This window comes from Acinetobacter terrae (assembly GCF_002135195.1).
Classification (GTDB): Bacteria; Pseudomonadota; Gammaproteobacteria; order Pseudomonadales; family Moraxellaceae; genus Acinetobacter; species Acinetobacter terrae.
Genome location: NZ_NEGF01000002.1, coordinates 288,358 through 346,028, shown reverse-complemented (window position 1 = coordinate 346,028; position 57,671 = coordinate 288,358). Strand labels below are relative to the sequence as shown.

53 protein-coding genes, 4 tRNA genes and 1 riboswitch (2 of these 58 only partly in view) are annotated in these 57,671 nt (G+C 42.3%); of the genes, 25 read left to right on the top strand and 32 right to left on the bottom strand.

The annotated features are described in order from the left end of the window. A protein-coding gene (gacA, locus tag B9T23_RS03995) for a response regulator transcription factor GacA (RefSeq protein WP_067722434.1) crosses the window boundary here: on the bottom strand, positions 1 to 27 show its 5' portion. It extends 609 nt beyond the left edge of the window; 27 of the gene's 636 nt are visible here — the first part of the coding sequence; its start codon is at positions 25 to 27; its stop codon lies off the left edge, out of view. A 220-nt stretch (positions 28 to 247) separates the two neighbouring features. On the opposite strand from gacA, the gene B9T23_RS03990 reads away from it, so the two are divergent. After that, positions 248 to 1,300 (top strand): serine hydrolase, encoded by a 1,053-nt coding sequence (locus B9T23_RS03990; protein WP_143222497.1) that lies wholly within the window; start codon positions 248 to 250, stop codon positions 1,298 to 1,300. Positions 1,301 to 1,386: 86 nt separating this feature from the next. On the opposite strand, the gene thrC is transcribed toward B9T23_RS03990, so the two are convergent. From thrC to xerD, 4 genes are all read right to left on the bottom strand, one after another. Next, positions 1,387 to 2,526, bottom strand: a complete 1,140-nt coding sequence (gene thrC, locus B9T23_RS03985; protein WP_086193083.1) for a threonine synthase — start codon at positions 2,524 to 2,526, stop codon at positions 1,387 to 1,389. Between the two features lie 57 nt (positions 2,527 to 2,583). Next, complete coding sequence (locus tag B9T23_RS03980; protein WP_086193082.1) at positions 2,584 to 3,888, bottom strand: homoserine dehydrogenase; 1,305 nt, start codon at positions 3,886 to 3,888, stop codon at positions 2,584 to 2,586. Between the two features lie 123 nt (positions 3,889 to 4,011). After that, a complete protein-coding gene (locus tag B9T23_RS03975; protein WP_086193081.1) occupies positions 4,012 to 4,827 on the bottom strand; it encodes a DsbC family protein in 816 nt (271 codons plus the stop codon). Between the two features lie 108 nt (positions 4,828 to 4,935). Next, on the bottom strand, positions 4,936 to 5,853 hold the full coding sequence (gene xerD, locus B9T23_RS03970; protein WP_086193080.1) for a site-specific tyrosine recombinase XerD: 918 nt from the start codon (positions 5,851 to 5,853) through the stop codon (positions 4,936 to 4,938). A gap of 169 nt (positions 5,854 to 6,022) precedes the next feature. On the opposite strand from xerD, the gene B9T23_RS03965 reads away from it, so the two are divergent. The 5 genes from B9T23_RS03965 (at position 6,023) to ftsW (ending at position 11,166) form a co-directional block, all read left to right on the top strand. Next, positions 6,023 to 6,286, top strand: a complete 264-nt coding sequence (locus B9T23_RS03965) for a FeoA family protein (RefSeq protein ID WP_131270598.1) — start codon at positions 6,023 to 6,025, stop codon at positions 6,284 to 6,286. Further along, positions 6,283 to 8,139, top strand: coding sequence for a ferrous iron transporter B (gene feoB, locus B9T23_RS03960; RefSeq protein ID WP_086193078.1), 1,857 nt, complete (start codon positions 6,283 to 6,285; stop codon positions 8,137 to 8,139). The genes B9T23_RS03965 and feoB overlap by 4 nt, the downstream gene beginning before the upstream one ends. Positions 8,140 to 8,186: 47 nt before the next feature. Next, on the top strand, positions 8,187 to 8,438 hold the full coding sequence (locus B9T23_RS03955; RefSeq protein ID WP_086193077.1) for a DUF6587 family protein: 252 nt from the start codon (positions 8,187 to 8,189) through the stop codon (positions 8,436 to 8,438). A gap of 163 nt (positions 8,439 to 8,601) precedes the next feature. Further along, on the top strand, positions 8,602 to 9,948 hold the full coding sequence (gene murD / locus B9T23_RS03950; protein ID WP_086193076.1) for a UDP-N-acetylmuramoyl-L-alanine--D-glutamate ligase: 1,347 nt from the start codon (positions 8,602 to 8,604) through the stop codon (positions 9,946 to 9,948). A gap of 21 nt (positions 9,949 to 9,969) precedes the next feature. Further along, a complete protein-coding gene (gene ftsW, locus B9T23_RS03945; protein ID WP_067722422.1) occupies positions 9,970 to 11,166 on the top strand; it encodes a putative lipid II flippase FtsW in 1,197 nt (398 codons plus the stop codon). Between the two features lie 15 nt (positions 11,167 to 11,181). On the opposite strand, the gene B9T23_RS03940 is transcribed toward ftsW, so the two are convergent. The 7 genes from B9T23_RS03940 to B9T23_RS03910 all read right to left on the bottom strand — a co-directional run bounded on the left by B9T23_RS03940 (position 11,182) and on the right by B9T23_RS03910 (position 17,935). Next, a complete protein-coding gene (locus B9T23_RS03940) occupies positions 11,182 to 11,415 on the bottom strand; it encodes a zinc ribbon domain-containing protein (RefSeq protein ID WP_086193075.1) in 234 nt (77 codons plus the stop codon). A 51-nt stretch (positions 11,416 to 11,466) separates the two neighbouring features. Beyond that, positions 11,467 to 12,381 carry a tRNA glutamyl-Q(34) synthetase GluQRS gene (gene gluQRS, locus B9T23_RS03935; RefSeq protein WP_171263045.1) on the bottom strand — a complete coding sequence of 305 codons (915 nt, stop codon included), beginning with the start codon at positions 12,379 to 12,381 and terminating at the stop codon, positions 11,467 to 11,469. Positions 12,382 to 12,390: 9 nt separating this feature from the next. Then, a complete protein-coding gene (gene dksA / locus B9T23_RS03930) occupies positions 12,391 to 12,918 on the bottom strand; it encodes an RNA polymerase-binding protein DksA (RefSeq protein WP_067722416.1) in 528 nt (175 codons plus the stop codon). Positions 12,919 to 13,127: 209 nt separating this feature from the next. Next, a complete protein-coding gene (gene cpdA, locus B9T23_RS03925) occupies positions 13,128 to 13,937 on the bottom strand; it encodes a 3',5'-cyclic-AMP phosphodiesterase (RefSeq protein ID WP_086193073.1) in 810 nt (269 codons plus the stop codon). Positions 13,938 to 13,947: 10 nt separating this feature from the next. Further along, positions 13,948 to 14,568: an NUDIX domain-containing protein gene (locus tag B9T23_RS03920; protein WP_086193072.1), complete on the bottom strand. Its 621-nt coding sequence runs from the start codon at positions 14,566 to 14,568 to the stop codon at positions 13,948 to 13,950. Between the two features lie 76 nt (positions 14,569 to 14,644). Further along, the gene (gene thiC / locus B9T23_RS03915; protein ID WP_086193071.1) at positions 14,645 to 16,540 is read right to left on the bottom strand and encodes a phosphomethylpyrimidine synthase ThiC; all 1,896 of its coding nucleotides are present in this window, start codon (positions 16,538 to 16,540) and stop codon (positions 14,645 to 14,647) included. A gap of 111 nt (positions 16,541 to 16,651) precedes the next feature. Beyond that, positions 16,652 to 16,780, bottom strand: a riboswitch (TPP riboswitch). A 90-nt stretch (positions 16,781 to 16,870) separates the two neighbouring features. Next, positions 16,871 to 17,935, bottom strand: coding sequence for a hypothetical protein (locus tag B9T23_RS03910; RefSeq protein ID WP_171263044.1), 1,065 nt, complete (start codon positions 17,933 to 17,935; stop codon positions 16,871 to 16,873). A gap of 275 nt (positions 17,936 to 18,210) precedes the next feature. On the opposite strand from B9T23_RS03910, the gene abuO reads away from it, so the two are divergent. Beyond that, positions 18,211 to 19,563, top strand: a complete 1,353-nt coding sequence (gene abuO / locus B9T23_RS03905; protein ID WP_086193070.1) for a multidrug efflux outer membrane protein AbuO — start codon at positions 18,211 to 18,213, stop codon at positions 19,561 to 19,563. A 95-nt stretch (positions 19,564 to 19,658) separates the two neighbouring features. Beyond that, positions 19,659 to 20,378, top strand: coding sequence for a phosphate signaling complex protein PhoU (phoU, locus tag B9T23_RS03900; protein ID WP_067722404.1), 720 nt, complete (start codon positions 19,659 to 19,661; stop codon positions 20,376 to 20,378). 107 nt (positions 20,379 to 20,485) lie between these two features. Here phoU and B9T23_RS03895 read toward each other — a convergent pair whose 3' ends face one another. Continuing rightward, positions 20,486 to 22,288, bottom strand: a complete 1,803-nt coding sequence (locus B9T23_RS03895) for an ABC transporter ATP-binding protein (RefSeq protein WP_086193069.1) — start codon at positions 22,286 to 22,288, stop codon at positions 20,486 to 20,488. A gap of 135 nt (positions 22,289 to 22,423) precedes the next feature. On the opposite strand from B9T23_RS03895, the gene B9T23_RS03890 reads away from it, so the two are divergent. After that, positions 22,424 to 23,038: an alpha-ketoglutarate-dependent dioxygenase AlkB family protein gene (locus B9T23_RS03890; protein ID WP_086193068.1), complete on the top strand. Its 615-nt coding sequence runs from the start codon at positions 22,424 to 22,426 to the stop codon at positions 23,036 to 23,038. Between the two features lie 212 nt (positions 23,039 to 23,250). Here B9T23_RS03890 and B9T23_RS03885 read toward each other — a convergent pair whose 3' ends face one another. Next, positions 23,251 to 24,024, bottom strand: coding sequence for an IclR family transcriptional regulator (locus B9T23_RS03885; RefSeq protein ID WP_086193067.1), 774 nt, complete (start codon positions 24,022 to 24,024; stop codon positions 23,251 to 23,253). Between the two features lie 479 nt (positions 24,025 to 24,503). Between B9T23_RS03885 and B9T23_RS03880 the strand changes: the two genes are divergently transcribed. From B9T23_RS03880 to B9T23_RS03870, 3 genes are read left to right on the top strand one after another with little or no spacing between them, the layout of a single operon-like run. After that, positions 24,504 to 26,591: an FUSC family protein gene (locus B9T23_RS03880; protein ID WP_086193066.1), complete on the top strand. Its 2,088-nt coding sequence runs from the start codon at positions 24,504 to 24,506 to the stop codon at positions 26,589 to 26,591. A 2-nt stretch (positions 26,592 to 26,593) separates the two neighbouring features. Then, positions 26,594 to 26,800 carry a DUF1656 domain-containing protein gene (locus B9T23_RS03875; protein ID WP_067722394.1) on the top strand — a complete coding sequence of 69 codons (207 nt, stop codon included), beginning with the start codon at positions 26,594 to 26,596 and terminating at the stop codon, positions 26,798 to 26,800. 48 nt (positions 26,801 to 26,848) lie between these two features. Further along, the gene (locus B9T23_RS03870) at positions 26,849 to 27,856 is read left to right on the top strand and encodes an HlyD family secretion protein (RefSeq protein WP_067722392.1); all 1,008 of its coding nucleotides are present in this window, start codon (positions 26,849 to 26,851) and stop codon (positions 27,854 to 27,856) included. Between the two features lie 98 nt (positions 27,857 to 27,954). On the opposite strand, the gene ruvX is transcribed toward B9T23_RS03870, so the two are convergent. The 3 genes from ruvX to recN all read right to left on the bottom strand — a co-directional run bounded on the left by ruvX (position 27,955) and on the right by recN (position 30,726). Then, the gene (gene ruvX / locus B9T23_RS03865) at positions 27,955 to 28,398 is read right to left on the bottom strand and encodes a Holliday junction resolvase RuvX (protein ID WP_086193065.1); all 444 of its coding nucleotides are present in this window, start codon (positions 28,396 to 28,398) and stop codon (positions 27,955 to 27,957) included. Next, on the bottom strand, positions 28,391 to 28,945 hold the full coding sequence (locus tag B9T23_RS03860; RefSeq protein ID WP_067722388.1) for a YqgE/AlgH family protein: 555 nt from the start codon (positions 28,943 to 28,945) through the stop codon (positions 28,391 to 28,393). Before B9T23_RS03860 ends, ruvX begins: the two co-directional genes overlap by 8 nt. A 119-nt stretch (positions 28,946 to 29,064) precedes the next feature. Then, positions 29,065 to 30,726, bottom strand: a complete 1,662-nt coding sequence (gene recN / locus B9T23_RS03855; RefSeq protein WP_086193064.1) for a DNA repair protein RecN — start codon at positions 30,724 to 30,726, stop codon at positions 29,065 to 29,067. Between the two features lie 666 nt (positions 30,727 to 31,392). Here recN and ppnP point away from each other — a divergent pair. The 3 genes from ppnP to B9T23_RS03840 all read left to right on the top strand — a co-directional run bounded on the left by ppnP (position 31,393) and on the right by B9T23_RS03840 (position 33,545). Next, positions 31,393 to 31,716, top strand: coding sequence for a pyrimidine/purine nucleoside phosphorylase (gene ppnP / locus B9T23_RS03850; protein ID WP_067722386.1), 324 nt, complete (start codon positions 31,393 to 31,395; stop codon positions 31,714 to 31,716). 130 nt (positions 31,717 to 31,846) lie between these two features. After that, positions 31,847 to 32,596 carry a 23S rRNA (guanosine(2251)-2'-O)-methyltransferase RlmB gene (gene rlmB / locus B9T23_RS03845; RefSeq protein WP_067722384.1) on the top strand — a complete coding sequence of 250 codons (750 nt, stop codon included), beginning with the start codon at positions 31,847 to 31,849 and terminating at the stop codon, positions 32,594 to 32,596. Between the two features lie 31 nt (positions 32,597 to 32,627). Next, positions 32,628 to 33,545, top strand: a complete 918-nt coding sequence (locus tag B9T23_RS03840) for a DMT family transporter (protein ID WP_086193063.1) — start codon at positions 32,628 to 32,630, stop codon at positions 33,543 to 33,545. On the opposite strand, the gene coaE is transcribed toward B9T23_RS03840, so the two are convergent. Genes coaE through pilB form a run of 4 tightly spaced genes read right to left on the bottom strand, consistent with a single transcriptional unit; the run spans position 33,542 to position 37,999 of the window. Next, positions 33,542 to 34,156 carry a dephospho-CoA kinase gene (gene coaE, locus B9T23_RS03835; protein WP_086193062.1) on the bottom strand — a complete coding sequence of 205 codons (615 nt, stop codon included), beginning with the start codon at positions 34,154 to 34,156 and terminating at the stop codon, positions 33,542 to 33,544. The genes B9T23_RS03840 and coaE overlap by 4 nt on opposite strands. A 14-nt stretch (positions 34,157 to 34,170) precedes the next feature. Further along, positions 34,171 to 35,031, bottom strand: a complete 861-nt coding sequence (locus tag B9T23_RS17135) for a prepilin peptidase (protein WP_086193061.1) — start codon at positions 35,029 to 35,031, stop codon at positions 34,171 to 34,173. Continuing rightward, positions 35,031 to 36,257: a type II secretion system F family protein gene (locus tag B9T23_RS03825; RefSeq protein WP_086193060.1), complete on the bottom strand. Its 1,227-nt coding sequence runs from the start codon at positions 36,255 to 36,257 to the stop codon at positions 35,031 to 35,033. Before B9T23_RS03825 ends, B9T23_RS17135 begins: the two co-directional genes overlap by 1 nt. Before the next feature lie 29 nt (positions 36,258 to 36,286). After that, positions 36,287 to 37,999, bottom strand: a complete 1,713-nt coding sequence (pilB, locus tag B9T23_RS03820) for a type IV-A pilus assembly ATPase PilB (RefSeq protein ID WP_086193059.1) — start codon at positions 37,997 to 37,999, stop codon at positions 36,287 to 36,289. A 280-nt stretch (positions 38,000 to 38,279) separates the two neighbouring features. On the opposite strand from pilB, the gene tpiA reads away from it, so the two are divergent. The 10 genes from tpiA (at position 38,280) to B9T23_RS03770 (ending at position 45,373) form a co-directional block, all read left to right on the top strand. Next, positions 38,280 to 39,071, top strand: a complete 792-nt coding sequence (tpiA, locus tag B9T23_RS03815) for a triose-phosphate isomerase (RefSeq protein WP_086193058.1) — start codon at positions 38,280 to 38,282, stop codon at positions 39,069 to 39,071. 13 nt (positions 39,072 to 39,084) lie between these two features. Continuing rightward, entirely contained in the window at positions 39,085 to 39,414 is a 330-nt protein-coding gene (secG, locus tag B9T23_RS03810; protein WP_086193057.1) for a preprotein translocase subunit SecG, read from the top strand. Positions 39,415 to 39,467: 53 nt separating this feature from the next. Further along, positions 39,468 to 39,552: transfer RNA gene (locus tag B9T23_RS03805), tRNA-Leu, on the top strand. Positions 39,553 to 39,599: 47 nt separating this feature from the next. Beyond that, positions 39,600 to 39,676 (top strand) — tRNA-Met (locus B9T23_RS03800). A 71-nt stretch (positions 39,677 to 39,747) separates the two neighbouring features. Beyond that, positions 39,748 to 39,824, top strand: a tRNA-Met gene (locus B9T23_RS03795). Positions 39,825 to 39,916: 92 nt separating this feature from the next. Then, positions 39,917 to 39,993, top strand: a tRNA-Met gene (locus B9T23_RS03790). 211 nt (positions 39,994 to 40,204) lie between these two features. Then, positions 40,205 to 40,729 (top strand): ribosome maturation factor RimP, encoded by a 525-nt coding sequence (rimP, locus tag B9T23_RS03785; RefSeq protein ID WP_067722368.1) that lies wholly within the window; start codon positions 40,205 to 40,207, stop codon positions 40,727 to 40,729. A 39-nt stretch (positions 40,730 to 40,768) separates the two neighbouring features. Continuing rightward, positions 40,769 to 42,253, top strand: coding sequence for a transcription termination factor NusA (nusA, locus tag B9T23_RS03780; protein ID WP_086193056.1), 1,485 nt, complete (start codon positions 40,769 to 40,771; stop codon positions 42,251 to 42,253). A 10-nt stretch (positions 42,254 to 42,263) separates the two neighbouring features. After that, positions 42,264 to 44,969: a translation initiation factor IF-2 gene (gene infB, locus B9T23_RS03775; protein WP_067722364.1), complete on the top strand. Its 2,706-nt coding sequence runs from the start codon at positions 42,264 to 42,266 to the stop codon at positions 44,967 to 44,969. Then, complete coding sequence (locus tag B9T23_RS03770) at positions 44,969 to 45,373, top strand: ribosome-binding factor A (RefSeq protein WP_067722362.1); 405 nt, start codon at positions 44,969 to 44,971, stop codon at positions 45,371 to 45,373. Before infB ends, B9T23_RS03770 begins: the two co-directional genes overlap by 1 nt. Before the next feature lie 153 nt (positions 45,374 to 45,526). On the opposite strand, the gene B9T23_RS03765 is transcribed toward B9T23_RS03770, so the two are convergent. The 11 genes from B9T23_RS03765 to B9T23_RS03715 form a co-directional block, all read right to left on the bottom strand. Further along, on the bottom strand, positions 45,527 to 45,928 hold the full coding sequence (locus tag B9T23_RS03765) for a Na+/H+ antiporter subunit G (RefSeq protein WP_067722358.1): 402 nt from the start codon (positions 45,926 to 45,928) through the stop codon (positions 45,527 to 45,529). A gap of 11 nt (positions 45,929 to 45,939) precedes the next feature. Beyond that, positions 45,940 to 46,215 (bottom strand): monovalent cation/H+ antiporter subunit F, encoded by a 276-nt coding sequence (locus B9T23_RS03760; RefSeq protein WP_067722356.1) that lies wholly within the window; start codon positions 46,213 to 46,215, stop codon positions 45,940 to 45,942. Then, positions 46,212 to 46,733, bottom strand: coding sequence for a Na+/H+ antiporter subunit E (locus tag B9T23_RS03755; RefSeq protein WP_086193055.1), 522 nt, complete (start codon positions 46,731 to 46,733; stop codon positions 46,212 to 46,214). Before B9T23_RS03755 ends, B9T23_RS03760 begins: the two co-directional genes overlap by 4 nt. 2 nt (positions 46,734 to 46,735) lie before the next feature. Continuing rightward, entirely contained in the window at positions 46,736 to 48,544 is a 1,809-nt protein-coding gene (locus B9T23_RS03750) for a monovalent cation/H+ antiporter subunit D (protein WP_086193054.1), read from the bottom strand. After that, positions 48,544 to 48,909, bottom strand: a complete 366-nt coding sequence (locus tag B9T23_RS03745) for a Na+/H+ antiporter subunit C (protein WP_086193053.1) — start codon at positions 48,907 to 48,909, stop codon at positions 48,544 to 48,546. The genes B9T23_RS03750 and B9T23_RS03745 overlap by 1 nt, the downstream gene beginning before the upstream one ends. Position 48,910: 1 nt before the next feature. Beyond that, positions 48,911 to 51,751, bottom strand: a complete 2,841-nt coding sequence (locus B9T23_RS03740) for a monovalent cation/H+ antiporter subunit A (protein WP_086193052.1) — start codon at positions 51,749 to 51,751, stop codon at positions 48,911 to 48,913. Positions 51,752 to 52,122: 371 nt separating this feature from the next. After that, positions 52,123 to 53,490, bottom strand: a complete 1,368-nt coding sequence (locus B9T23_RS03735) for an ATP-binding protein (RefSeq protein WP_086193051.1) — start codon at positions 53,488 to 53,490, stop codon at positions 52,123 to 52,125. A gap of 29 nt (positions 53,491 to 53,519) precedes the next feature. Next, a complete protein-coding gene (locus B9T23_RS03730; RefSeq protein ID WP_067722522.1) occupies positions 53,520 to 55,025 on the bottom strand; it encodes a UvrD-helicase domain-containing protein in 1,506 nt (501 codons plus the stop codon). A gap of 10 nt (positions 55,026 to 55,035) precedes the next feature. Next, a complete protein-coding gene (gene hisIE, locus B9T23_RS03725) occupies positions 55,036 to 55,827 on the bottom strand; it encodes a bifunctional phosphoribosyl-AMP cyclohydrolase/phosphoribosyl-ATP diphosphatase HisIE (protein ID WP_086193050.1) in 792 nt (263 codons plus the stop codon). Between the two features lie 245 nt (positions 55,828 to 56,072). Beyond that, on the bottom strand, positions 56,073 to 57,152 hold the full coding sequence (locus tag B9T23_RS03720; RefSeq protein ID WP_086193049.1) for a patatin-like phospholipase domain-containing protein: 1,080 nt from the start codon (positions 57,150 to 57,152) through the stop codon (positions 56,073 to 56,075). 134 nt (positions 57,153 to 57,286) lie between these two features. Beyond that, positions 57,287 to 57,671, bottom strand: partial view of a hypothetical protein gene (locus B9T23_RS03715; RefSeq protein WP_086193048.1) — the 3' portion only. Its footprint extends 719 nt past the window's final position; 385 of the gene's 1,104 nt are visible here — the last part of the coding sequence; the start codon falls outside the window, past its right edge; the stop codon is at positions 57,287 to 57,289.

Sequence of the window (57,671 nt, the reverse complement as noted above, 5' to 3'; positions counted from 1 at the left end):
ATCATCTACTACTAAAACTGTGATCACCTATTTCTCCCCTCATATAAAAAAAGCAATTTTTTTGTTACATAAAGCAAAATAAGCTTGCAATGAAATGACAAAATTAGCAATCCTATTATCAATCTTTAAGTGAAATGTTAAGCATAAAGGTTTATGCGTAAAAAATGTTCACCTTTATGTTTAAATGTAAGGCATATTTGAGGTAATACACAAATGTATCTTGCCTCCATGAGTTGAGTAAACCATCGTGAAAAATTCGAACAAGTCTTTAATGCATGTGCTGGGTATGTCCATCTTACTTAGCATGAGTTCTAGTAGTTTTGCAGAACTCATCATGGATGCTTCTGGAGGCACAGGTCAAGCTGCGTTAAATTGGTCTTCTGAAGATGCCAAACAATTACTCAATGGTGATGGTTCGGCATTGACCGAAGAACCCACGCCACAAGGTTCAACTAAAATTACCACTTCGGTACGTAGTTCTAATGGTGTGGTTAGTCATTCTGCACCTAAAACTGTGCAAATTCTGAATAATTCAAGCTTTGGCGATCAACCCTCTGTCAATGCACGTGCTGCTTTAGTGATGGACGGTCAAACAGGCGAAGTTTTATATAGCAAAAACAGTAATACCGCTTTCCCGATTGCATCCATTACTAAACTCATGACCGCAGTGGTGATCTCTGACGGACGTTTGAATATGTCGGAAAAGATCACTTTGCAACAAGCAGACTTTTCCTGTTCAGGTTGTAAAAGCTCAAGTTCAACCTTGCGTGCCGGTGACAGCATGAACCGTGCAGAAGCCTTGCTTTTTGCTTTGATGAAATCTGAAAATCCAGCAGCAGCTGCTTTAGCCCGGACTTATCCAGGTGGTCGTGCCGCTTTTGTGAGTGCGATGAATGCCAAAGCCAAATCTCTGGGTATGAATTCTGCACATTTTATGGAATCCACAGGCCTACATCCACGTAATGTCGCTTCAGCACGTGATTTGGGTATTTTAGTCAATGCGGCATCACAATATAGTTTGATTCGTCAATTCTCGACTACACCTAACTATGACTTCAATTTAGGTTATCGGGTATTGAAATCAAACAACACCAATGCTTTAGTTCGTAATGGGGGCTGGAATATCAATATTTCAAAAACTGGTTATATCAATGAAGCAGGACGTTGTGTAGTGATGCATACCACCTTAAATAATCGTCCGGCGGTTGTAGTGTTGCTGGGTGCAGATTCTTCACAAGCACGTACCAATGATGCAACCCGTTTAATGAGTTGGGCAAGCCAGTTACCAAAACGTATCTAATTTCGTTGATCTAATATCGCTTTATTCATAACGTAAAAAAAGTCCTGCAATTGCAGGACTTTTTTTATTTCTAATGATGCTAAGAATTACATATTAGAAAGAATCGATTCTTTCACTTGATTCATTGTTGCATCAATAGACAGCATGACAGCATCAGAACATTGTTTGATCGCAGTATCAGGGTCTTTCAAACCATTACCTGTAACAGTACAAACAATCACTGAACCTTCTTTAATTTTGCCAGCTTTGATGTCACGAATTGCGCCGCCCACAGACGCTGCAGAAGCAGGTTCTACGAACACGCCTTCGTACATTGAAAGTAAACGCTGTGCTTCAAGAATTTCAGCATCAGTCAGTTCATCAAACCAACCGTTTGAGTCACGAACAACCGCTTTCGCATGGTTCCAGCTTTGTGGGTTACCAATACGGATGGCAGTCGCAACAGTTTCAGGGTTTGCAACAGGGCCACCACGTAGGAACGGTGCAGCGCCAGATGCTTGATAACCTGCCATAATTGGAAGGCCAGCAGGTTTAGGACCAGTGAAAGCATCTGTTTCAGCGTCGTAAATCACTTGCTCAAACTGTTCTTTCGGCTGATTTGCAACTGCTTCGGTATAACCCATCCAGTGTGCAGTGATGTTACCTGCGTTACCGACTGGCAAGCAGTGGTAATCAGGCGCACGACCTAAAGCTTCAACGATTTCGTAAGCAATGGTTTTTTGACCTTGCAAACGGTAAGGGTTGATTGAGTTTACAATGGTTACAGGTGCTTGATCAGCCACTTCTTTAACAAGACGCATGCCGTCATCGAAGTTGCCGCGAATTTGCATAGTGATTGCACCATACATCATTGCCTGTGCCATTTTACCCATGGCAATTTTGCCTTCCGGGATTAAAACGAATGCTTTGATGCTTGCGCGTGCAGCATAAGCAGCAGCTGCAGCTGAGGTGTTACCGGTAGAGGCACAAATAATGGCTTTAGAGCCTTCTTCAACCGCTTTGGTTACGGCCATGGTCATACCACGGTCTTTAAATGAACCAGTCGGGTTTAAGCCTTCGTACTTCACATAGATTTCAACATCTTTACCAATAATGCGTGGAATGTTCTCAAGCTTGATCAGTGGCGTATTACCTTCGCCTAAAGAGATTGCACGAGTGGTTGCAGATACTGGTAAACGGTCACGATAACGGTCAACTAAACCAGTATAACGATTGGCATTAGACATGATGATGTTCCAATTGTGTGTAGAGCTTGGCAAGGGGAAATACTCCCCTCAACCCGATTAATTATCAAGCGATTCTAAACGAATCCGTACAATTTCGCCATGAATGAAAGGCAATGCTTGAATCTGTTTTAACGCTTCATCCATTTTTGATTCAACGATAGGATCAGTTAAAATCACGATCGGAATAAGGTCTTTTAAGCGCGGTTGCTGCATGATGGCATCAATACTGATTCCGGCACGACTTAAAATAGTCGTTACATCTGCAAGGACGCCCATTTGATCTTCGGCATTAATACGAATGTAGTAGCCAGTGGTCATTTGTTCACGCGTTAAAATTGGCAAATCCGTGAGCGCTTCAAAGGCCAATTGCGGAATGGTTCCGGCACCATCTTCGGTATAAATGATGTCGCGGACAATATCGACGACGTCAGCAACCACAGCAGAAGCTGTTGGACCTGCACCTGCGCCTGCACCGTAATACAGTGTTGGACCGACGGCATTGGCTTGTACCAAGATGGCATTTTTCACGCCGTTGACATTGGCAATCAGTTGATCATCTGGAATGAGGGTCGGGTGTACGCGTAATTCAATTCCGGCATCGGTACGGCGTGCAATACCTAAGTGTTTGATACGGAAACCTAAGTCTTCTGCATATTTCACATCTTGTGCAGTGACTTTGCCAATCCCTTCAGTAAATACTTTGTCAAACTGTAGCGGAATACCAAATGCACATGAAGCCAAAATCGTCAGTTTATGTGCAGCATCAATACCTTCTACGTCAAAGGTAGGATCCGCTTCGGCATAACCGAGTTCTTGAGCTTCTTTCAGCACATCTTCAAAAGCACGACCTTTTTCACGCATTTCACTGAGGATGAAGTTGCCTGTGCCATTAATAATACCGGCAAGCCAATCAATTTTATTGGCTGCCAAGCCTTCACGAATCACTTTGATAATTGGAATGCCGCCGGCAACCGCTGCTTCATAGGCAATCTGCACGGCATTATCTTCGGCCGCTTTAAATAGCTCATTACCATGTTCAGCCAGTAAAGCTTTATTTGCAGTAACAATATGCTTGCCATGTTTCATGGCTTCCATGATGACTTCATAGGCAGGGTGGATACCGCCCATCACTTCAACCACAACGTCAACATCTGGCTGACGAACGATATCGAGTAAATCAGCACTTTGTTTAATTGATTCTGGAAGATCCAAATCAGGACGCGGACGACGTGTACCCACATGGGTAATTTCAATTTCTCGACCGGTGCGACGTCTGATCTCAGCAGCGTTTTCTTTTAAAAGTTTAAGGGCACCACCACCTACAGTACCAAGACCGAGGATTGCCAGACGAACTGGTTTCACGTCACACTCCAATATCTAATCAATTTTAAGCGAACCTAGATCATAGCTAAAAAAAGCATGAGACTCTAGGAAAGAAATCACTTTATCTTCAACTATAAAAAACAGTAATTTAACGAATAAAAATTAGTTATTTAAACGTTCTGCTAATTCTTCAGGAGACAAGTATCCACCCAGGTAAACACCCTCTTCATTGTAAATAGCAGGGGTGCCATTCACGCCCATATTCAGACCGAGTTGATACTGATCTTTAACGGGATTCTTGCATGTTGCTGGAGCAAGTGGTGTACCTGCAATGGCTTGATTAAAGGCAGCCTGACGATCTTCACTACACCAGACACTTTCCATGGCTGGCATGAACTGTTCGCCACGTGGCCATGCGATATAACGCACTTCAATGCCTTTGGCGTTAATTTCGCTCATATGTTCATGCAGTTTATGGCAATACGGGCAGCTAACATCAGTAAACACATACACAATATGTTTGGTTTTGCCTTGCGCTTTATAAACCAGCAGGTCTTCGGTTTTTAAGCCCGCCAGAAGCTTTTTATTGGCAGCAGATTGCAGGTTTTCACTGACATTGTGAATTTTGCTGTCACCTAAACGAAGCACATCCCCCTGAATAATGTATTTACCATCTGCGGTTGCATAAACAGAGGACATGCCTTCAAGAGTGACCCAATACAGATTTGGTACTTCAGTGGCTTTAATATCTAGAACTTTGGCGTTGATATTGGCTTTTTTAAAGTGCTGTTGCAGGGTGTTAATCAGACGCTGCTGTGCATTGCGTTCGGAAAGATTCGATGCCTGTCCGGTTGCAGGTGCGCTAGCGGTTAAAGTGCTTTGCTTTTTTTCATCGTTGTTTGAGTTGGAACACGCAGTAATTGCCAGGCTGCTTGCCAAAGTGCATGCAATAAAAAGTTTTGAGCGGGTAAATGACATAAGTAACCCTTTCTTTTAGCTATAGATAAAAATTGATGGCCTAGCATAACAAAAAAAAAGCCAGGCTCGTTAACACTTCTTGGTCTTAGATGATGAATGAAGACCAGACTAAGCACGAGGGTGATGTGTGGCATGCAGTTGCTGCATTCGAACTTGAGCAACGTGAGTATAAATTTGGGTGGTAGATAAATCACTATGACCCAATAACATCTGAACGACACGCAAATCCGCGCCATGATTGAGTAAATGGGTGGCGAAAGCATGCCTTAAAGTATGCGGTGACAATTCAGCCTGTACACCTGCCTGTAGCGCATAGCGTTTAATAGCATACCAAAAATTTTGCCGACTCATAATGCCGCCGTGTTGGGTTAAAAACACATAGTCAGTGGCAGATTTATATAAACTGGAACGTGCCTCATTCAGGTATTTTTCAATCCATTCACAAGCCACTTGTCCCAAAGGCACCAAGCGTTCTTTATTGCCTTTACCAACAATACGTAAATAACCCTGTTTTAAATTAATCAATTCAAGACGCAAATTGAGCAATTCAGTCACCCGTAACCCACAGGCATACAGCACTTCAAGCATGGCACGATCACGTAAACCCAAAGCCGTTTCGACATCGGGGGCATGAATTAAGGCTTCAACTTCTTGTTCAGAAATATCTTTGGGGAGTGAACGACCAATTTTGGGCGTTTTGTGGGTTGCAACCGGATTGTCGGAGCGAAGTTTTTGTTCACGTAAAAATTTATAAAAAGAACGCAGTGCAGAAAGTGATCGGGCAATCGAGCGCGGGCTTTTGCCTTGTTTTGTTAATGCCAGTAAAACATCAGCCACATCATCGCTGGACCAATTCGGCATTGAATTGGAATTGCATTGACTACATTGAACCAAATCAGACAGATAGGCGTTACGTGTATGCGGACTTACGGTTTGTGCAATTAAATAATCTCGGAAACCCTGTAAAAAACTTAAATGTTCAGGAATGCTCACCGGAGCAGGAATACGAGGTTTTTTATTAAGCATGTCACTTCTACATTGAATGAAAAATCCAAGTTTTTCTTGGCTTGGATCAATTTAGAACAATTCTTTGCCAATGTCGATGTGAGAGAAGATGAGAATTGGAATCAAACCTTACTTGGTAATTATTCTCATTTGTTTGTATACTGTTCAAAATATTTTAGGATTAGATGCGGTGCGTTTATCTGATTTAAAAGTGAAACAAACGGCCATCATCAGCAAAGTCAACAGAACTTTAGATGGCAATAATTCTCAAAATGATTTGGTCGCAAGTCGTTTAGAGACTCTAGGTTTTGTTCCGGGCACAAAAGTACAGGTCATTACCAAAGGTATTTTTGGTGGAGACCCGATTTTGATTCAAGTTGGATTTACCCGATTCGCACTGCGTAAAGTTGAAGCTGAAAAAATTGAAATTAATCTTGAGGGAGCACCTGCATGAGTGATGCGCTGCGTATTGCCCTGGTAGGTAACCCAAACTGCGGTAAAACATCATTATTTAACCATCTTACTGGTACCCGTCAGAAAGTCGCGAACTATGCCGGTGTCACAGTTGAGCGTAAAGTGGGGCAGTTCACATTGCCATCCGGTAAACCGGTTCGTGTTCTGGATTTACCCGGAACTTATAGTTTAAATGCGACCAGTCCGGATGAAGCGATTACCCGCGATGTGGTGCAAGGCAAAATTGCCGAAGAAGAGCAGCAAGATGCGTTCTTGTGTGTGGTTGATGCCACCAATCTAAAATTGCATTTAGGTCTGGTTTTGGAAATGATCGAGCTGGGTCGTCCGATTCTACTTGTGCTGAACATGATGGATGAAGCACGTCGCCGTGGCATGCAAATCAATACGCAAAAGTTGGCGGAACGTTTAGGTATTCCTGTGGTGGAAACCGTTGCCGTGCGTAATTCAGGTATTGAAAACCTGATGAATGCGCTCGATCAAGGTAAATATTCGATCCCACATACCGAACTCAGCGGTTTAACTGGCGATAATCATCATAAAATCACCACGATTTTGCATGATGTGGTGCATTCAGTCGATCAAGAAGATAAACGCTCTGACTTCCTCGATAAAATATTTTTACATCCTGTTTTGGGGCTGGTTAGTCTCGCGCTGATGATGTTTGTGGTTTTCCAGGCGGTATTTGCTTGGGCTGCCCCTTTTATGGATGGCATTGAAGCCTTCTTCGGCTGGCTCGGTGAATATGTCGGACAGCACATATCACATCCATTACTGAACAGCTTGGTGGTGGATGGGGTGATTGCCGGAGCCGGTGGAGTGGTGGTGTTCTTGCCACAAATCTTGATTCTATTCTTCTTCATTCTAGTCCTGGAAGAATCGGGTTATTTACCACGTGCTGCGTTCTTGCTGGATAAACTGATGTTTAAAGCCGGCTTAAGTGGTCGTGCCTTTATTCCATTACTTTCAAGCTTTGCATGTGCTGTACCCGGAATTATGGCAACACGCAGTATTAGCGACCCACGAGATCGTTTAACCACGATTTTTGTTGCGCCGTTAATGACCTGTTCCGCACGTTTACCTGTATATGCATTATTGATTGCCGCATTTATTCCTGAATATATGGTTTGGGGCGTTTTTAACCTGCAAGGTTTGGTGCTGTTTGCTTTATATATGGCAGGGATTGTCAGTGCGCTGATTGTGTCTTTCATATTGAAATTCTTCCAAAAAGATAAATCGCAACATATGTTGCTGATGGAATTGCCAAGCTACCGCTTTCCTGACGTGAAAAGTATTTGGATTGGTTTGCTGGACCGCGCCAAAATTTTCTTGAAACGTGTCGGTGGCATCATCTTCGCGTTATCTATTCTGCTTTGGTTCTTGTGTACCTTCCCGCAACCCCCAGAAGGCGCGACTTTACCTGCTATTGATTATTCTCTTGCAGGGATGCTCGGACACCTCATGCAACCGATTTTTGCACCGCTAGGTTTTAACTGGCAGATCTGTATTGCCTTGATTCCTGCCATGGCAGCACGTGAAGTGGTGGTGGCTGCACTGGGTACGGTTTACGCGTTGTCTGCGACCAATGATGATGCAATATCACAAGGGTTGGCATCCATTATTAGCAGTGATGGTCGCCTTGGCTGGTCACTGGCTACCGGTTTATCCCTTCTGGTCTGGTTTATTTACGCGCCACATTGTCTTGCAACCTTGGCAACTGTGAAACGTGAAACCGGGTCATGGAAAACCGTGAGCTTTATGACGGCTTATTTATTTGGTTTGGCTTATTTGATGTCGTTTCTGACGTATCAAATTGCATCGCACTATTTGGGTTAACTGGACTGGGTTCAGTTGACTAAAAATAATCTGCACGGGAGATTGAGATGATTGAAGTTGTAATTGTTGCGGCATTGGTGCTTTGGAGCGCTGTTGTGGTCTTCAAAAAAGTGTTTCCTCAGACGGCAAACTCAGTCTTCATGCAATTATCCACTGCCTGTGCCAAGCAGGGCTGGCTCACTTTAGCCAAATGGTTAAAACCTGCTACAGTTTTGGGTTGCGGTGGAAGCTGTGGTTGTTCGGCAACTGAGGACAGTGCGCAGAAAAAACCAGAAGTCCAAGCAGTAAAATGGAAATAAATTCCGAGTTTTCGCCCAATTTAAAAAAACCGTCTTTTTTATGACGGTTTTTTTACGCGCGGACACAAAAAAAGACGCATAAAGTTAAAACAGAAAAAGCATTCAAAAGAGCAAAGTGCTAACATTTTGTCAGTTTTAAAACATACCAAAATATGGGGTAAAAATGTTAATTCAACGTGGTGGATTAAAAGTCGTTGCAGGACTCGGAATTTCAGGTGTTGCAGCAGTAAATTTCTTACATGAAAATGGCTACCGCGTTGCAGTAACAGATTCTCGAAAGACGCCTCCGGGACACGATCAAATTCCAAGCGAAGTTCAAACCAGTTTTGGTCAGCTCGATCAAGAGCTGTTATTAGGAGCTGAGGAAATTGTGATTAGCCCGGGACTTGATCCAAAACTTCCTGAAATTCAGGCAGCAGTTGCCAAAGGCATTCCTGTGGTCAGTGAAATCCAGATTTTACGCCGTGCGACTGATAAGCCGATTATGGCAATCACCGGTTCAAACGCAAAAAGTACCGTCACTACGCTCATTGGTTTAATGGCGAAAGATGCGGGAATCAAGGTGGCAGTCGGTGGCAATCTCGGTCGTCCTGCACTGGATTTAATCAAAGATGATCCGGAACTTTATATCTTGGAACTTTCAAGCTTCCAGTTAGAAACCACATCCAACTTGGCCGCGGAAGTCGCTGTAGTCCTTAATTTGAGTGAAGACCACTTGGACCGTCATGGCGATATGATGGGCTATCACACTGCAAAACACCGTATTTTCCAAGCTGTCAAAAAAGTCGTATTTAACCGTGATGACTCGCTCACTCGTCCACTGGTTCCAGATAGTACACCCATGCAAAGCTTTGGTTTAAATGCACCCGGTATCAATCAATATGGTGTATTGAGAGATACCGATGGCACCATCTGGTTGGCACGTGGTCGTGAGCGTTTACTGAAAAGCTCGGAGATGTACATTCAAGGCACCCATAATGTTGCCAATGCTTTGGCATGTTTGGCTTTGGGTGAAGCGATTGGTTTGCCACTTGAGTCTATGCTTGAAACTTTGAAAACCTTTAAAGGCTTGGAGCATCGCTGTGAATTCGTGAAAGAAGTGAATGGTGTGCGTTATTACAATGACTCTAAAGGTACCAACATTGGCGCAACATTGGCTGCCATTGATGGTTTGGGTGCTGCTATTGAGCCGCAACATGGCAAAGTCGCGATTATTTTAGGCGGGCAAGGTAAAGGACAGGATTTTACTGCCTTACGTGATGCCTTAAGCAAATATGCAAAAGTTGCGGTATTGATTGGTGAAGATTGTCCAGTGATTGAAAAAGCCATTGCAGGAACAACGACTTTGATTCATGCGGACTCTTTAAAAGAAGCTGTGGAATTATGCCAGCAACATACCCAAGCCAATGATGTGGTGTTATTGTCACCTGCATGCGCAAGTTTTGATATGTTTAAAGGTTATAGTGAACGTGGGCACCAGTTTGTTGAATGTGTGAACACACTTGCTTAGAAGAATGATAAGGAAAGTTGTATGGCTGGGTTAGCTCAGACGACCATAAGTAAAATTAATCAGGTCTATAATGAGTGGGGAGCAAAAATCCCCGCTGAAGTTACACCGCGTAATGTGCTGATTTTTTGCGTGATTGCCTTGCTGTGTATCGGTTCAATCATGGTGGCATCAGCATCGATGCCCTATGCAGACCGTTTACATGAAAATGCATTTCACTATGTGATCCGACATGGGATTTCAATTTTTGTGGCCGCTGTAGCCGCATTTTTAACCTATAAAGTGTCGTTGAATATCTGGTTCAATAATACTTTCCCTTTGTGGATCATGACCATTCTGTTACTGGCTGTGGTTTTGGTTGTCGGCACCGAGGTAAATGGTTCAACCCGATGGATTCGTATTGCCGGCTTTACTTTACAGGCATCCGAAGTGGCCAAAGTCATGATGGCTATTTTCACTGCAGACTATGTGGTACGAAGGGCAGAAGAGGTTCGAAATAACCTTTCCGGTCTGTTCCGTTTAGGCGGGGTTATGGTGATTACTGTCGGTTTAATTCTGGCTGAACCGGACTTGGGTGCAACTGCGGTTATTGTTTTGATGATTTTGGGTGTGTTCTTTTTAGCAGGCGCACCACCGATTCAGTTTATTGGTTTCATGCTGGCGATTATTCTGGGCTTAGCGGCCGCGATTATTTTTGAGCCCTACCGCTTACAACGGGCCTTGTCTTTTACCGATCCTTGGGCTGACCCCTTAGGTACCGGTTACCAGCTTTCCAATGCACTGATGGCCTTTGGTCGGGGTGAATGGGTCGGAGTCGGTCTAGGACACAGTATCCAAAAAATGTCTTATCTTCCTGAAGCGCATACTGACTTTATGTTGGCAATTTTAGGTGAAGAGTTTGGCTTCTTTGGAATCAGCACCGTATTGATCTTGTCCTTCGTGATGCTGGTCTGTTGTATCAAGATCGGCCATCGTGCGTTGCAGCATCAATATTTACGTGCAGGCTATTTGGCTTATGGCATCAGTATTATTTTCTTGCTGCAAATTCTGGTGAATGCAGGGATGAATATGGGTATGCTGCCAACCAAAGGTTTGACCCTGCCGTTTATTAGTTATGGCGGTTCATCGTTAATTATGTGTGCGGTGATGATCAGTCTGATTTTAAAAATTGATGCCACCACGCAAAAAGCCAATCCAAGTAAAGAAGAATCCAGCTTCTAAGCTTGGCTATTATTCCTAATCTGGCTGAGCATGGTTTAACACTGTGCTTGGCATTTCAGTTCCACAATTCAGACATTTCACAAATTCTCCTTTCGCTTTTGAAAGGGGAATCAGTGGGATAAAAAATAAAGAAAAATAATTACGCTGTTGTTTTAATTCATATGTACTTCTGGTTCTACATACCGGACAAAGAAACTGACTTTTCTGAATGACTTTGGTTTTAGGACCAATTCCAAAAATAAAAAACATAGACCTGTCTCTTTCCTGAAGACTCTCTTTGAGCTTAGCCCAGTTTTTATTTTATAAATAAGTGCCTTCTAGTTCCTTTGTGTGGGGAATATGTTGTATGTCCCACTGGTCAATGGCTTGTTTTAGCATATGTGTTGGGGTGTCTAAATCAACTTCTGGCTGATGCAAAGCACGAATCGCTTGTTGTAAGAGTTCTGGTGCACGGCTGAGATCGAGTGCTTGCGCCATGTTCTGTTTAGAGAGCTTTTGTCCCTGATCATTCATCGCAAGCGGCAGGTGCATATATTCAAGTTTTGGATAATTCAATATCGAACCGAGCCAGATTTGCCGTTCAGTGTTATCAAGCAGATCTGCACCACGAACCACATGGGTCATGCCTTGCAGATAATCATCCACCACCACAGCCAGTTGATAGTTAATAATGCCATCACGACGCTTGAGGACAAAATCGCCTAAGTCCTGTTGCAGATTGGAACAGTGTGTTCCTTGCAGACGATCGCTAAAGCAAATTTCTTGATCGGATACTTTGACACGAATGGCTTGCTGCTCAAAAGGCAGATTTAAATCGCGGCACGTTCCAGCATAGATATGATTTGAACCCAGCATTTTGCGGGTGCATTGGCAGGCATACACCAGATGATTTTGATTGAGTTGATCGATTACTGCATCGTAGAGGTCTAAGCGGTCTTTTTGAAAGATGATGGCATCATCAGCTTCGAACTGAAATGCATCTATACAGCGCAGGATATGCTCTTCACTGCCGGGATAAATACGCGGAATGTCGGTATCTTCAATCCGAACCAGCCATTTGCCATTATGCGCACGTGCATCGCAGTAACTGGCCACAGCGGTAATCAGTGAGCCAAAATGCAAAGGGCCGGTTGGCGATGGCGCAAACCGGCCCACATAAGCCATCCTGTCCCCCTCCTTGATTAAAGGAGGGGTTAGGGGAGGATTATTAAGCATTAACTGCAATTAACCGTTATTTTGCTTCTCTTTGATTTCTGCTAAAGTTTTGCAGTCAATACAAAGGGTTGCAGTTGGACGCGCTTCAAGACGGCGCAGACCAATTTCAATACCACAAGTTTCACAGAAACCATAATCATCGTTTTTAATCGCTTCAATTGATTGCTCAATTTTACGAATTAATTTACGTTCACGGTCACGTGTACGGAGTTCAATTGCAAACTCTTCTTCTTGTGTCGCACGGTCATTGACGTCAGGTAATGCAGTATTTTCATCCTGCATTGTATTTAAGGTACGATCCACTTCAGACATTAGCTCTTCTTTCCATGCCAACAGAATTTGGCGGAAATGTTCAAGCTGTCCTTCGGACATGTATTCTTCATTTTTTTTCGGCTGATAAGGTGCAATACCAAATAAGCTAGCAGTAGAACCACTTTCTGACGCTTTTGGCTTTGTTTTACGCACGCGTTTTGTAGACTTTTCGTCTACAACATCAGTTTGTTCGTCCAAGACTTGATTTTGGTTGTCATTCGCCATATAGGGCATTCCTCATCATATACGTATTATCTATACGCAAAAAATATGGTGATATGCAAGTGTTTTTATCCAACTCTTAGGAGATTCTCCTTCGAGGGGCGTCATCATATAGACTTTTTGTGCTTTTTGATAGTCTTTGATGCTTGGATTCAATCTATCACGCTTCCTTTTGAAGCCATAAAGTAATAGAAAAAAAGCAAAATGAAAAGTTAATAACCTGAAATTTCAACATTAATTTTTTGTGACGCCTTTTCAGTACGATAAATTTCAGTTTGTAACTCACCATTTGCTTTCAAATGTAGTACACGAAACCCCGGTGCTTCTTCATCTAGCGCAAAATCATCACTTAAAGGTTTGAACTGAACACAGGTTGAAGGGGTTGAAAAAAACTGAATATTTTTCCATTCATTCAAGGAGTCTTGATGAACATGACCACTTATTACCGCTTTGACATTAGTGTGCCTGGCTAAAATATCGGTTAAATTTTCAGTGTTTTTCAATTTATGTTGATCAATCCATTTTGATTGCATATCGAAAGGATGATGATGACACGCAACAATCACAAATTGCTGTTGGAATTTAGATAAAATTTGATCCAGTTGTTGCAGTTGCTCTTCCTCAATCCAGCCATCAATTTTGCCACGCACAGCGCTATTTAATAACACCATGCTCCATGGGCCAAAATGAATAGCATGAACTTGATTTTGATTGTGATAGAAAGGGAAGAGATCCATATCATCGTGGTTGCCCGGAATTTGATAAAACGGGATACCTAAACGCTGCATAAATGCCAAATAACGCGTATAGGTTTCTTTCACAGGCACTTGTGCTAAATCGCCCGTATGAATGATCGCATCCACATTTGGATATTGCTGCTGAATTTTCTCGATCACGGCATGAAAGCTCTGTTCAGGATTCATATCCACAAATTCTAAATCTTCCTGATTCATCAAGTGTGTATCTGAAATTTGAATAATGGTCCAGTCTTGCTGGGTTTCATTGTAATTGGATAAAGTCATGTCTGACTCCTTAGACATTCCTTGTAGTTTTAATATGTTGTTGCAACCATTGCAATGCCATAATGACCGGTGCATTTCTTAATCGACTATTGGTAAATAAATTTGTAATTTCACTGTAGTCAATTAGATGCAATTGAATATTTTCGCCTTCATCAGGCATCCCAAAGATCCCGCCTTGTTCAGGAAGATTCGCGTGTGCACTGTATAAATGAAACAGTTCAGAACAGGCACCTGCAGATGGATAAAAGCTGAATAGATGCTGTAATTCATCAATTTCACAACCAGATTCTTCTAAACTTTCACGGCGAATACAGCTTTCAGGGGATTCATCACCATCGAGCACACCGGCAATAATTTCCAGTTGCCAGGCTGAATCTGAATCATCCATCGCACCGACACGGAATTGTTCAATTAAGGCAAATTTTTGTTGGGCATCATCATAAATCAGTACCCCGGCAGCTTCAGGTCGGTGAATAAGTTCACGTTGAATCACTGGCGTGTATTCAGTTTGATTAAATAAACGATGTTGGAGACTGACTTTTTCAACCTGAATGAAGCCACGGAAAAGATATTCGCGTGACTGGATTTTGACTTCGTCGCTGTTATATGTTGCTTGTCTAATAATATTCATATAGCTCAGTCAGGATGAAAAGCAATCATTCATCCTAACCGAGAATTTTATGAAAATAAAAGATTTTTTTTCCAGATTAAAGCTTATGGTACAATTTTTGACCATGTTCTTGATAGGTGGTTTTCATCGTTTCGAATCCCGCTGCTATCTCTGCATTTTGTTCTTGGGTATGCTCCGCATTGCTTTGATTTTTCGCATAATCTCTCACATTTTGGGTGATTTTCATCGAACAGAACTTAGGTCCGCACATCGAACAAAAATGCGCTGATTTATGGGCTTCCTTCGGCATGGTTTCATCATGCATGCTGCGTGCGGTATCTGGGTCAAGACTCAAGTTGAACTGGTCTTCCCAACGGAATTCAAAACGTGCTTTGGATAAGGCATTGTCACGCACTTGTGAACCCGGATGACCTTTGGCTAAATCGGCAGCATGAGCAGCAATTTTATAGGTGATAATGCCATCTTTAACATCCTTCTTGTTCGGCAAACCCAAATGCTCTTTCGGTGTGACATAACACAACATAGCTGTGCCGTACCAACCAATCATCGCAGCACCAATTGCTGAAGTAATATGGTCATAGCCCGGAGCAATATCTGTAGTTAAAGGTCCTAGCGTATAGAAAGGTGCTTCCTGACACACTTCAAGTTGCAGATCCATGTTTTCTTTAATCATATGCATCGGCACATGACCCGGACCTTCAATCATCACTTGAACATCATGTTGCCACGCGCGATGGGTCAGTTCACCTAAAGTCCGTAATTCTGAAAATTGTGCTTCATCATTGGCGTCCTGAATACAACCCGGACGTAAGCCATCGCCTAGACTGAACGATACGTCATAGGCTTTCATGATTTCGCAGATTTCATCAAAATGGGTATACAGGAAGTTTTCTTGATGATGAGCTAAACACCACTGCGCCATGATGGAACCACCACGCGAGACAATACCGGTCAAACGATTTGCGGTGAGGGGAACATAGCGAAGCAGTACACCGGCATGAATGGTGAAGTAATCTACGCCTTGTTCAGCTTGTTCAATCAGGGTGTCTTTAAAGATTTCCCAAGTTAAGTCTTCAGCCACACCATCGACTTTTTCCAGTGCTTGATAGATCGGAACGGTACCAATCGGAACAGGGGAGTTACGGATAATCCATTCCCGTGTTTCATGGATGTTTTTACCGGTCGATAAATCCATGATGGTATCTGCGCCCCAGCGTGTCGCCCAGGTCATCTTCGCCACTTCTTCATCAATGCTTGAACCGAGTGCCGAGTTACCAATATTGGCATTGATTTTGACCAGAAAATTACGCCCAATAATCATCGGTTCAATTTCAGGATGGTTAATGTTTGCCGGAATAATCGCACGACCTTCAGCCACTTCCTGACGCACAAATTCAGGCGTAATTTCGGTTAGGTTTTTCGCTCCGAAGTTTTGACCGACATGTTGGCGTGCATCGACCCCTTCAAGCTGGCGCTGATTTTCACGGATGGCGATATATTCCATTTCCGGGGTAATCACACCCTGACGTGCATAATGCATTTGAGTGACATTTTTGCCTGATTTGGCACGACGCGGCTTTTGAATATGGGCAAAGCGAATCTCTGCTGTGCGAATATCTTTTAAGCGTTCCTGTCCGAAGGCAGAAGTTAAAGTATCTAGGCGTTCGGTATCTTGACGTTCTTCAATCCAGGCTTCACGCACATTCGGCAGACCTTTATTCAGGTCAATTGCAACTTTAGGATCGGTATACACACCTGAAGTGTCATAAACCAGAATATCCGGATTCTGTTCGCCGCCTAAACCGGTCGGGGTATCGGTCAGTTCAATGGCACGCATCGGTACTTGAATGTCCGCGCGGGAACCCTGGATATAGACTTTTTTTGAAGCGGGTAAAATACGGGTGAGATCTTTAGCATCTTGCTCATGTTGAGCAGAAATATCTGTTGCAGATAGATTCGTTAACTGGTTCATTGCAATGATCCTTATGAATGACATCAACGAATCAAGCACGACCAAAAACGTGGCAGATTTATCTGGTTTAATTCATTGAAAAAATCAACAAACAGATAAATTAGGGGCTTAAGTTTTTAGATGCTTGATTCCTACGCAGGTCTTAACCTGATCAGGTTCAACGGTACTCGTGCTTAAGTTCTTTATAGAAAGAACTGACACAATCTCAGCGAGCAATTACTCGCGCTCCGTCAAGCGATGGACAAATATTAACACGCCCAAGCACTAAAAAACATTCACATTAAATATCGCTTTTATAGGCTTCTATGGACTTTTAATTTAAAGCAAGGATTAAAGACATACTGCATCACTAAAACAATCACGTGTTTTAGACAGGCTTAAATTTTGCAAAGCTAAATACTGATCTAACTGTTTGAGTGTGAGCTGATGTTCAGACATCGATTGTTGTTCTTTTGGGCTTAACTGAACTGGAATTTCTTTTAAGCGCTGCTGTTCGGATAATTGTAGAAATTGCAGAAATTTTGTCGCTTGAAGCGCTAAATACGAATTTTTGACCCGAGCTAATTTTTCAATTTCATCCATCGAGTTACTTTGAATTGTATATTTATCCGTATAAGTGTCAGAGACAGGCGAGTCCTTCATACCCTTAAATAAAAACAGGGTATACATCTGCAAAAGATACTCTGCATCTTTGCGATAGCTGCTTTTAGGGTATTGATTTAAATATTCCTCCCAAAATAAGGCACGGGTTGCGACCTCGTGCGGTTCAATCATTAAGGTGTCTTCAACAAACACAGGCATCATATTCTGTGTCGCCAAATTTTCGATAAAGACCTGTTCTGCCCGTGGCAGATAGGGGGCAAAAATTTTGGCTAAATATTCAGGGCTACGACGATAATTGACCAAACCTTTGCCTGCATCAAACAGCTCGATATAGGCTCCCTTATGTTTTAATAAATATTGGTCACGTAAAGTCAGCTGTTCAAAATGGCTTTGCTGAATGGTTGGATGCTGGGATAAATCAAAAGCATAGGCTTCAAAAGCCACTTGTTGGGGTGGTGTTCTATCTACTGTTAAGAAGTTGTTATACATTTGAGTAGACAGTGCCAACAAATGCTGTTGTTCAGCAAATGTAGACAGCGGCAGGCATAATTTTAAATCTTGATTGATCTGTTCTAATGCAAAAGTGGTACGTTCGGCATTAATTTCCGCCATATTCTTTTCAATATTTTTACATAATAAAGATAAATCCACCGTTTCATCTTGCTGTGATTGTTTTTGTAGCTGTTCTGGAATAGGCTGAGGTTCATGTTTTTGACAGCCGAGCAAAAGCATCAAAATGACAAAAGGAAGGCATCGCTTTACAGAGGATTTTTTTTTGAAAGGCACAGTCATTCGATATCTGGATACATGCGGCAATGATTTTGGTGGATTGCGGCTATTTTATAGCTGAAAAGGATTTTGTCTGTGTAGTATTGTGCAGGAGTTTAGTTACGCGGTGTGATCATTGACTAGCATTTTATAGATGAATCGATATAGCATGGGCGGATTGTAAAAATTAATAAAAATCATACGGAAAATTAAGGAGATCACTCTAATATTGCATAGTTTCCTTTGAAATATGCATGTTTGCAGATGGTCAGGTACGGTGCAGGGATTTACCATAAAAAATGAATATAAAAATAGTCATCAGTGCATGTGTTTTACTGATAAGTCCAGGCAGTTATGCGTTGGATTTAGTTGAGGCTTATCAACGTGCAAAAACTACAGATCCAAACTGGCAAGCCAATCTTTTACAGTATGAAGCGGACCAATTAAATTTGGGGATTGCAAAAGGAAATTTACTTCCAACCATTACTGTTTCTGGAAATGTCACGCGTAAAAGCCAAGATGCGAACCAGACCAGTGTTCCGGGTTTTCCTGCGGATGCATTTAGCTCATCTTCTACCACCACCAAACAAATTGCCATGACTGTTCGCCAACCGATCTTCCGTTGGGATGCGTGGGAAGGTTTAAAGCAGGTGAGAACTTCGGTGAGTTTGAGTGAAGTCAATTTACAACTACAACGCCAAGAACATATTTTAAATGTCTCTGAAGCTTATTTTAATGTGTTACGTCAACAGAGTTTAACCACTGCAAATCTGCAAGAAGAAAAAGCCTTGTTGGAACAGCTCAACTTGATGAATGCAAAATTGCGAGAAGGTCTGGTTGCAAAAAGTGATGTCAGTGAAGCCAATGCGCAATATGAAAGTGCACGAGCCAATCGTATTGCCACTCACGTGCAATTGATTTTGGCACAAGAGCAACTGGCGCAAATTATTGGACCCTATCGTGAAAATTTAGCGGTACTCAGAGACGACTTTAAATTTCAAAAACCGTATCCTGCTGATTTGGATGCCTGGACGGCTTTAGCGCAAAGCCAGAATCTTTCGATTCAGCAAGCACGGATACAACAGCATTATGCAGAAGATCAAAAACGCGTCGAACAAGCCGCGCTATATCCACAAATTGAGGCGGTAGGCAGCTATGGTTATGCCAAGCAATCTCCACAAAATGTCATATCGAGCGATGGTCAGTTTGATCAGATCGGCGTGGAGATGAACTGGAATGTCTATAACGGTGGACGCACGCAAAAATCCATTCAAAAAGCCGCTGTGAATGTGAAAAAAAGTGAAGCTCAGTTGGATGCCGCGATTCGAAAAGCCAATACCGATGTGAAAAAGTCCTATATGCAGGTGGAAACCGATCAAGCCAAATTACAAGCCCGTAAAGCGGCAATGGATTCATCTAATGTTGTATCTCAAGCCTCTAAAGCACAATATCAGGAAGGCTTAAAAACCATGGTAGATGTGCTGTTAGCGCAACGAAATGCTTTTTCTGCCAAGCAAGATTACTTAAATGCACAATATGATTATTTAATTAATGTACTGCGCTTAAAAGCCTCGGTTGGAAAATTAACAGAACAGGATATTGAAGAAATGAATGCCTGGCTGATCGATAAAGCAGCCACGCAACCAAGCTAAACATTTGGATTTTTGTCATGAAAGTTTCATGTTAGATGTGATTTAATATTGAACAAGATTTCTCATCCTAAAATCGCTGTTGTGGAGTAAGCCCCTTGCCAAATAATCCGGTGTTGAATCACCATATTTCTTCGCAATTTAATGAAGAATTGCAGGATGTAAATACTAAATTTATGACCATGGGCGGTTTAGTTGAACAACAAGTTGCCAATGGTATTCGTGCTTTATTGGACACCGATGCAAGTTTGGCGATTGATGTGCAATTCCAAGACAATGCCGTCAATCGTTTAGAGACGGAAATTGATGAAGCCTTAACGCTGATTTTGGCGCGCCGTCATCCGGCTGCAATTGATTTGCGTATGGTAATCGCCATGTCTAAAGCCAATACCGATCTAGAGCGTATTGGTGATGAAGCGGCAAAGATTGCACGGATTGCACAGAATTTGTGTGAAGAAGGCAATTCACCGCGTGGCTACATGGAAACCCGTCATATTGGCAATCAGGTGCGGGTGATGATTCATGATGCCCTAGATGCCTTTGCACGTTTAGATGTCGATCAAGCTTTGCGTGTGTTACTTGCGGATGCTGACATTGACCGTGAATATCAATCGGCAACACGTACCTTAATGACGTATATGATTGAAGATCCGCGTCATATTTCACGGGTGATTAATGTGTTATGGGTGCTGCGTTCTTTAGAACGTATTGGTGACCATGCACGCAATATTTCTGAACAGGTCATTTATATGGTCAAAGGTTTGGATGTGCGTCACACCAGCGTTGCAGAAATTGAAGAAAAAGTTCAAGAACGTTAATTTCTAAATCAATTCTAAAAAAAGCCTGCTTATTGCAGGCTTTTTTTTATCAGTATCAGATTCATTGAAATCAAATTTGAAGAACAGGTTCAAAAGAGATTTTGTATCTAACTATGCGTTTCTTCCTCGGTATCATCCTCAAAAGTTTTGGCAATCTTTTCAATGTTTAGACTCTTGGCCATGGCATCAAAAATTTCTTTATACACGCCTTCCTGATGATAAAGCGCATCATGTTCGCCGTGTTCGGCAATGCAGCCTTCTTTCATTACATAGGTGTAATCGGCATCAATAATTTGCGACAAACTATGCGAAATCATAATCACGGTTCGCCCTTGCTTGATTTGATCCAGACTTTGTTTGATTTGCTCCGAAGCTATCGCATCTAAACTGGCAGTCGGTTCATCCAGAAAAATAATCGGTGGGTTTTTCAAGAACATTCGTGCAAGGGCAATGCGTTGTTGTTGACCGCCTGAAAGCATCAAGGCATCGGCTTCATACGCATGTGGAAGCTGTAAGATTTGCTCATGAATTGAGGCTTTTTGGGCAGCCCTCATGACATCTTCGATACTGGCATCGGTTTTACCATAGCGAATATTTTCAAAAATAGAACCTTGGAAAATATGATTTTTTTGTAGCACCAAACCAATATGATCGCGTAGATATTGAGTGTCGATGTCTTCCAGATTGATGCCATCGAGTTGGATTTGCCCAGATGCAGGTTGATAAAATTTATCCAGCAAACTGATCAAGGTCGATTTCCCCGCACCGGATAAACCGACCAAAGCGGTGATTTTATTCGGTTGAATCACCATATTGATGTTCTTTAAGGCATGATGGCCATTGGGATAATAAAATTCGACATTTTTAAGTTCAAACTTGCCGGTGATGGCCGGTTTTTGTGCGCCACTCGGCTCGATTTCATGATCGGCTTCTAAAATTTTAAAGAAGCTTTCCGAGTAAATCATTGCATCATTCACTTCATCATAAATACGATGTAGCGAACGAATAGGGGCGGAAACGTTATTGAATAACAGCACATGGTACATAATCATGCCGATACTCATTTGCCCATCCAGCACGAAATAAGCGGTCAAAATGATGATCAGCACAATACCAATCTGTTCGATAAAGGTTTTTAAACCGTCAAATATAAAACTGGTTTGACGGGTCTGCATTTGATTGTTGGTCAGTTCTTTTTGTAGTTTGAGTTGTTTGTCGGATTCAATCGATTCACGGTTAAAGGATTTAATCACGGTAATCGAGTTAATAATACTTAAGATTCCCTGGCTCTTTTTTTCACGTCCATCACGCAGCTTACGTCGCCATCCCCCCAGTTTTTGTGCCTGTTTAAAGGTCAGCCAAAAATAAATGGGTACAATACTTAAAGCCACCAAACCGACATAGAAATTGGCATAGAACATCAGGCCAAGCGCTACAATTGCACTGGTAAACAACGGCAAGATATCAATAAAAAAGATTTGAACCAGACGCGTGAGCGAGCCAATACCACGGTCGATACGGGTTTGTAATTTACCAGCCTGATTATTGTCTTCATTAAAAAAAGCCAGTCGATAGGTCAGGAATTTTTCAATGATGCCCTGGGCCAAATCCTGCGAAACAAAAATGCGCAGCTTTTCGCCATAAAATTTTTGTCCAAATTGCACGAAGGCATTGATGACTTCTTTACCCAATAAAATGGCAGAGATGGTGATTAGAATATGCCAGCCTTCAGACAGCCCTGAACCGGCTTCAATCAGACGATTAATGCTATCAACCGCATATTGCAAAGTCAGTGCATTAACCTGTGCGGTTAAGGAACCAATCAGGGTTAAAGCCAGTGTTGCGATAACCAATAAGCGATAGGGACGCACAAAAGGTCGAAGTTTTTGAAATAAGTGCCATAAATTCATATGCAATTTTTTTATTGTTCAGCTTGATTTGAGTCTAAGCCTGATTTTCTGATGTCACAAGCGCATACAATGTTTTGAATTGTGACCAGAGATCATCCGCTAAAATAAAAGTGAATCTTAAACTTATTTTTGACCATGAACTTTGAATTGTTTGCGCCTAATGCTCAAGCCAATCTATTGCCCTGTGACGGGATTGTAGAAGATTATGGCCTGATTTTAACGTCGGAACAGAGTGAACAATATCTCCGCTATTTTTTAGCACATTTGGCCTGGCAACATGACGAAGTGATTTTACATGGTCAATATTATAAAACTGCGCGTAAAGTGGCTTGGTATGGCGATGAAAACTATCAATATCATTATTCAGGCACCTTTAAGCAGGCACATTTGTGGAATCCTGCACTGTTCCGTTTAAAACAACATATCGAAAAATTGGTCGGGCATTCTTTTAATTCATGCTTAGCCAATTTATATGAAAATGGCACTCAAGTAGTGGGTTGGCATAGCGATGATGAGCCTTCACTGGTAAAAGCAGGTCAAGAAACCGTAATTGCTTCTCTGAGTTTCGGTGCAACCCGTAAATTTAGTTTTAAGCATAAACACAAGGCAGAAAAAGTCGATTTGCTTCTACACAGTGGTCAGCTGATTGTGATGCGAGGCAAGACGCAGCAATATTGGAAGCATGCTTTGATGAAATCGACACGGATACTCGAACCTCGGATTAATCTAACCTTCCGTTATTTTTTCTAAACAGATGTATTTAATCGGCTAAAAATAAAGGTAAAAAAAAGCTCATGCATAGGCACAAGCTTTTTCTCTGAGGATGTCGCTCAAATTGTCATGGAATACAATGGGCCACATGAAGAACAATAATCATATTATGAGAATAAGTTTGATATTAAAATCATTGAAACAGGCTTTATTTTACGTAAATTGATATTTGGTTGAATCTACGCAAAATTTTAAAGATCTTCATCTTTAGATAGTTCAGCAAATTTTTTCTCAATCAGTGCAGCATTTTCCTGCAAAATTTCGACCAGTTTGTGGAAGTTAATAAATTCAAAGCGATTTTTAGAAGCTAATAAAGTCAAAGCCAAAGGCGGTTCTTTGCTAGAAAATTTCACAGGAATAGAAAGACTGGCCAAATTTGGATCCACTTCGCCATGGGAAAAATAATAACCCTGCTTCTTAATCTGTTTCATCTGCAACATGAACGCTTCTTCGCTATGGGCAAATCCAATTTCAGACAGTTCGGTCGCAAAGCGCTGGTAGTAATCCAAAATGCGCTGTTTGGGTAAATGCGCCAAAATCACTTTAGCAGAGGAGCCCTTATAGATGGGGCGAGGGCAACCACGACCATAAATCAGGGTGGTCATGTCTTTATACAGTTCATGATGAATATCGATACATGAATCATAATTCAAATGCGTGAGCAGACAGCTAAATTCAGTACGTTCCACAATTTGTTGCATAAACGGAATGCTAATTTGCACTAAAGGATCGGTGGTACGGGAAATATAGTCCAGTACTGCAATTTTAGTACCTAGGGTGTAGTCACCTGAAGTACCACTTAAGCGTTGTAATAATTCTGAGGATACGAGTTCTTTCAAATACCGGTAACTGGTGGGTTTAGACAGTCCTAATTCCTCACTAATGATATCGACATTAATGATAGGGCGAGACACCGAAAATAGATCCAAAACGGTGAGAATCTTACCAAAACTAGAAATTGCCATAAGTACCTGCTTGGTCAAAGCATATAAAAAGAGAAAGTAACATGTATTACTTTATAACAAAAAATTAGCGGGAGGAGAGCTTTTGTTGGGGCAATGCTGTATTTGTCGGCATTTAAAATATTTTATATCCAGTATGAGAAATTTAATGACTGCAGGTTAAATATATTCTCTTAATTTTAGTTAAATTATCATAATAAGATATTATTATTGACTTATTGTGATTTTATTGGAAAAATAGGCCAAATAAATATCCAATGATGAATTTTTAGTCTGCTTGGGTTGACTGTTTTTTTATTTTATTTCGCATAAAGAACACCATGCGAAAATTTCTCCATTCATTTTGAATGACGCTCATTTCTGATGACATGTTTACCCATGTATATTTTTTACACGATGTATCTTTAAGATATTTCGTGCACTTTAGTCGTCGTTAAAAAATCTGTGGAGTGAAGCGTTAAACCTGAATCTGAGATAAACCCATGCTGCTAACCAAACAATTACTTGCATTTCGTCCAAACAAAATGGACTGGATTTTTGCGACTAAAACTTTTGTGGCAGGCATGTTGGCACTTTATATCGCATTTTCTTTGAATCTGGCTTATCCGATTTGGGCTATTGGTACCGTATTTATCATTGCCAACCCGTACTCCGGCATGACCTCTTCAAAAAGTATTTATCGTGTTTTGGGAACCTTGTTGGGGGCAATTGTCTCGATTGTAGTTACCCCGATTTTGCTTAATACGCCGTGGTTATTTACCTTTTTCTTGGCGGTTTGGGTGGGATTCTGCCTGTATATTTCACTGCTGGATCGAACGCCACGCAGTTATGTCTCGATGCTGGCAGGTTATACCACGGTCATTATTTGCTACAACATTGTTTATTATGCCGATACGGTGTCCATCTTTGATATGGCGATTGGGCGTTTTCTGGAAATTACCGTCGGGGTGGTCTGCAGTGCGATTGTCAGCACGACCATTTTCCCGCTGCATATCGGGCCGGCTGTGGAAACCCGTGTTGCAAAAACCATTCAGGATACCAATGTGTTATTTGATCAGATCTTGCTGGATCAAAAGCAAGTGGATAGTTACAACCAGTTGTTGGGGAATATCACCCGGGATACCTCGGATATCCATGCGATGGCGGTGCATTTATCGTATGAAAAATCCAGCCTTCAGGGCATGACCAAACCGCTGCAGGAAATGCTGCATCAATTAACTGTATTGGTGGCAAATCTGGTGGCGATGTCTGAGCGCCTGAAACAGCTCGATCAAATTGATATGACTTATCGTAGCCATCTAAAAGCTGTACATGCCCATATTGCAGAATTTTTAAAAGATGAGCATGAGATTAAACAACAAGAACTTAATCTTTTACCCAGCCAGTTTGAATCCGATTTTGATGCCTTAGTGGCATCAGCACGACCTGAACAAGTAATCATTTTAAATGGCTTGAAGATGGATATTCGGCATTTTATTCAGAATGTTCGAGCAGTGAAACTGATTTGGCAGCGCATTCAGCAAGGGGATGATTCCTTGCCTGAAACTATTACCCCGTTAACCACGACCTATCCGAGTTTGCATCGGGATCATGGTGTGGCAGTACGTGGGGGAGTTTCGGCATTTATTATTATTATGATTGCCACCGCTTTCTGGATTTTAAGTGGCTGGAAAGCAGGGTTCATGTTGGCGGAAATGGCCGCAATCACGGCCTGCATTTTAACTGCCATGGATAATCCGGTACCGGCCTTAAAAATGTTTATTCGTGCCAGTATTTATGCGGTTGTGATGGTGTTTATTTATGCCTACGGGATTTTTCCGCATGTTACGACCTTTTGGGAACTGATGTTGGTTCTGGCGCCATTCATCATCTTCTGTCTGATGTTATTTCCTCATCCCCCCTTAACAGGACTGAGTCTGCCTTTACTGATGGGAACGGTGATGGGGCTGAATTTTCAGAACACTTATGCGCTAGATCAGATTACATTTTTTGATGCGTCTATTGCTTCGCTGATTGGTCCGATGATTTCGGTGTATGTGATTCACCTCGTTCGGGCAATGTCTCCCGATATTACCGTACAACGTATTTTAGCTGTGCATTATAAAGCGGTCAGAAAGGCCTTATATCTGCCTTATGGTGCAGATTTTAAACGGCATTTACGTAGCATGCTGGATCGGATTGGCGTGCTCAATAGTAAAGCCGCTGTCCAGTCGCAAAGTTTAAACAAAGAAATTCATTTGGCACTGATTGAAACCAGTGCGGTGGTTGACCTGACGCGACTGCAGGAATTAATCGAAAAACTGCCCGAGCAAGAATCTATCGTTTCTTCAATAGAAGATTTACAGCAGTCGCTTGATGACTATTTTCACGCTAAAGAAATGCAGCGACCCCATGCCGATATTTTACAAAATTTATTGCATAGCCTTGCCGTGGTTCAGTCGGCAACAGATGAGGTGGAAAATCAGGATGTTGCACAGCGCCTGAAGATTTCACTCAACAATATTCGCAGCAGTCTGTGTCATCAAAACACAGTAAATAAGGCTGAACAGAAAATTTTGGCAGGGAGCTAAGCATGGGTGAACTTAATCTTTACGGGGTCTATGTCCCGATCCTTTTAATCCAAAGCATTCTTGCTTATGTGCTGCTTAAAATAGTCATGATTGGAACAGATCGACTGGTTGAGCAGGGCTGGATTGCATGGCCGAGCATATTCAATTTGTGCCTGTATGTCGTGCTGCTTTTTCTGGTGCATGGGCTCTTTATTCTGTGTGCCATCTAAGATGAACATCACTACTTCCCAAATTGAAATGAATGAGGTAAACCTGAAATGACATCCTTTGATCTACGCAAAATAATCCGACCGATTATTTTGCTGGTGGTGGCGCTGATCGCGATTTTCGCCATTATCCATATCTGGAATTATTACAATTCCGAACCGTGGACGCGTGATGGTCGTGTACGTGGCGATGTTATTCAGGTCTCTTCTGACGTTTCAGGTCTGGTGATTGAGGTCTTGGTACAAGATAACCAAAGCGTTAAAAAAGGGCAGGTGCTATTTAAAATTGATGTCGCCCGTCAAGCGATTGATGTCGAACAAGCCAAATCTGATTTAGCCAAAGCTAAAGCCGGTTTAGCCGCAGCCGAAGCAGAATTGGCCCAAGCTCAAGCCAATGTGGTGAAGTCGGAAGCCAATATCAACCTAGCAGATAAAAATGCTAATCGCTATTCCAACCTGATGGAGGGTGCGATTTCAAAACAAGAACAAGATCAGATGTTTGCCACTCGTGATCAATCCCATGCAGAACATGAGCAAATAGTTGCAGCCATTGCACAAGCCAAAGCGCATATTGTGCAGCAAAAAGCGCTCATTGAAGTGGCGACCAGTCATCTGCACCTGACACAACTGAATCTGAATCGCTCTGAAGTGGTTGCACCTGCCGATGGCACCTTGTCCAATTTTGAACTGCAGCAAGGGAATTATGTCAAAGTGGGGCAAGCTGTTGCAGCACTGTTAAACCGTCAGCAGTTATACATTGTGGGTTATTTTGAAGAAACCAAACTGAATAAAATTTATGTCGGTGCGCCTGCCACCATTCAAATGATGGGCGATTCTGAAAAGTTAAAAGGCCATGTACAAGGGATTGCATCGGGTATTGAAGACCGTGAACGCAGCTCGACCTCGGGTCTTTTAGCCAATGTGAATCCAACCTTTAGTTGGGTACGTTTGGCACAGCGCGTGCCGGTGAAAATTATCCTGGATGAAATGCCAAAAAATGAATTGGCTTTTGTGGCAGGGCGTACGGCAACCATTCATATTGAAAAACCGGTCAAGTAATCGTGTTTATCTTTATTGCAATTCATCTGAGAATCTAAGCAATGAAAAAAGCCATTCAGTTTTGAATGGCTTTTTTGCATCAATGGCTTTTCACAAAATTAAGGTGTAAGCCCTTCAGGATTACGATACCAACTTTCAATAAAAAGCGCAGCCGCAACACTATCCGCAGACAGTTTTTTTGCGCGACCTTGGGCTTGATAATGACCCAGTTCATCGCGCGCTTCACGAGTGGTCAAGCGTTCATCGACCATCAAAGTTTCAATATTGGTTTGATGGCGCAAACGGCGGGCAAACTTGCGTGAGCGTGTCGAAAGTTCAGATTCACTATCATCCATATTCAGCGGCAAACCGACTAAAAATAGAGTAGGTTGATACTGTTTCACAATTTTCAGTAATTCATCCCAGTTAGGGATACCATCTTTCATCGGAAACAGGGTAAGGGGATTGGCACTTTCAATCAATGATTGACCGACCGCCATGCCCATTTTTTGTGTACCAAAATCGAATGCCATAATCAGCTGGGGTTGTGATAAATCAGGCATGTCCAATCTCTGATGAAAGCCAGGTGCGGTCTACGCCCATTTTTTTATAGGCAGCATCCCAGCGGTCGTCGTAAGGTAAGTTAAAAATTAAATCCATATCTGAATCACAGATGAGCCAGTCACCACGTGCCAGTTCTTTTTCAAGTTGGTTTTTACCCCAACTCGCATAACCCAAGGCAATTTGATAACGTCCAACGCCTTCGTTATGTGCAATGGCATCTAAAATATCTTTAGATGTGGTGATACAGACGTTTTCACCCACCGCAATGGATGAATGCCAGGTCGGTTGACCGGTATGCAGCACAAAGCCTGCTTCAGGGCGTAACGGTCCACCCTGTAATACATCATGGGGATTTACATTATCCGCTTCAATTTCCAGGTCATTCAATAATTCTTTAATTGAAAGACCAGAAGGGCGGTTAATGATAATGCCTTGAGCACCATCTTCATCATGTCGTGCCAAATAGATTACTGTATTGGCAAAAAAATCATCGGCTAAATCAGGAGGTGCAATCAGACAGCGATGTGTCAGATATTGTTTAGTCATCTAAGCCATTCCCCCCTTACAATCAAAAAATTTGATTAAATTAATAATAATGCGCTTATAACCAAATTACTAAACTAATTGGGTTTCGCCAATCATTTTTTGTGATTTAGCCTATAAACTTATACCTGATGAAACTTAAGTTGACGTAATTGCTTGGCATGTTGCAGTGTCGTGTCATTAATTTCGACACCGCCGGTCATACGCGCTAATTCATCAATACGTTGTTCTTCGCTCAGGTCGATAATAGTGCTGCTTGCAGGATCCGTTTGGCGTTTTTTAACCAGCAGGTGGTGGTCTGATTGTGCCGCCACTTGGGCCTGATGGGTGATACATAAAATTTGCACATGTTGGGCTAAATCTGCCAGCAAGCGTCCGACCATTTCTGCCGTACCGCCACTAATCCCGACATCAATTTCATCGAACACCAACACTTCAGATTCTGTTTTTTCAGCATTCATCACTTGCATCACCAGAGCAATACGTGACAGTTCACCCCCAGAAGCGACACGTGCCAATGGTTGTGCAGGAATGCCTTTATTTGCGGTAAACAGCAGTTGAATAAAGCTGAGACCTTCTGATGATGCCTGTTCCAATGGCTCAAACTTGAATTCAAAATAGGCTTCAGGCAATGCCAGTTGTTTCACCTGTTCTGTGAGTTTTTTAGCTAAAGGAGCTGCTGCTTCACGACGAATATCATCCAGGTGTTGTGCTTTGGCTAAAAAGTCTTGATGAGACAATTCAACTTGTTCAGCTAAAGTTTCAGGATCTTCCAGCTGATGCAGCTGTTCAAGCTCAGTTTGCCAAGCTTCATATTCTTGTTTCAGCATTTTAGGCTGAGTGCGATATTTACGGGCTAAACGGTGAAAGATTTCCAGTTGTACATTCAGTTCATCGACGCGTTCGGGGTCAAAACTTTGACGGTCAATAAATTGACGCAAATTGGCGGTTGCATCATCAAGTTCACTTTGTGCATTCACTAAAGAATTATAAATTTCTGAGAGTTGCTCACTGCGACCGGCATGCGACTCTAAACGACGAATAATCGAAGAAACTTCTTGAGTGATATTTTGTTCCGCTTCATCCAAGGCATTTAAACTATAGCTGCAATCCAGCATGATATGTTCATGATGACTTAAACGGTCGAACTCTTGCTCAATCTCTTTATAATCAATTTGAGTAATTTCTTCGAGTTCTTCAAGCTGTAATTCTAAAGTTTCGATCCGTTGTTTGCGGGTCGCTTGCGCATCTAATGCAGCTTGATGCTGGCGAATATCTTTTTGCCAGGTGCTATAGGCATCACGGACATCTTGTGCAGGTTGATAAAAGTTGTTGTAACGATCTAACCAATGCTTGGGATAAGGATGTTCCAACAATTGTTGCTGACTGTGCTGACTATAGAGTTGTACCAATAAGCGCCCAATTTCTTTCAGTTCAGCCAAGCTGCTTGGGCGACCGTTAATCCAGGCTTTACTGCGACCCGTCGCAAAAATCACTCGTCTTAAATGAATTTCGCCAGATTCATCATCTAACTCGTGTGCTTTAAGCCATTCAGCTTCGGGACTTTGTTCTTTATAACTAAAAACGGCGGTAACATCGGCTTTATCAGAACCAAAACGGACGTAATTGGTATCGGTACGCTCACCCAAACAGGCAGAAAGGGCGTCCAGTAATAAAGATTTACCCGCACCTGTCTCACCGGTCAGGACATTGAAACCTGGTTCAATATCAATGGCTAAATGATCGGCTAAAGCAAAATTGATCAGAGTTAAATGTGTCAGCATAAACGCATCCGAGCTGCGAAAAGTTTTAATCTAAGATAGTGAAATTCTGTTTTGGTCACAAGCCAGCTTTTAATTTTAAGATGACGTAAAACATCACTATTTTACCTGATATTCATAATGAAAATATCTTTTACTGAAGATACGCTATAAAAACAACATCTGCTTGAATAGTCTGCGTGATTTTTATCTCCATGTTCCGTTAATTTTAGAAATATTTTTGAGCTGCGATCTTTTTCATCATATTGAAAACATGTTTCATGATGATACAAAAATGGCTAAATATCTGTCGATGCAAATCATGGATCAGCATTTCTAGTGAGTATTTGGGGTTGAGGTTTAAATACTGAATTGAGTCATCCAACGAAGCTTTAGGTCTATAGCGAATTGCTTGGTTGATTGTCATTGTTTTGGTACAACATTTGCTAGGTAGAAAAGCAGATAGACCTTTAGTCGATGAAGTACAAAAACTTATTTGTGCTTATGCTAAGCTTGATTTAGACTCTCGCAAATTCGTGCTAAATCGTGCTCTTATTGATGCAGGAAAATATCTGCAACAATTTGTAAAATAGTGATTTAGCCGTATGAAACACCGATTGATTAGTTGAATACAGACCTTTAAACTACATCAATCAAAAATTATAAATGCGCATTATCTGGAGAATACGCATGTCAAATCAGTTTGATCATGTTTCTGTTATCAAAAAATCGAATGTTTATTTCGGCGGTTCATGTATTAGTCATACCGTGCAATTCGAAGATGGCACAAAAAAGACCTTAGGGGTAATTTTACCGACTGAACAAGCACTGACTTTCGAAACGCATGTACCTGAACGTATGGAAATTATTTCAGGGGAATGCCGTGTACAAATCGCGGATAAAATCGAGAGTGAATTGTTCCGTGCTGGACAGTCTTTTTATGTCCCAGGCAATAGCCGTTTTAAAATCGAGACTGATGAAGTACTCGATTATATCTGCCATTTAGAAGGCTGAGCATAAGTCGGATTAAGGCAAAGAAATTTTAGCCTGAATCAGTTAAACTAGATTTAAGCATCAATCCTGTAAAGTCAGCTTTGCAGGATTTTTCTTTTTGCATTGTATATATACATTTTAGAGGCCGTTCATGGCAAAAACCGAATATTTTTATGGCGTTCACTCAGTGGAGTCATTACTTGAGCTTGAGCCAGAGCGTGTACTTACTTTATTTACGCTAAAAGGTCGTGACGATCAACGTTTGAAAAACGTTTTGGCTTTGGCTGATCCTTTCGGGATCAGTGTACAACAAGCCAGTCGTGACAAACTGGAAAAATTGGCGGGTCAGCCTTTTCATCAGGGCGTGGTTGCCGCAGTTCGTCCGCATCCCACACTGAATGAAGAAGATCTGGATGATTTGCTGAAACAAAATCCTCAAGCACTGTTGTTGGCTTTAGACCAAGTCACTGATCCACATAACCTGGGTGCGTGTATCCGTACAGCAGCGGCAATGGGTGTTGAAGCGGTGATTGTATCGCGTGATCGTTCTGCAAGTTTAACCCCGACAGCACGTAAAATTGCTGCAGGTGGTGCAGAGAAAGTGAAGTTTATTCAAGTGACCAATCTTGCACGTACCTTGGGTAACATTAAAGATGAATTTAATGTGCGTGTTGTAGGTACCATGCTGGATGAAAAAGCATTACCCGTGCAACAGTTTGATTTCACCGGAACCGGTGTGTGCATAGTGATGGGTGCTGAAGATACTGGTCTGCGTCCAATTACCCAGTCACAGTGTGATCAGACAGTTTACATTCCGATGGCAGGAAATTTGCAAAGTTTAAATGTCAGTGTGGCAACAGGTATGGCTTTGTATGAAGCTTGCCGTCAGCGTAATGTGTAATTTTATTATCTAAGTTTAAAAGTTGTTTGCTATGTCTCCCCGGTCTCAAGGTTATCTCTATGTCGCCATTACCATGTGCATCTGGGGGGGATTTACCATTACTTCCCGCTTAAATGCACAGTGGGGAATCAGTGCTTGGGATATCACGGCTTTACGTTTTGCTTTGGCATTTTGTATTTTAATGCCGATCCTGATCTATAAGAAAGACCTCGCATTTTTATGGAAAAAAGAACCGTTTCTTTTGGCGATGATTGGTGGGGTCGGATACTGTCTGACTTCATACAGCGCATTTCACTATGTGCCTGCAGCCCATGCAGCCATCTTTCTAAATGGCTGTCTTCCTCTATGTACAGCGCTTGCCGCATTTTTTCTGTTTAAACAGCCTTTTGATAAACATACCTGGATCAGCCTGATCATTATGCTGGCTGCAATTAGTGCAATGAGCTTTTTAATGTATCAGGAAACAGGAGTGGCCTTTGGTTTTGGCGACATGCTGTTTTTGTTGAGCGCAATCTGGTGGGGGGTGTTTACCGTATTGCTCCGTCAATGGAAACTCTCTGCCTGGCATTCCATGGCCGGTGTCGCAATCTGGTCTGCGATCGTTTATGTGCCAATTTATTTAATATTTTTACCAAAAAATTTAACTGAACCTGAGCCGCTCCATTTACTGATGCAGGTGATTTTTCACGGTATCTTTGTGGTGATTGTGGCGACACTGACTTATGTGGAAGCGATCAAGCGACTAGGTGCATTTAAGACTGGTAGTATCGTGACTTTGGCACCGTTTATGGCAGCAATTCTAGCTGTACCGCTTTTAGGTGAACCCTTAAGTCTGGCGATTATTTGTGGCTTGATTGGGATGGCGATTGGTGCTTTGCAACCATGGCGCTGGATCATGCATAAAGACAGTTTGCAGCAGCAACTCGATCAACAAAAAAAGCAGTCTTAATTGACTGCTTTTTTTTGCTTGCTGCGTTGTAAATAAGTTTCATGAAGGGGTTTTAAATGGCTGTATAAATGGTCGAGATGTCCATCATTGAGCACAATATCATCAGCGAGACTCCGCTTTTTTTCACGTGGCATTTGTGACTGAATAATTTTCTGAATCTGAGCAATCGATTGGTGATCACGCATGGCAGCCCGCTGGATTTGTAAGTCAATCGATGCATCAATCAGCAAGGTATGATCGGTCAGTTCATGCTGGTTGGTTTCAAACAGCAGGGGAGAGACCAGAATCACATACGGGCTGGTTGCAGCCTGCAGCTGCTGAATAATCGATTGGCGAATGGCAGGGTGGGTGATGCTTTCTAGGATTTTGCGTGCATCTGGATCTTTGAAAATATGTTCACGTAAAGCACGGCGATTCAGTTCCCCATTATCTAAAAGAACCCAATCCCCAAAAGCAGCGTGAATTTGTTGTAACGCAGGTTGCCCTTTTTCTACAATCTCGCGTGCCACAATATCGGCATCAACAACTGTGATTCCTTGGGTTTCGAACCATGTACTTGCTGCAGATTTTCCGCTGCCAATACCACCTGTTAAACCCAAGATAAAAGTCATGTACTCACCTAAAATTATTGTCCTAAATAAACTTTCATAATTTGCTCGCCCCAAATGAAAGCAATCCAACCCGCAATGGCAATATAGGGACCAAAAGCAAAAGGTTGGTTTTCTTTACGGATTTTCAGCAGAATGATGCCAATGATTGCTCCGACCATTGATGAAAGTAGCACAATCAATGGCAACATTAAAGGACCCATCCAGGCACCTAAGGCTGCTAGAAGTTTGAAGTCTCCATAGCCCATGCCTTCTTTGCCGGTAATGATTTTAAACAGGTAATACACAATCCAAAGACATAAGAAGCCAATAATATAGCCCCAGATTGCAGAGGTAGGAGAGGTATAAATAGCATAACTATTAATGCCTAAACCTAGTGCTGCTAAAGTCAGGGTATAACGATCCGGTAGAAGCTGAGTATCAAAATCAATAAAGGTCAGTGCAATGAGGATCCAGGTTAATAGCAAACCAAAGAGCATTTGTAAGGTCGGCCCAAAGACTGCAACAATCACCAATGAACATACTGCAGTGAGTAGCTCAATCAATGGATAACGAATGCTAATTGGGTTTTTGCAAGAACCACATTTTCCACCTAAAGCAAGCCAGCTAATCACAGGAATATTTTGATACCAGCGAATTTCAGTCTGGCATTTAGGGCAGGTCGATGCAGGTTTGCTGAGGGTAAGTTTGGATTCATCAATAATGGGCTGTTCGGGATGCAAAAACAATTGGCAATCGGTGCGCCATTCTTGCTCCATCATCTTGGGTGTGCGGTAGATGACGACATTGAGAAAACTACCAATACAAAGACTAAAAAGCCCAACTGCAAGATAAAGTGCAGTTGGATTATTGATAAAATAAGAGATAAATTCTTGCATTAAATGACAGAACCCATTTGGAAAATTGGGAGATACATGGCGATGACTAGACCACCAACGAGAACGCCAAGCACAGCCATAATTAACGGCTCCATCATTGAGGTTAAGCCGTCGACAGCATTGTCGACTTCATTTTCAAAATGGGTAGCTACTTTATCAAGCATGGCATCGAGTGCACCTGATTCTTCACCAATCGCCACCATTTGCACCGCCATGGAGGGGAATTTATTGGTGACACGCATGGCAAATTGCAATTGTTGACCTGTGGCAACATCATCGCGAATTTTCATGACCGCTTCTTCATAGACACAATTGTTAGTTGCACCAGCAGTAGATTCTAAAGCATCAATCAAGGGTACACCGGCAGCAAATGTGGTCGCTAAAGTTCGACTGTAACGTGCGATAATGGCTTTATAAACCAGGTCACCAAAAATAGGAGCTTTGAGCGCTGCTTTATCGAGAAAATCACGGAATTTTTTACTACGTTTTTTTGCTTCCATAAAGCCTGCAATCATGGCGCCAATTGCAATAATCAGAAGAAACCAGTATTTTTGCATCCACTCAGACATATTGACCACCATTTTTGTAAATGCTGGCAAGTCTGCACCAAATGAACTAAACAAATCTTGGAATACGGGAACGACTTTCACCATCAAAATAATGGTCACGATAAGTGCAACAACAATAACAGCCATAGGATATTTCATGGCTTTTTTAATTTTTTGCTTTAAAAGTTCACTTTTTTCTTTATAGATTGCGACCCGATCGAGCATGGTTTCCAGAGCACCGGACTGTTCACCGGATTCAACGAGTGAGCAAAAAAGATTGTCAAAATACTGAGGATATTTTTTAAGTGCGCCTGCAAAGGTATTACCGCCTTCAACCTCACCTTTAATGCCTAAGACTACTTCACGCATAGATGGGTTTTCAAGCCCTTCAGCAACAATTTCAAAGCTTTGTACCAGAGGGACACCCGCTTTCATCATGGTCGCCAGTTGGCGCGTGAAGATGGTGATATCGAGTGCAGATACCTTTTTTTTCATTAAGCCTTCGAGAATATTTTTTCTCTTTTCCCGAATAGTCTTAATGGTAATTCCTTGCTTACGTAAGGTCACTTTAGCCAGTGCCATGTTACGTGCGGGTAATTCCCCTTTAAGTTTTTCCCCTTTACGATCAACCCCTTCATAACTGAAGGTTGGCATCATCTGTGCTTTTTTGACAGCCATGAATTTATCCTTATTTTTAAATACTTTATTTATTCGCTAGTCACACGATTGACTTCTTGAAGAGAAGTCACCCCCTGCATGACCTTGATTAATCCTGAACGACGTAAATTATTAAACCCCGACCTTAAAGATGCTGCAGCAATTTCGAGTGCATTGCCATCTTCCATAATAATTTTCGAAATTTCAGGTGTCACTTTCATTACTTCATAAATACCGACACGACCCTTATAACCTTCCCGACATTCTGAACAGCCGACAGGTTGATAAACTTTAAAATCTGGATGTTTAAAATCTTCTTCTTTAAATCCCATTTCCAACAAACTTGGTTCGGGAACATCAGCAGGAATTTTACATTGTGGACATAAACGTCGAGCTAAACGTTGTGCAATCACCAAGTTTACAGAAGTTGCAATGTTAAAAGAAGGTACGCCCATATTCCTTAAGCGCGTCAATGTTTCAGGTGCACTGTTGGTGTGGAGTGTTGACATCACCATATGACCCGTCTGGGCCGCTTTAATGGCGATTTCTGCCGTTTCTAAATCTCGAATCTCACCGACCATCACAATATCAGGATCCTGACGCAAGAATGACTTGAGAGCAGCAGAGAAGGTCAAGCCCACTTTAGCATTGACATTGACTTGGTTAATACCTTCCAGGTTAATTTCCACCGGGTCTTCGGCCGTTGAAATATTGGTATCTTCACGATTAAGAATATTCAAACCCGTATATAAAGAAACCGTTTTACCAGAACCTGTCGGACCTGTAATGAGGAGCATGCCTTGAGGTTTGTCCAGAGCTTGCATAAATAACTCTTTTTGCTCTGGTTCATAACCCAATGCATCAATACCCAGCATCGCGCTTGATGGATCAAGAATACGCAGTACTAATTTTTCCCCAAACAACGTGGGTAATGAGTTGACACGGAAGTCGATGGCTTTGCTTTTGGAAAGTTTGAGTTTAATACGTCCATCTTGAGGTAAGCGCTTTTCAGAAATATCCATTTGGGACATGACCTTTAAACGCGAGGCTAAGCGGGTAGCAAGTTGTAATGGCGGGGTAGCAATTTGACGTAACACACCATCAACTCGATAACGTACACGATAACTTTTTTCATAAGGTTCAAAATGTAAGTCTGAAGCCCCCATACGAATGGCATCAATCAGTAATTTATTAATATATTTAACAATCGGTGCTTCATCCGCCTGCTGATTATTATCTTCATCATCTTTTTGACTGAGATCTTCTTGCTCGAGATTTAAGTCGATATCATCATCAGAGAATTCAAAGCTATCTGCTTCGGCAAAGTTTTGTTCAATCAGTTTTATTAATTTTTGATGTTCAACAATTACGGCTTCAATATTCATTTTACTACTGAAGCGAATTGCATCCATTGCATCCATATTGGTCGGATTGCTGGTGGCTACATAAAGTAAATTGCCACGTTTAAAAATAGGCAGCACACGATGTTTGGTAATCAGTTTTTCATCGATTCCTTCACGGATAATTTGTGCAGAATCATAAACACTGAGGTCGAAAAGTGGCTCCCCAAACTCTTGAGAAATTTTCTCTGCAATATCCAAAGACGAAATTTTTAATTGATCAATTAAAAAAGGAACAATATCTTGATTGGCTTTTTTTGCACTTAATACTGCATTCTGCATGTTTTCAGCAGAAACTAAGCCGTCTTCAACCAAACGGCGAATAAAACCAGTGAATCTTGGTGAACCTTGTAATGCTGCCATGCTTTAATATGCCTGCTCAATCAATTTGTTTATAATTGGTATCTTTAAATTATACTTTTGTTATATAAAAATACCATATCTGAAAACGTTGTCATCTACTTAATATTAGATAAAACTTTGAACCAGTCGTAATTACATGCTGAAGTTTTTCTTGAGAATGCCGTGATGACTTGCAAAAATTAACAATGGCGAAAAAAAGCCAGATGAAAATTTTCTAAAAAATACTGAATTCCGTGTAGAATGTGCGCGGTTAAATGAATTGTTTTTAATAGGTTACTGTATGTCGGGTTCGGCTATTACTCCTTGGGTTGTTGGCAATTGGAAAATGAACCCAATGCAGGCAGACGCCAAAGAGCTGGTAAATAGTTTTAAAGAATTATTGCAAAATAATGAAATTAAAGAAGAAAATTGTCATTTAGGTGTTGCGCCTACCATGCTTGCCTTGGCCAGTGTTCAGACGGAATTCGCAAGTTCAGTCCGATCAGTTTATACCATTGCACAGAATGTTTCGCATATCGCAGGTACGGGTGCATATACCGGTGAAGTGAGTGCTGAACTTCTGAAAGATCATCAAATTGATTTTGTACTGATTGGTCATTCAGAGCGTCGTGAGATCTTTGGTGAAACTGCGAAAATCCTGAATGAAAAAGTTAAAAATGCTTTAAATGCAGGATTAACCATTATTTACTGCGTGGGTGAAAGTCTGGAGCAACGTGAAAACGGTCAGGCAGAGCAGGTGGTATTGCAACAAATTTGTGATATTGCCTCGGTTGTGCAAGCGGAACAGTGGCAAAAGATTGTAATTGCCTATGAACCGATTTGGGCAATTGGCACCGGTAAAACAGCTTCACCCGAAGATGCACAGGCCATGCATGCCAAGATTCGTGAAGGCTTAACTCAAATTACATCGTTCGGCCCAGGCATCGCCATTCTGTATGGCGGTAGTGTTAAAGCTGAAAATGCAGTAGAGTTGGCTGCCTGTCCAGATATTAATGGTGCACTGGTTGGTGGTGCGTCTTTAAATGCAGAGTCTTTCTATAAAATTGCTCAGGCTTTTGCAAATACAAAATAATTAGGAGTTCAGCATGCAAACTTTTGTGCTGGTAGTACATATTATCTTAGCCATTTTAATGATTGTATTGATTCTGGTACAACATGGTAAAGGTGCAGATGCAGGCGCATCATTTGGTGGTGGCGGTGCTGCAACTGTATTTGGTGCTTCAGGTTCAGCGAATTTCATGACTCGCTTAACTGGCGTTTTGACGGCTTTATTCTTTGTTACCAGTTTAACTTTAGCGGTGTTTGCCAAAAAACAAACTACAGATGCTTATAGCTTGAAATCAGTGCAAACAACCACGACTGCTCCGGCGAATTCGAATGAAACTTCGCCAGTCGCACCGAAAACAGGTGAATAACCTGATTTAGTTCTTTCTTTTTGGGCTTGATTCTACTAGAATGCGACACAGCTGCGGTGGTGGTGGAATTGGTAGACACGCTACCTTGAGGTGGTAGTGCCTTCGGGCGTGGGGGTTCAAGTCCCCCCTTCCGCACCAACTTGTAATCCAGAACATAAGTTGGTGTTGTGCAGCAAATCTGTTGATGCGGGATGGAGCAGTCTGGTAGCTCGTCGGGCTCATAACCCGAAGGTCGTTGGTTCAAATCCAGCTCCCGCTACCAATACTATTTAGAAGCAAACTAAATAGGCGATTTAAATAATATTTAAATGGTGATTGATTTTTGCATGTTGTTGCGGGATGGAGCAGTCTGGTAGCTCGTCGGGCTCATAACCCGAAGGTCGTTGGTTCAAATCCAGCTCCCGCTACCACTTTTTGATTAGGGTGCAACTTAATCAAGCAACCATTGAACAGTTTTTGATTGAAAATGCTCAGTGAATTGTATATAATTTTTGCACGTTGTTGCGGGATGGAGCAGTCTGGTAGCTCGTCGGGCTCATAACCCGAAGGTCGTTGGTTCAAATCCAGCTCCCGCTACCAAGTTTCTAAAAGGCTCACAAAAATGGTGGGCCTTTTTGCACAGTGGACTTTGGTTTTTCTGTGTACACAGGGGCGATTACGCCCTTTTTTATTGGCTATCGTGTAGTGTCGACATCCATTGGTCAAATTGTCATGTTTCACTACTAATATAGTTGAGTTAGTCTGAACTGGTCACAGCGACTATTGAATCGCACAACAATGACGAGAGTAAATGAAGCTATCAAATAAAACTCAAGCACTCCAAGACCTTATAGCTCCTGCAGTGCAAGCTTGTAATGTAGAACTTTGGGGAATCGAATTCCTTCCTCAGGGTAAACGTTCTTTATTACGTATCTATATTGATAAAACCAACCAAAACAACACGCAACCTGTCATGAATGAAGATGGCGAGCTTGAAGAAGGTCGTGGTATTGGCGTGCAAGATTGTGTCCGCGTAACCCAGCAAGTTGGCGCAATGCTTGACGTGCATGATCCAATTTCTGGCGAATACTCACTTGAAGTATCTTCTCCAGGATGGGATCGACCATTCTTTCAGCTTGACCAAATGCCAGCATATATTGGACATCAAATTGCTTTACGTCTGATTAGTGCGGTAGACAACCGTCGTAAATTTCAAGCAAAACTCATTGCTGTTGATCTTGAAAATGAAGTCATTCAAGTCGAAGTTGAAAATCAACAAGTACTTGAAATCGACAGTCATAATATCGACAAATCAAATTTGATCTTTCAAGATTAATTCATTCAATAAATAAGAATCTGAACGAATAGGTGACTTATGGCTCGTGAAATTCTTACCGTAGTAGAAACGGTTAGTAACGAAAAAGGTGTAAGTCGTGATGCAATTTTTGAAGCGCTTGAACAAGCTTTAGTTGCTGCGACTAAAAAGAAATTTTACGAAGGTACCCATGCAGAAGAAGCACGTTTACGTGTGGAAATCGATCGTAAAACCGGTGACTACCGTACTTTCCGTCAATGGGAAGTGGTAGCTGACGAAGATCACGAAATGCCTGCTTGTCAGGATGCGATCTCGGATCTTGACCCGGAACAATGGGCAATCGGTGATATTCGTGAGCTTGAAGTTGAGTCGATTGACTTCGGTCGAATTGCTGCACAAATTGCTAAACAAGTAATTGTGCAAAAAATTCGTGAAGCTGAGCGTGCTTTAATTGCTGATGCGTACGAATCTAAAGTTGGTGAACTCATTTACGGTGAAGTTAAAAAACAAACCAAAGATGGCTTTATTATTGACTTGGGTGACAATGCTGAAGCATATCTTGCTCGTGAAGAAATGATTCCTAAAGAAATTCTTCGCCCTAAGCAACGTATGAGCGCCATTTTATATAGCGTGAACCGTGAAGGTCGTGGTGCACAATTATTATTGTCACGTGCGCGTCCTGAAATGCTGATTGCTTTGATGAAGAAAGAAATTCCTGAAATTTCTGAAGAAATCATCGAAATTAAAGCAGCTGCACGCCAACCGGGTGTTCGTGCTAAAATTGCTGTGAAAACGAACGATCATCGTATTGATCCTGTGGGTGCTTGTATTGGTATGCGTGGTACACGTATCCAGGCAGTACAATCAGAATTGAACGGTGAGCGTATTGATGTTGTTGTATGGTCTGATGATCCAGCACAGTATATTGCAAGCGCTTTAGAGCCTGCAGATGTATCAAGTATTGTGATTGATGAAGATGCTCATAGCGCTGATATCATTTTCGCCGCAACGGATCAGTTGGCACGTGCCATTGGTTCACAAGGTCAAAATGTTCGTTTAGCATCTGAATTGACTGGCTACAAATTGGATATGATGCTCGAAGAAGAATTCTACGCGCGTCAACAAAATGAAGCTCAACAATACCTCGACATGTTTGTAACACGTCTTGATATTGAAGAAGATTTGGCAATGGCTTTGGTTGAAATGGGCTTTACTTCTCTTGAAGAGATTGCTTATGTTCCAGCTGAAACATTCGATGAGATTGAACTTGATGCTGAAACTGTTGAATTATTGCAAAGCCGTGCGAAAGAAATTACATTGGCAGATGCATTAAAACAACAAGAAAACATCCAAGAACCAAGTGCAGAACTTGTTGCAATGGCTGGGATGACACAGGAAATCGCGTATGCACTTGCAGCTCGCGGTGTGGTAACAGTAGATGATTTGGCTGACCAAGCAACTGACGATATTGAAGATATTGAAGGTTTAGGCGCTGAAAAAGCAGGTCAACTCATTATGAAAGCGCGCGAATCATGGTTTAACTAGGAGGAAATATATGACGGACAAGTCGATTAAAGAGTTAGCTCTCAGCGTAGAACGTCCAGTTGAGAAGCTCCTAGAGCAGGTTCGTGACGCAGGTTTACCACAACGTAAAGCTGAAGATATTATTTCCACTGAACAACAAAATACCCTCGTTAACCATTTGAAGAAACTTCATGGTCAAGACGATGGGAATGCAGGAAAAATCACGTTGAAACGTAAAACAACCAGTACTGCTAAAGTAGCCAGTACATCAGGTAAGGCGAAGACAATTAATGTAGAAGTTCGTAAGAAGCATACATTCGTTAAGCCAGATCCTGAACAAATTAAAGCTGAAGCTTTAGCGAAAGCACAGGCAGACAAGAATGCAACTGCATCTACTGCTAATGCTGAACAAAAAGCGGATGACGTACCTCAAACAGGCGTATCTAAAGCGAAACAAGCTTTAGAAGCAATGCGTGCTGCTGCGAAGCAAACAAGCGACAAACAAGAAGTATCGAAAGCTGCTGTTGTCGTGACGCGTAAGTCAAACAACAAACCGATTGTAAAACAAACGGTTAAACAGGTTGAAACAGCTGAACAGAAAAAATTACGTGAAGCTCAGTCAGCGCAATTAAAAGCAGTTGAAGAAGCAGCACGTCGTAAATCGGCTGAAGAAGCGCAACAACGTACGCTTGAACAAATGCGTCAAATGGCATCGAAATACACCACTGAAGATACCACTGCAACGATTCGTGTTGTCGATGATTCTCCGTTGGCGGCTGGTCTTGTTGGTCAGGCTTATGAAGATTCATTTGCGAAAGAAGACCGCGAAATCAAACGTGGTACCAATACGCCAACTGCACGTGCACCGAAAAAAGGTGGACGTCGTGGTCAAGAAGAGCAAAGCTTCAGTAAACAGCCTAAACGTGGTTTGAAAACCAGCCAAGGCAACAAGCATGGCTTTGAAAAACCTGTTAAAAAACAAGTTTATGATGTTGAAATTGGTGAAACCATTGTTGTTGCTGACTTAGCTGCGAAAATGGCAATCAAGGTTCGTGAAGTTATCAAATCACTCATGAAAATGGGTGAGCTTGTGACTCAAAACCAAGCCATTGAGCAAGAAGTTGCAGCACTTGTGGTTGAAGAAATGGGCCATAATCCAGTTCTGGTTTCTGATACTCAAGCTGAAGATAACTTACTTGAAGCAGCTGAAGAAGCGCGTGGCGTTCAAACGACTCGTGCTCCTGTTGTTACCATCATGGGTCACGTTGACCATGGTAAAACATCGCTTCTTGACCGTATTCGTCGTACCAAAGTGGCTGCGGGCGAAGCGGGCGGTATTACACAGCATATCGGTGCATATCACGTTAAAACGGATAAAGGCATTATCACTTTCTTAGACACACCGGGACACGCAGCGTTTACTTCAATGCGTTCACGTGGTGCGAAAGCGACTGATATCGTGGTTCTTGTTGTTGCTGCTGATGATGGTGTAATGCCACAAACTGCTGAAGCAATTGACCATGCACGTGCTGCAGGTACGCCAATCATTGTTGCAATCAACAAGATGGATAAAGAATCTGCTGATCCAGATCGCGTATTGAACGAATTGACCACCAAAGAAATCGTGCCTGAACAATGGGGCGGTGACGTACCTGTGGCAATGGTTTCTGCACATTCGGGTCAAGGTATCGATGAACTGCTTGACCTTATTTTAATTCAGTCAGAAATGCTTGAATTGAAAGCATCGGAAGAAGGTGCTGCGCAAGGTGTTGTAATTGAAGCGCGTGTAGACAAAGACCGCGGTGCGGTTGCTTCTATTCTTGTACAAAACGGTACATTGAATGTAGGTGATTTAGTTCTTGCCGGTGCATCTTACGGTCGTGTTCGTGCGATGGTGGATGAAAACGGTAAACGTATTAAATCTGCAGGTCCTTCGATTCCAGTAGAAATCTTGGGTCTTCCTGAAGCGCCAATGGCGGGTGACGAAGTTCTTGTTGTGAACGACGAGAAGAAAGCACGCGAAGTCGCTGATGCACGTATGGCACGTGAGCGTGAAAAACGTCTTGAACGTCAAAGTGCGATGCGTCTTGAAAACATCATGGCGTCTATGGGCAAAAAAGATGTTCCTTATGTGAACGTTGTGCTTAAAACTGATGTACGCGGTACCTTGGAAGCATTGACTGTAGCCTTGCAAGCATTGGCAACAGATGAAGTTCGCGTTCGTGTAATCGGTTCTGGCGTAGGTGCAATCACTGAGTCTGACGTTACCCTTGCTGAATCTTCAGAAGCGGTACTTCTAGGCTTTAACGTACGTGCTGATAATACTGCACGTCAAAAAGCTGATGCAGACGGCATCGACATTCGTTATTACAGCATCATCTATGAATTGATTGATGATGTGAAAGCGGCAATGAGCGGTAAACTTGCTCCTGAGCATCGTGAAACGATTCTTGGTGTTGCGCAAGTACGTGAAGTGTTCCACTCAAGCAAATTTGGTGCTGCAGCGGGCTGTATGGTTCTTGAAGGCATGCTACACCGTAATAAACCAATCCGTGTCCTTCGTGATGACGTGGTTGTGTTCCAAGGTGAGCTTGAATCTCTTCGTCGCTATAAAGAAGTGGTTGAAGAAGTTCGTGCCGGTATGGAATGTGGTCTTGCGGTGAAAGGCTATAAAGACATCAAAGCACTCGATAAGATCGAAGTGTACGATGTTCAATTGATTAAACGGAGTCTTTAATGGCGGGTAGTCAGCGTCTTAAGCGTATGGCTGATACAGTTCAGAGAGAACTCTCTGAACTGATTCGTCAAGAGCTTAAAGATCCACGCTTAGGTGGTCTGGTGACCATCTCTGCGGTGAAAGTTAGCGCAGACTTAGGATATGCCGAAGTTTATGTGACTGTAATGGGTCGTGAACTTGGTGATGACCAAAGCGAAGCCGCGAATAAAGAAACTTTAGATGTTTTAAACAAAGCATCTGGTTTCTTGCGTCACGAATTGAGTCGTCGTATCAAGACACGTATTACGCCACGTTTGCGTTTCCATTATGACAAAACCAATGCTTACGGCAATTATATGTTTGGTCTGATTGCAGAAGCAGTGAAGGATTTACCGCCTGCTGAAGCAAAGCAAGATGATGAATAATTGATGTAATAAAAAAGCCACCTTCGGGTGGCTTTTTTGTGCACTGAAATTTTGTTGGTGTGGGACAAGGTTGATATGTCAGAGCATGCAGTAGACTGAATTTAAATTAGGAATAGCCAAAGGACTAAAAATAATAAAGAATCTAGTCTCCATTTAGCTTAGACCATCATGTGAGTTGTTTTTGTCTTGAGTCGGAGGGCGACGGCGGCTTCGTTGCCAAGGTAAAGGGCGCTCAAGTGCTTCAGGCACTTCACCACTGGTTGAACGTAACCGTAAGTGTAGAGCGGCTTGTGCCATTAAATTTGCAGATACTGGCGCGGTAATGAACGCCAATAAAGTTAATAAAATTTCGGCGAAACCAAAACGTCCCTGAAAGGCTGAAAAAATCATCGCAGCGATTAAAAAGCTACCTAAACCTAAGGTACTTGATTTTGTCGGAGCATGCAGACGCATAAATAAATCGGGCAGGCGCACCATGCCAATACCACCGACTAACATAAAGAATGAGCCAATCAATAAAAAAATTGAGACCAGGATTTCCATTACAAGTTGCATTACTGTTTCTCCTAATCTACGACATGGCCAGTGGTAAAGTAGCGAGCAAGCGCTGCGGTGGAAACGAATCCAAGCATGGCAACCAATAAAGCCCCTTCAAATAAGGCGGTACTTGCCCAGTAGATGCCAAGAATCACCACGAGGCAGGTGGCATTCAGAAACAGCGTATCCAGAGCTAAAAGACGATCGACAATGGATGGACCCATGACTAAACGGACCAGGCAAAGAAACATCGAGATGGTGATGGCCACCATACATATGCCGAGTGCATAAGGCAAAATGGTCATGAATCTTCTCCTAATTCCACAGCAAAAATAGCCATCAGCGCTTTTTCATAACGATTTTTAATTTCTAGAATGTCTATTTCAGCATCATCTGTACTTAATGCATGTACCAAAATATCACCACGATCATGGTCAATCCCTGCAGTGACTGTACCCGGTGTGGTGGTAATAATCAGTGCCAGCAACACATTGACTTGTTCATGTTGAGTTTCTAAAGGCACGCGAAACCATTTGGGATGTAGGTTGCGTGTTGGTCCAAGAACCAGTTTAGCCACTTTAATATTACAAATGATAATATCCCACAACACTACAAAGAAGAGTTTTAAAGCCAACACCCAGTTGATATCAGGGGTACGGGTAATAAAGGGTTTGACCAAACGCGGAATCAGAATCCCGAGGAACAACGCCATAAGCACTGTTGCTGAATCGAGGCTATGTGCCAACATGATCCAGCTTAAAGCCACAATCACAGATACAAAGGGATGAGGGAGCCAATTTTCCCAGAACGAAGTTTTTTGCATGGTTAAGGCTCCATAGGTTTAAGCTTGGCATCATCCGGATGAGCAGGTTCCTGCACTTGCTGCTCTTCAATTTGACGCTGCTTATACTCTGAAATATGCTCACCTTTTAAAGTATCTTCAGAAATCACGTAAGGGATGAGATGCGCATTTGGATCCACGGTTTCACCACCATATTTGGTTTCAGGCAGGTTTTCAGCATCATAGGGTTGAACGCTAATCACCTGATTAAGATTATCTTTATGCAGAATAATCTCTTCATATAAGGCGTTATTTTGTATTTGTTCAGCCGTTTTAAACATATATTGCTGAATAGGACCCGCACAGACCATATATACGATTAAACCTGAAAGCAGTAAATAGATGGTTTTGTCATTTCGTGCAGGCGATTGCTCCGGCAAAGCTTGATAGGCTTTAAACTCGTCCGTATCTGGATTGTTTTCGGGGGTTGTGGCACGCCAAAACAGCACAAAGCCAATTCGGGTAAAGGCAATAATACTGAGTAAACTGACTATCAGCACGACAGTAATAATCACCAGTTGATAAGGTGAGTGTGAAGTGGCTTGCAAGATAAAGACCTTGCCCAAAAAGCCACTAAATGGAGGTAAACCTGCCATCATCAAAGCAATTAAAAAGAAGACTAATGACACCACCTTGTGTTGTTTCATTTGCGGTGCAATATTGAAATGGTCCTTGAATGCTCCACGTTGTGAAGTAATCCAGCCCGAAAGCAAATAAAATGCAGCTGCAATCAGGGTGCTATGGACTAAATAGTAAAGTGCCGCAGCCCATGCCAAGGTATTAAACAGTGAAATCGCGATTAAGATGGTTCCAATAGAAGATAGAATCATAAAACCGACAAAGCGACGTAAGCGTTCGGCTCCAATTGCCCCAATTACACCGTAGATAGAGGTAATTAAACCAATCGGAAGTAACCAGTTTGCCAAAATGCTGTGGCTCAAGTCATCTTCAAAAATGGTGCCATTAATCCTTAAAATCGCATAGATGCCCACTTTGGTCATAATGGTAAAAATTGCTGCGACAGGTGTTGTTGCCACGGCATAGGTTTTCGGTAACCAAAAACCCACCGGTAACATGGCTGCTTTAATTCCAAACACCACAAATAACAGTAAGCCACCCGCTACGGCAAGTTTGTGCTGATCGGATTCTAACAGGGGGATTAGACGTGCGACATCTGCCATGTTTAAACTACCGACACTGCCATAAATGATGCCGAGTCCAATTAAAAACAGGGCAGAGGCCAGTAAGTTAATGGTGACGTAATGAATGCCGAGTTGAAAACGTGCTTTGCCTTGTCCGTGTACCAGCAGGACATAAGATGCCATCAACAAAATTTCGAAGAACACAAATAAGTTAAATAAGTCGCCTGTCAGGAATGCACCACATAAGCCCATGAGCAAGAAATGGAACATGGCATGGAAATAACGACCACGGATATCCCATTCATGGCTGGCAAACCATAAAATTGGGGTTGCCAAGGCATAAGTCAGCACGATCATTAATGCAGACAGTTGATCCAGAACCAGGACAATGCCGAAGGGTGCAGACCATTCACCTAAATTATAGGTGCTGATTTGACCGCTGCTGGCTGAAATCAAATAAACAATCGCGGTGGCTAAACCTAGAATTGAAGAAACGTAACTAATTCCACGACGCCAAGGTTGACGCCAATCGCCAGACAATGCTCCTGCGCCTGGATTCCCCAGAATAACCAATAAAAAAGCAGTAAAAGCTGGAATTAAAATACTAAAAATAGGGGTGTGTTCAGTCCAAAACTGGATAACAGCATTCATTAAGGCTGATCCTCACGCGGGTCAATCGGCACAATATCTTCTTTAGAGTCAACGTGATCTGTGCCTGTTTCATAGCGACTGCGTAAAGCCAGTTGCACAATAAAAGCCGTGGTTGCAAAGCCAATCACAATGGCGGTTAAAACCAAGGCTTGGGGCAGGGGATCGGTGGCTTTGGTGGTTTCAGTTAGAACCGCCGGGGCATTGATCTGAATCCGTCCCATCGCGAACAGGAATAAATTGACCGCATAACCAATCATGGCGAGACCTAAAACCACCGGGAAAGTACGGGCACGTAAAATAAGATAAATTCCCGTTGCAGTCAGTAATCCAATAGCCGAGGCGAGTAAAAATTCTATACTGATCATTTTATTCTCCCTTGAGTACTGGGCCAGCCATGCTGGAGTGACGTGAGTCGCCTAAGACCGAAATCATCAGCATGGTTGCACCGACGACAGTCACATAGACCCCGACATCAAATAAGGCAGCAGAAGCCAGATGGATTTCACCTAAAATCGGTGGTGAGATATAAATGTGTGCGCTGGTGAGGAATGGACGGCCCCAGAACCAGGCACCTAATCCGGTCAGTCCGGCAATGACCAAACCTGAACCAATCCAGATCTCATATAAACGTCCAGATTGGGCTTTCAGCATTTGCTCTGCCTGATCTTGACCCAGGGCAATATATTGGATGATTAAAGCTAAAGCGGTAATCAAGCCAGCAATAAATCCACCACCCGGTAAGTTATGACCGCGCAGGAAGATATATAGGCTCACTACGAGTGCCAAAGGTAAAACCCATGATGCGGTAATCCGGAACATCAATGGAGATGGGTTAAAACGGTAGGTCAAGCCTTGGGTGATAATTGTACCGTGGGTACGCATGCCATCCATTAAACATAGGGCACCAATGGCAGCAATACCGAGTACGGTAATTTCACCAAAGGTATCGAAACCACGGAAGTCGACCAGAATCACATTGACCACATTGGTGCCACCACCCAGTGGAATTGATTGCTGCATAAAGAACCATGAAATCGAGTTGTGATCACGGGTCAAAATTAACCAGCTAATCCAGCCGATACCGATACCGCCACCAATCGCAATCAGCGCATCACGCCAGCGACGTGAAACACTGGATTCATAAGGCGTAAGCTGTGGCAATAGCGATAAGCTCATCAACAAGAGTACGGTGGTAACCACATCAACGGTAATCTGGGTTAAAGCCAGATCCGGTGCAGACAAGGTCACAAAAACCATGGTCACGACTAAACCGACCGCACCGCTAATCAGCACCGCTTTAATCCGTTCATGGTGAAACCACAACATCATCCAGCAGGCAGAGAACAATAATAGCCAAAGTACAATGGCAAGCGCAGGCGCGTGGGTTAATTCACGCGTACCTGTGGTGAGTCCCTGATTAATGAGTGGCATGGCAAGCAAAGCGGCACTAAATAACACAATCCAGATTAAATAGGTTTGCAGTGAACCATTTTCAGTTTTACGTTTGAACTTGCGTGAATTTAGTAATAGATACTTTAAGAATAAATCAAACAAGATTCTGCCCTGGAATTTTCCAAGCACCAGATCAAGGTCAATTTCACGGATTTTACCGTTTTTGGCAAAAGCGAAATAGAAAATTATCCCACCAAACAGTGCAATGATACTCATCACTAAAGGCAGGTTGAAGCCATGCCAGATGGCTAAATGTGTGCCGGAAAAGTCAGGGAGTTGGGTGCTGGCGCGCGCAGTCGAATTGACAATTTTTTCAACCAAAAGGGCAGGTGCCAGACCGACCAGAATACATAAAACTGCAAGCAGAAGCGCAGGTGCGCGCATGCCAAAAGGGGGTTCATGTGCATTTTGATTGGGGACTTGTCGTCCCAGCGGGCCATCGAAAAATACCCCGTGAACCAAACGCACCGAATAGGCGACCGCAAAGATTCCCGCCAACGTAGCTACAATCGCCGAGAAAATCATCACTGGACCAGAAAGATTGGCCAGTAGTTCAGTAAAGAACATTTCTTTAGATAAGAATCCATTGGTCAGTGGAACACCCGCCATCGAGGCAGCAGTGATCATGGTCAGGGTTGCAGTAAATGGCAGGAGTTGCCAAATCCCATTTAACTTGCGTAAATCACGGGTTCCAGTTTCATGGTCAATGATCCCGGCAATCATGAACAATGCCGCTTTAAAGGTCGCGTGGTTAATAATATGGAAAATGGCGGCAGCAATCGCAAGCGGTGATCCAAGCCCCAATAGGCAGACAATTAAGCCTAAATGACTAATGGTCGAATAGGCGAGTAAGCCTTTTAAATCTTCTTTAAAAATGGCAAAAAAGGCTGCCATACATAGGGTAAATAATCCCACAAAAGTCACAATATTATGATAAAGCGCTGCACCGACAAAAATAGGGGTAAAACGTGCCAGCAGGAAAATCCCCGCTTTGACCATGGTCGCAGAATGCAAATATGCCGATACTGGGGTCGGTGCTGCCATGGCATTCGGCAACCAAAAATGGAAAGGAAATTGCGCACTTTTGGTAAAAGCACCCATTAAAATAAACAGTAAGGTAGGTACAAACAGCGAATGGTTTTGAATCTGATCCTTCATTGTTAAAATTTGGTCTATCTGATAAGTCCCGGTAATTTGACCGAGCAGAATAAAGCCACCGAGCATCGACAGACCGCCCATCCCGGTGATGGTCAGTGCCATACGTGAACCACGTTGCGCAGCTTCGTAATTATTCCAGTAACCAACCAGAAGGAACGAGGAAATACTGGTGAGTTCCCAAAAAATAAGCAATAAAATTAAATTGTTAGAAAGTGATATTCCCAGCATTGCCGCCATGAACAGCATCAGCAATACATACAATTTACTCAGGGAGCTTTTAGGGCTTAAATAATAATAGGCATAAATGTAAATGAGGGTGCCGATACCGCTAATCAGCAAAGAAAATAATAGGCCTAAGGCATCCATACGGAAGCTTAAATCGATACCTAACTGGGGTAACCACGTCCAGGTTTGGGTGATTGTTCCACCATTAAAGACATGTTTTGTTTGAGTCAGTAACAAGATCAGGCTGCTTAAACTGACTGCAATAGCCGCTAAAGCCGTTACCCCGCGTGAAAATTTCTTCAGCCACGAGACAAGGGTAGTGCCCAGTACTAACGGTAACAATATAATAATCGGTAGCACACTCATATCCATTGTCGTGAATCAGGTTTGTAAAAACCTAAGGGTGAATCTTATCTTTCAAGGACTACAGGACAGCAAAGAACCATCCAAACTTCTCAATCTTGAAAGCCAAATTAAATTAAAAATATGGAAAAACAAGCTGTGTTGCGCAACTTGTAAAAAGCGATAGTAAAATCGGATTTTACTATAAAACTTTAAATATACTTGATCTTATTACATGAGGAAAACAACATCAATTATTTTTGCGCACACCTAACATATTATACGCCCATCAATTCTTTCTAGGCGTCGAGTGTTTAGACAGATGAAAACTTAAAAATGATTCTTGAAAATGGCGCTTTGAAATATTGAATCTGTTTTGTAATTAAATTCAATATTTTGGATTATGACAGGGGATGGGATGAAGACGTATCATCTGACTGATCCATTAAATGACGTAATTCAGTTTGTTGTTCTGCGCTTAAATGCTGTTGAATCTGTTGCATGATGGTTTGTGGCGTGATGCTTTCTAATTCGGGTTCAAGCAATGTGTCTGCTTCAATCACTTCTTCATTAAAAACCAGGTGCTCATAAATGGTATCAAACTTGTCTTGCAAAGGTTGTAGCTGCATATCAAAGATCTGTTTATTTTCCAGTTTTAAACATTGATAGTCTGCTGAATGTTCCAGTAATTCAGTCCGGTTTCCGGTCGCAATAATTTGTAGGCGGGGAAAAGCCTGATGTAAGCGTTGTAATATCACTTGGCAGGTATTTTGATCGAGCTGATGATCAATCGCATCAATCAATAAAATTCCATCCCCTTCAAGGCACGGATACAGACTGTTCGGATTGAGCAAGCATAAGCGGCGCACGATATCACCCACCAACGCAATCCAGTTTTTCACGCTATTGGAGAGTTGTTGATAGAGCATGGTTTTATTTTGGTAGCTCACCATCAATTGTAATTTAGGTTGGTACTGGATATAAATGTCTTCTAAAGCAGGAATGACCGTGTTTAAGGCTTGTTTTAATGCATCCAGGCTTGGTGCGTTCATTTGTTTTTGGGCATTGACCAATTGCTGCAGGAAGTCATTATCTTTGTTTTTCTGGATGGATGGGTTGGACAGTAATTGTTGAAACAGTTGTGCAATCTGGGCATTTTCAATATCACTGATTTCACGAAACCACTCAAAAAAACGGGTAAAGGTGGTGTAAGGAATAGTTGAAATTTCATATGCGTGTGAGGCCTGGAAAATGACAGGATTATTCTTGCTCAGAATATTCATTTCATTGACGAAGCGTTCTGCAGGATAATAGGCAATTAAGGGTAAGCCTTGCAGTTGATCATGTTTGATCGCATTTTGATAAAGTTCGATCAAATTTTCTAATTGTTGGGTTTCGGCTTTGCTGGTGCCAATGCCATGACTATTTAAGGTTTTATACAGCTGCCAATCGCAGTAAGAAAGCGCTTTGTCTTGCGGCTCACTGGCTTCAGTTAAAGTACCAATATCATTGGGAATTCGAACCCGAATATCAATTTTGGATTGAAGCCGCGTGAACATAATGTCTTGATCAAGCATCACCACACCGGCAGCACGAAAGTCTTTATAGCGCGCTGCAAACCAGGTCAGTGCCTGATAAGTGAATTTTAAAATCGCGGTTTTTCCCGAGCTTTGATCGCCCAGAATCAGGGTGATGGGTTTGTCGTTAAATTTCAGCTTGAGATCGGCAAAATGAAGTGCGTGTTTGAGTTGAACAGATTCGATTTTCATAAAACACCTGCATTGCGAAATGAGCTGAATTATTCTCCCACAGCTTTACGCAAGGATAATGGCATTTGTTTTTTCAGTTGTTGTACCAAATCGTAAATGTGGTGAATATTTAAACTTACTTTAGCACGTGTGCAGGCAACGTAAAGTAATCTTAACTCTTCGTCACTAATTTTATGGTCTTTTTCATTGACCTTAAATTGATAGTCATCTTCGATATGTACACGATCCCACTCCAAACCTTTGGCTTTGTGCGCAGTCGAGATAATGTAGTCGGCATGTTCGATCGGGGTGATTTTTGCCAAGGCTCTTTTGAGTGGATCAGTACCGTGATCATCGACCAGTTTCACCAAAGGTTTAATGTCACTGCCATCGTTAGTTTCACAATATTCATGCACATCATGCCACGAATTAAACCAAGCGAGTTCAGGCACATCAGTCACTCGTTTGCCTTGTTTCAGCATACTTGCGGCATCGACAAAACGATTCAGTTTGACGTGGTCGGCTTGCAAACTGACTTTTTCGCCATGCAGCAAACCGGCAAGCAATAACTCCATCGCACGGGCATTGGTACGACATAAAATCGCATCTCGTTGTTTGGTATGCGGTTTATTGACTACTTTAGAATGGAGATGCGGATTACCGAGCAAAGGCACGGTTTCATTTAAAGCACCCAAAATCGCATTGGCATTCAAGGCAATTTCTTCACCGAAACGAAATGAGGTGGTTAAACGGGATTCAGGCAAGGGTAGCTGTTTCATGGCATTGACTGCACCGCGCCATGCATAAATTTGTTGATGGGCATCACCGACATAAATCACTTGGGTATTTCTTTGGCGCAGTAAAATTCCCAGCATCAGGGGATCAGCATCTTGTGCTTCATCAAACAACACATAATCTGTGGGGATATTCGGTTCAGATAAAGCCCAAAGTTTCAGGTAAATATCGTGACCAATTCCAGCTTGATGATTCTGATCAATCGACTCTAACCAGCGCCGTTCAATGGCTGGATAAAGATGCTTTTGCAATTCAACGATATCATCTGGATGTAACCAGCTCGGTGCTTGTAAGTGGCGTGGCGCAGGATATTGCGAACTGGTCGAACAGAAATAACTGACTGCATTGGCAACTAAACTGGCCAAACGACTCGGCATCATCACATATTTTTCATAACGCCCACCCATCATCCGGCGTAGGGTAATTGGTTGCAGGCGATATTCTTTGGCGATAAAGCTTGGACTTAAACGCGGTAAACGCAGTTTGTCGGTCACGCCCCGCGGAACACTACGAAAAGCCAACGAGTGAAAGGTACGACAGTCGACACCACGATGAAATTTACTTTGTGCTTCTGATGCAATGGCTTTGTTAAAAGCCAGATACATGCCACGTCGCTCGGGCATGGCATCACTGATCATTTGTAAAGTGGTGGTTTTACCTGTGCCTGCATAAGCAATCACTTTAAAGGATTTGCCCAAGCGTGCATTATCTATGGCAATGGCTTGCTCATAGGTTGCACTCGGTTTTTGCGAATTAGACACAGTCATCGGCTTAGTGTTGACGATTGGCTTTTTCAACCAATCCAGATAAGCCTTGGCGACGTGCAAGCTCGTTTAAAACTACTTGTGGTTCAAGATCGAAATAGCCCAACATCACAATGGTATGGAACCATAAGTCCGCCACTTCATAAATTAGGTCATTTTTATTATCTTCATGCGCTTCCGCTTTAAAGTCTTTGGCTGCGATGATGGTTTCAATGCTTTCTTCACCGACTTTTTCTAAAATCTTGTTTAAGCCTTTGTGATACAGCTTCGCCACATAAGAGGAGTCTGGATCTGCCGCTTTGCGCTCGGTCATCATCTGACCTAAATAATCCAGCACTTCCACTTGTTCAGATTGGGCAGTTGAGGCATTCATGGCCAGAGTATGTGGATTATGTGAATGGGCAGATTTTTCAGCATAAATTTGGCTTGGATCTTTTAATTGCGCATCGACAATTTCCCAGCCGTTTGAGGTCAATTTACGGTAGAAACACGATTCACGACCGGTATGGCAGGCAATGCCGCCATGTTGTTCAATTTGCAACACAATCACGTCTGCATCGCAGTCTAAACGGATTTCATGCACGGTTTGGAAATGACCTGATTCTTCACCTTTATGCCATAATTTTTGACGTGAACGTGAGAAGTAAACTGCTTGGTTTTTTTCTGCAGTTAAGGCTAAAGCTTCACGATTCATCCATGCGACCATGAGCACACGACCGGTTTGATGATGCTGTGCAATGGCAGGGATTAGACCTTGTTCGTTAAATTTTACTTCATCGAGCCATTGCAAGTTGTTCATGAGAATTTCACCAAAAATATGTTCAAAATGGAAAAGAGCGAATTAAAATCGCAACTACATAGTGTACGTGATTAGCGACTGTTTGAGAAAAAAATATACGCATGATCATTTGGTTTACTTATCACGCAGTGGTATGTTTTTTTCGTGCAAATGTATTTTTTAATTTTTATATGCAAAAACCAACTGATTGAAACATGTATCTTAAGATTAAGCCCATCGATGGATAGGCTCGACTCAACACAACTCTATAAATCCTGCATAAACTGCGGGAAATTTTGTTTTTCCACCATCTCTAAAAACTCATCCCCCAAACGCTGACTTTCGGCTACACACTGGTTCCACATTTGAATGCGCTGTTTCTGATCTAAATCCTTTAAAGTGAAGTCTTTACGATCGGGCAGGCGTCCGAGCGGCAATGATTGCAAATATTCTGCAGACGGGGATAGCAATAAAGTTCGTGCCTGATTTTCAGGATTGGCTTTACGATTTTTAAACATTTTATCGAACCAGCCTGGTGTAATGCGGTCGCTAAAGTGTGGATACAGCACAATGCCTTGGCTCTCAAAAGGCAGGTCGATGTGATAATCAATTAAACCGCCATCGCGGTAACTGCCTTTAGGCGCATCAGGAATATCCCTAATCGCAGCCATAACACCTGGAATAGACGCAGAAGCCATGAGCCAAGGCGTGACATTGTCGCTATTTAAAGTTTGATAATGCGTGACAAAGTCATCCTCCACTTTAAATTGCTGACCGGATGAGGGTTGGCTGATTACGCGCTGCATAAACAGACGATTGTGTTTACGACCGAGTGCATTACTACCCACAATGCCCGCGATAGAGGCAAGGAGGGGAAAGCTCTTATCACTTTGGAAAATATGCTGTGCTTTAATTGAAATCACAGTGAGATGATAGTCAGGATGATTAACCAGTTGTTGTTCTTTGCCTTGAATCAGATCAATCAACATGCCTCGGCAAATATTACCGACATCTTGACGCGACATTTTTTTATGAAAATATAAGTTGGTATAAAGCTCTGCAAGACGTTCAGTCCCTTCTTTAGCACCCCATGCCAAAATACTGGCAAAACGCCAACTGCCAATCGAGGAACCAATCAGGGTTCTACGCTTCGGTGCTTGCGCAAAGAAATCGCCAAAAATGGCTTGGTCTAAACCTTGAATGCCAATACCTTTCGGACCACCTGCAGCGCCGGGAATAGTATCGACAAAGCTTGCCTGTAAACCTTCTTTTTTAATCAGTTGACGTGCAAGGTATCCGGCACGAACGCTCAGGGCAGGGGCACGTTTTTGCAAAATCTGGGTCATGGCAGAATCAATACAAGACAAGTGTTTGTTTATTCTAGGGCAAACATTTTTTGACCCAATGGCGAGAAGTACCCAAAAATGACTTTAAAGTCATTACATATTTAAAACCGTAAAAAATGAAGTTATTCAATAACTCAGAAACCTTTAAATTGCACACCTAAAGAGGCAAGGCCATAGCGCTTATCAAGTCGCGAGGCTGTAACTGCATTGTATAAAAAGGGTATGTGCCCGACAAAGTTATGGTGATACAGTTCGCCTTTAATAAAAGCCGTAATTTTGGGTGTGAAATCGTAACTAAACTTCCCACCTAAACTATGGTTATCTCTAATAGCTTGATTGCCAAATTTGCTTACACGATCATCAATGTCATTACGCCATAAATATTGATACTGGTATGCAAGTTGGCTTTCAAAGTTTTGAAAGCGCAAGTTCCAAGAACCCCCAAAGCTTGCATAGTAACTCTCATAATTTAAATCTTTTTGTATATCAATACCGTATTCATTCGCATCGCCAGAAACG

What these genes read in the sequence shown, in the direction of transcription:
- thrC (WP_086193083.1), bottom strand. Translation starts at nt 2,526, where the DNA reads ATGTCTAATGCCAATCGTTATACTGGTTTAGTTGACCGTTATCGTGAC.
- B9T23_RS03975 (WP_086193081.1), bottom strand. Translation starts at nt 4,827, where the DNA reads ATGTCATTTACCCGCTCAAAACTTTTTATTGCATGCACTTTGGCAAGC.
- xerD (WP_086193080.1), bottom strand. Translation starts at nt 5,853, where the DNA reads ATGCTTAATAAAAAACCTCGTATTCCTGCTCCGGTGAGCATTCCTGAA.
- feoB (WP_086193078.1), top strand. Translation starts at nt 6,283, where the DNA reads ATGAGTGATGCGCTGCGTATTGCCCTGGTAGGTAACCCAAACTGCGGT.
- B9T23_RS03955 (WP_086193077.1), top strand. Translation starts at nt 8,187, where the DNA reads ATGATTGAAGTTGTAATTGTTGCGGCATTGGTGCTTTGGAGCGCTGTT.
- murD (WP_086193076.1), top strand. Translation starts at nt 8,602, where the DNA reads ATGTTAATTCAACGTGGTGGATTAAAAGTCGTTGCAGGACTCGGAATT.
- ftsW (WP_067722422.1), top strand. Translation starts at nt 9,970, where the DNA reads ATGGCTGGGTTAGCTCAGACGACCATAAGTAAAATTAATCAGGTCTAT.
- B9T23_RS03940 (WP_086193075.1), bottom strand. Translation starts at nt 11,415, where the DNA reads ATGTTTTTTATTTTTGGAATTGGTCCTAAAACCAAAGTCATTCAGAAA.
- gluQRS (WP_171263045.1), bottom strand. Translation starts at nt 12,381, where the DNA reads ATGCTTAATAATCCTCCCCTAACCCCTCCTTTAATCAAGGAGGGGGAC.
- dksA (WP_067722416.1), bottom strand. Translation starts at nt 12,918, where the DNA reads ATGGCGAATGACAACCAAAATCAAGTCTTGGACGAACAAACTGATGTT.
- cpdA (WP_086193073.1), bottom strand. Translation starts at nt 13,937, where the DNA reads ATGACTTTATCCAATTACAATGAAACCCAGCAAGACTGGACCATTATT.
- B9T23_RS03920 (WP_086193072.1), bottom strand. Translation starts at nt 14,568, where the DNA reads ATGAATATTATTAGACAAGCAACATATAACAGCGACGAAGTCAAAATC.
- thiC (WP_086193071.1), bottom strand. Translation starts at nt 16,540, where the DNA reads ATGAACCAGTTAACGAATCTATCTGCAACAGATATTTCTGCTCAACAT.
- B9T23_RS03910 (WP_171263044.1), bottom strand. Translation starts at nt 17,935, where the DNA reads ATGACTGTGCCTTTCAAAAAAAAATCCTCTGTAAAGCGATGCCTTCCT.
- abuO (WP_086193070.1), top strand. Translation starts at nt 18,211, where the DNA reads ATGAATATAAAAATAGTCATCAGTGCATGTGTTTTACTGATAAGTCCA.
- B9T23_RS03895 (WP_086193069.1), bottom strand. Translation starts at nt 22,288, where the DNA reads ATGAATTTATGGCACTTATTTCAAAAACTTCGACCTTTTGTGCGTCCC.
- B9T23_RS03890 (WP_086193068.1), top strand. Translation starts at nt 22,424, where the DNA reads ATGAACTTTGAATTGTTTGCGCCTAATGCTCAAGCCAATCTATTGCCC.
- B9T23_RS03885 (WP_086193067.1), bottom strand. Translation starts at nt 24,024, where the DNA reads ATGGCAATTTCTAGTTTTGGTAAGATTCTCACCGTTTTGGATCTATTT.
- B9T23_RS03880 (WP_086193066.1), top strand. Translation starts at nt 24,504, where the DNA reads ATGCTGCTAACCAAACAATTACTTGCATTTCGTCCAAACAAAATGGAC.
- B9T23_RS03875 (WP_067722394.1), top strand. Translation starts at nt 26,594, where the DNA reads ATGGGTGAACTTAATCTTTACGGGGTCTATGTCCCGATCCTTTTAATC.
- B9T23_RS03870 (WP_067722392.1), top strand. Translation starts at nt 26,849, where the DNA reads ATGACATCCTTTGATCTACGCAAAATAATCCGACCGATTATTTTGCTG.
- ruvX (WP_086193065.1), bottom strand. Translation starts at nt 28,398, where the DNA reads ATGCCTGATTTATCACAACCCCAGCTGATTATGGCATTCGATTTTGGT.
- B9T23_RS03860 (WP_067722388.1), bottom strand. Translation starts at nt 28,945, where the DNA reads ATGACTAAACAATATCTGACACATCGCTGTCTGATTGCACCTCCTGAT.
- recN (WP_086193064.1), bottom strand. Translation starts at nt 30,726, where the DNA reads ATGCTGACACATTTAACTCTGATCAATTTTGCTTTAGCCGATCATTTA.
- ppnP (WP_067722386.1), top strand. Translation starts at nt 31,393, where the DNA reads ATGTCAAATCAGTTTGATCATGTTTCTGTTATCAAAAAATCGAATGTT.
- rlmB (WP_067722384.1), top strand. Translation starts at nt 31,847, where the DNA reads ATGGCAAAAACCGAATATTTTTATGGCGTTCACTCAGTGGAGTCATTA.
- B9T23_RS03840 (WP_086193063.1), top strand. Translation starts at nt 32,628, where the DNA reads ATGTCTCCCCGGTCTCAAGGTTATCTCTATGTCGCCATTACCATGTGC.
- coaE (WP_086193062.1), bottom strand. Translation starts at nt 34,156, where the DNA reads ATGACTTTTATCTTGGGTTTAACAGGTGGTATTGGCAGCGGAAAATCT.
- B9T23_RS17135 (WP_086193061.1), bottom strand. Translation starts at nt 35,031, where the DNA reads ATGCAAGAATTTATCTCTTATTTTATCAATAATCCAACTGCACTTTAT.
- B9T23_RS03825 (WP_086193060.1), bottom strand. Translation starts at nt 36,257, where the DNA reads ATGGCTGTCAAAAAAGCACAGATGATGCCAACCTTCAGTTATGAAGGG.
- pilB (WP_086193059.1), bottom strand. Translation starts at nt 37,999, where the DNA reads ATGGCAGCATTACAAGGTTCACCAAGATTCACTGGTTTTATTCGCCGT.
- tpiA (WP_086193058.1), top strand. Translation starts at nt 38,280, where the DNA reads ATGTCGGGTTCGGCTATTACTCCTTGGGTTGTTGGCAATTGGAAAATG.
- secG (WP_086193057.1), top strand. Translation starts at nt 39,085, where the DNA reads ATGCAAACTTTTGTGCTGGTAGTACATATTATCTTAGCCATTTTAATG.
- rimP (WP_067722368.1), top strand. Translation starts at nt 40,205, where the DNA reads ATGAAGCTATCAAATAAAACTCAAGCACTCCAAGACCTTATAGCTCCT.
- nusA (WP_086193056.1), top strand. Translation starts at nt 40,769, where the DNA reads ATGGCTCGTGAAATTCTTACCGTAGTAGAAACGGTTAGTAACGAAAAA.
- infB (WP_067722364.1), top strand. Translation starts at nt 42,264, where the DNA reads ATGACGGACAAGTCGATTAAAGAGTTAGCTCTCAGCGTAGAACGTCCA.
- B9T23_RS03770 (WP_067722362.1), top strand. Translation starts at nt 44,969, where the DNA reads ATGGCGGGTAGTCAGCGTCTTAAGCGTATGGCTGATACAGTTCAGAGA.
- B9T23_RS03765 (WP_067722358.1), bottom strand. Translation starts at nt 45,928, where the DNA reads ATGCAACTTGTAATGGAAATCCTGGTCTCAATTTTTTTATTGATTGGC.
- B9T23_RS03760 (WP_067722356.1), bottom strand. Translation starts at nt 46,215, where the DNA reads ATGACCATTTTGCCTTATGCACTCGGCATATGTATGGTGGCCATCACC.
- B9T23_RS03755 (WP_086193055.1), bottom strand. Translation starts at nt 46,733, where the DNA reads ATGCAAAAAACTTCGTTCTGGGAAAATTGGCTCCCTCATCCCTTTGTA.
- B9T23_RS03750 (WP_086193054.1), bottom strand. Translation starts at nt 48,544, where the DNA reads ATGAATGCTGTTATCCAGTTTTGGACTGAACACACCCCTATTTTTAGT.
- B9T23_RS03745 (WP_086193053.1), bottom strand. Translation starts at nt 48,909, where the DNA reads ATGATCAGTATAGAATTTTTACTCGCCTCGGCTATTGGATTACTGACT.
- B9T23_RS03740 (WP_086193052.1), bottom strand. Translation starts at nt 51,751, where the DNA reads ATGGATATGAGTGTGCTACCGATTATTATATTGTTACCGTTAGTACTG.
- B9T23_RS03735 (WP_086193051.1), bottom strand. Translation starts at nt 53,490, where the DNA reads ATGAAAATCGAATCTGTTCAACTCAAACACGCACTTCATTTTGCCGAT.
- hisIE (WP_086193050.1), bottom strand. Translation starts at nt 55,827, where the DNA reads ATGAACAACTTGCAATGGCTCGATGAAGTAAAATTTAACGAACAAGGT.
- B9T23_RS03720 (WP_086193049.1), bottom strand. Translation starts at nt 57,152, where the DNA reads ATGACCCAGATTTTGCAAAAACGTGCCCCTGCCCTGAGCGTTCGTGCC.